The sequence below is a fragment of the Pseudomonas sp. SIMBA_068 genome, from assembly GCF_046534705.1.
Classification (GTDB): domain Bacteria; phylum Pseudomonadota; class Gammaproteobacteria; order Pseudomonadales; family Pseudomonadaceae; genus Aquipseudomonas; species Aquipseudomonas putida.
In genome coordinates, this window is sequence record NZ_JAWRYI010000001.1 from 1,302,849 (window position 1) to 1,343,296 (window position 40,448).

Genomic DNA, 40,448 nt, shown 5'->3' on the forward strand with positions numbered 1-40,448 from the left:
AAAAGGTATCAACGAAATATTCACGGCCCCTGTAGGAGCACCTTGCGTCGCGATGGAGCGCGTAGCGGTCCCAGGTTCTCTGCCTTCTTGCAAGACTGCCGGGGCCGCTTTGCGGCCCATCGCGGCGCAAGGCCGCTCCTACAGGGGACTGCGTTAGCCGAGAGGTTCTACGGTTACCCAGTAACGGGTCAGGCCCTGGATTGTCACCGGCAGGGTGTCGCTCAGCAGCCGCAGGCTGGCATCGGTATCGGCCAGCGGGAAGGCGCCGGACACCTTCAACTCGCGTACTGCAGGGTGGCAGCGCAGCACGCCGGGGCGATAGCGGGCCAACGCTTGCAGCAGATCGGCCAGGCGCATGTCACGGGCAAGCAGCATGCCGTGCTCCCAGGCCAGGTCACCGGTTTCCAGCGCAGCGGCGGGCAGTACCCGGTCGGCATCGAAAGCGCTGCGCTCGCCGGCCCGGAGCAGCAGGCCGCTGGTGGCGTGCACCGGGCGGGCCTCGACCGCGCCTTCGAGCACGGCTACCCGGGTCAACGGGCCATCGAGGTGCACGCTGAAACGGGTGCCCAGTGCAGTCGCCTGGCCATGCAGGGTACGCACCAGCAGTGGCCGAGCCGGGGTAGCAGGGTCCTTGGCGCTGGTAAGCAGGATTTCGCCCGCCAGCAAGTCGATGCGGCGCTGTCGGGCGTCGAACGTGATATCGATGGCTGTGTCGGTGTTCAGCAGCACCTGGCTGCCATCGGCCAGCGTCAACGCGCGTTGCTCGCCGACCGCTGTGCGCGCATCGGCGGTCCATTGCTGCCAGGGTGTTTCTCGCCACGCCAGCCAGGCCGCCGGTACTGCCAGCAGCCCCAGCCCCAGGCGATGCAGGGCCTGGCGGCGGCTGACTGCACCGTTACGGCTGAGCCGGCGCAGGGTTTCACCGGTAACGGGTGTGGGCAGGCGGCGGAAATCACCCAGGATGGCCTCTGCACGCTGCCAGGCCTGGGCGTGCTGGGCGCTGCGCTGGCACCAGGCCTGCACGGCACGCTGATCGTCTTCGGTGGCCGTGCCCGATTGCAGCTGCACCAGCCAGTCAGCGGCTTCGCCAAGGATAAGCGGGTCGATACGCTGCTCCATCACTCGATGCTCAGGCAGGCAAGGAAAGCCGTGCGCATGTCGCGCTTGATCGTGATCAGTGAAACCTGCAGCTGCTCGGCGATTTGCGCATAGGTCAGCCCGTCCAGCTGCGACAGCAGGAACACTTGGCGGACCCGGGCCGGCATGTCGCGCAGCATGGCGTCGATGCGGTACAGGGTTTCCAGGATCAGCCAGCGCGTTTCCGGGGAGGGCACCTCGGGTTGCGGCAAATGGGCGATGGCCTCCAGATAGGCCCGCTCGACATCCTGACGGCGCCAGCGATCGACCACCAGGCCCTTGGCGATGTGGGTCAGCAAGGCCCGGGGTTCGTTGCCAAAGCAGTGATTGCCCTGGCGGCTGAGCAGGCGCACGAATGTGTCGTGCGCCAGGTCGGCGGCATCGCAGGCGTTGCCCAGTTTGCGCCCCAGCCAGCCCTGCAGCCAGCCATGGTGCTCGGTGTACAGTGTCTGGACCTGCAGGTTGAGGGTAGGGTCGGCGGGCGGCATGGCGTGCGCAAGGTTCCGGCAAAAGGGGTGCAATTAAGAATTGATCGCATTCTAAGCGCCGTTCGTGGAACCTGGCAATGCGCAGGTGCTACAAGGCCTTGGCCAAAAACGCCGCTGTGCGGCTGTCGGCACACCCGGCCACCTCCTGCGGCGTGCCACTGACCACCACCTTGCCCCCGGCATCCCCGGCCCCTGGCCCGATATCGATCACCCAGTCGCTTTGCGCCACAACGCGCATGTCATGCTCGACCACCACCACGCTGTGCCCGCCCTCGACCAGTCGGTTCAACTGCACCAGCAGCCGGTCGATGTCTTGCGGGTGCAAGCCGTTGGTGGGCTCATCCAGCACATACAGGGTTGCCCCGCGGGCCTGGCGTTGCAGTTCGGTAGCCAACTTGATCCGCTGCGCTTCGCCACCGGACAGTTCGGTGGCCGGTTGGCCCAGGCGCAGGTAACCCAGGCCGATATCCTGCAGCACTTGCAGGCACCGGCGCGCCGGTGGCTGTTCAGCAAATACCTGCAGGGCCTGGTCGACGGTCAGTTGCAGCACTTGCGCGATGTTCATGCCTTGCCAGCTCACCGCCAGGGTTTCGGGGTTGTAGCGGGCGCCATGGCAGGTCGGGCAGGGCGCGTAGACGCTGGGCATGAACAGCAACTCGACGCTGACAAACCCTTCACCTTCACAGTTGGCGCAACGGCCCTTGGCGACATTGAAGGAAAAGCGCCCGGCGTCAAAGCCCTGGGCCTTGGCCTGTTCGGTGGCGGCGAACAGCTTGCGCACATGGTCGAACAGGCCGGTGTAGGTGGCCAGGTTGGAGCGCGGCGTGCGGCCAATCGGCTTCTGGTCGACCTGCACCAGGCGCTTGATGCTGCCAAGGCCCGCACTCACGTGGCCGCTGCTGGCCTGTTCAGGTTCGTCTTCCAGGTTTTGTTCTTCGGGTTCGCTACGTTGCTCGGCATGGCCCAGGTGCGCGCCCACCAGGTCCAGCAGGGCCTGGCTGACCAGGCTGGACTTGCCCGAGCCGGAAATACCGGTAACGGCGGTAAAGCAGCCAAGGGGGAAGGCGGCGCTGACGTTGTGCAGGTTGTTGCGGGTGATGCCTTCAAGCTTCAGCCAGTCGCGGGCCTGCCGGGGCTCACGCGTGGTCCGGGCCGGGGCACTGAACAGGTAGGCGCGAGTGCGCGACGGCTCGACCTCGGCCAGGCCTGCGGGCGGGCCACTGTAGAGAATGGTGCCGCCATGCTCGCCGGCATCTGGCCCTACATCCACCAGCCAGTCGGCGCGGCGCATGGTGTCCAGGTCGTGCTCCACCACATACACCGAGTTGCCAGCCTGCTTCAGGCGTTGCAGGGCTTCGAACAGCGCTTCGCTGTCGGCAGGGTGCAGGCCGGCCGACGGCTCGTCGAGCACGTAGATCACGCCGAACAGCTGCGAATTCAGCTGGGTGGCCAGGCGCAGGCGTTGCAGCTCACCGAAGGACAAGGTCGGGGTGCTGCGCTCCAGGGCCAGGTAACCGAGGCCAAGGGCGAGCAGGGTATCGATGCGTTCGAGCAACTCGTTGGCGATGCGTTGGGCAGCCAGGCGCTTTTCTACCGTCAGCGCATCCTGTTTTTGGGTCAGGTAATCCGCTGCCGCCACCTTGCGCAATACCCCGGCCAGCGCCTGCAACGACAGGTGCGACAGCTCGGCGATGTCCAGGCCGGCGAACGTCACGCCCAGTGCCTCGCGCTTCAGGCGCTTGCCCTGGCACAGCGGGCAGGGGCTGGGGCGCATGTACTGGGCCACGCGCTTGCGCATCTGCGCGCTTTGCGAGTGCATGAAGGTATGCAGCACGTATCGCCGGGCGCCCATGAACGTACCCTGGTAGCTGGGCTCCTGTTTGCGCTTTAGCGCTTCGCGGGTCTGTGCCGGGGTCAGGCCGGCATACACAGGTGCGGTGGGCGTGTCCTCGGTGAACAGGATCCAGTCGCGCTGCGCTTGCGGCAGGTCGCGCCAGGGAATGTCGACGTCATAGCCCAGCGTTACCAGGATGTCGCGCTGGTTCTGCCCCTGCCAGGCCATCGGCCACGCCGCCACCGCGCGCTCGCGGATGGTCAGCGACGGGTCGGGGACCATGGTCGCTTCGGTCACCTCGTAGACCCGGCCCAGGCCGTGGCACTCCGGGCAGGCGCCCTGGGGCGTGTTCGGTGAAAAGTCTTCGGCATACAGCATCGCCTGCCCGGCCGGGTAGTGGCCCGCGCGCGAGTAGAGCATGCGGATCGAGCTGGACAGGGTGGTCACGCTACCCACCGAGGAACGTGCGCTGGGCGTGCCGCGTTGCTGCTGCAGCGCCACCGCCGGTGGCAAGCCGTCGATGGCATCCACGTCTGGCACGCCAACCTGGTCGATCAGCCGTCGGGCGTAGGGTGCCACCGATTCGAAATAGCGACGCTGGGCTTCGGCATACAGCGTGGAAAAAGCCAGTGAAGACTTGCCCGAGCCGGACACGCCAGTGAATACCACCAAGGCATCGCGGGGCACATCCACATCGATGTTCTTCAGGTTGTGCTCGCGGGCGCCACGGACTCGAACAAAACCCGTTGGCGAGGTAGGGCGCTGACGCATGCGGCGATCCTTGAACGTTGGGGGAGTGGCCGTCAAAGTAACAGCATTCTAGCGGGTGCCTAGCACATCACGGATGTTGTCCACGACATTGTTGTCTTTGATCACATCACTGAGCCAGCCTTCCAGCGGCATGTTGCCCCACTTTATTGCACGTTCTATCAGGTAGGGTACCGGGCTTTGCGGTTCGCTCTGCTTGAAGTACTGGGCAATGCCCGCAAGCATGGTGAACGCCTCGTCGCGGGTCAGCGGCGTGGTGCGCATGGCGGCTGGCACAGTCGCCGGTGGGCGTGTATCCATTTGTTCACCTGCTGATTGGGGGTTGGCCGTGACGGCCTCTGGCTCCTGCTCCTCGAGGAGGGTGGGGTGCAGTTCGACACCGCGGTCCTTGAGCAGTTTCTCCGCCAGCTGGCTTGCACGCGAGAGCATGTCGGCAAGGCTGGCAAAGCTGGGTGCCTCGCGCTCGAACAGGCGGTCTACCGTAGCCTGCAGGCGCTTGCATGCATTGAGACTGGTGGCAATCTCCAAGGCCTTGGCGCGCAGGTGATCGGTGTCGCTAAGTGCTACCGAGCGCTGGAAAATCTCGGCGTTGATCTTGCCTTCGTTAAGCGCTGTCTGCATTGCCTTGGGGTTTTGCAAGGCGAGGTTTTCTACGTGGCGTGATTCGTCATAACGCAACACGCCAAAATTCTGCCCTTGGGTAATAGGCAAACCACCGGCAATGTCGCTGAGTGTGGTCTTGAGCCAGGACAGCCGCGCTGCGCGCTCATCCAGGCCGTCTTCCAGGGTTGGGTACAGCGTCTCCCAAAACGCGTCCAGAACCCGTTCGGTCAGCTCAAGGCCAAAGGTGATACCTTTGAAGTGCTCGCGCTGCGCCAGCCCTTCACTGAGCCAGGCCGCCAGCATCAAGTCTTTGCTTTGCTCCGCCAGCCCTTGCGCCGACAGGTCGATCACCTGCTCCCAGTTGGCAGTCTTCAGGTCGGTTTGCCAGTCGCCCTGTGTCAGGTAGTCAGGGTCGGCCCGGCGTGCCTCCTTGATCTGGTCGAACAAGGCAGAGAAGCTCAAGTCTTCGCCACTGCCACCCTCGATGGGGGCGGCCAGCGTGGCCAGCGAAAGGTCATTGAGGATTTCAGGCATATAACACTCTGGACATGGCTAATGAACAGCGCGCCAGAAGACCTGGCGGCGCTGCTGGTTCAGGCCGCCGAAGCGGCCCATGTTTTGTCACCTGCTTAGGCAAACACTTTGTTCGCGGTGCGGTCCCAGCCACCGACGATGTTGCCGCCGGCCTGACCGTCGGTGCGGTTCTGCTGGGTGTAGGTGGTCTTGATACGGGCAAAGTTGAAGCTGATTTCTTCAATTGGCAGGTCGCTGACGGCCTTGTCTTCACCCCCTTGGCTGCCACCGGCAACGAACTTCACCGACGAGACCACGACTTCTTCCATGTCGATGGTCAGGTAGGTGACTTTATCGCCACCTGCACGGTTCACGTTCAGCTTCAGCTTGGCGATGTGCTTGCCGGTGCAGCAGTGCTCGAACAGCTTGGCCGAAGCCTTGTCGACGGCTTTGCGGATCTTGAAGTCGCTCAGGGCAACACGCTCGGACGACGCACCACCCGAGGAGCTGGCAGTTGCCGAGGTAGCCTGGGTGGCGCCGTACTCGTAGCCCAGCACTTCGATCCAGTCCTTGTGTTTGTCATCCAGTACTTCGCCCGGGATGCCGTCGATTTGGATATACGCGTCAAATGCCATTGTGAAACTCTCCATTAACTACATGTAAAGGGTTGCTCATGCGCCCCTTGGTTTTGACCTCGCCGGGCACGCCGGCAGAGGTAGCTTGCCGCCCCCCGGGCCTCCTCCTGTGAGGCCCGGGCGACCGGTTCTTGCGGCATGGCTCAGTTGAGACCACGCACTTCGATTTCTACCCGGCGGTTGGGCTCAAGACACTTGATCAATTGCGCGCGCGGTTGCTGCATGTCGCAATTGACCAATGGCTTGCGGCTCCCTTCGCCTTGTGCAACCACCAGTTCGGCAGGCACGCCCTTGCCGACCAGATAGGTGCGTATGGTTTGCGCCCGTTGTTTCGAAACCTGCAAGTTGCCCTGGCTGTCGCCCAACTGGTCGGCGTGGCCCGAGATGACGATCTTGCCGATGTTGGGGGTGTTCAGCAGCTTGCTGGCAATCGCACTAAGCTGGCCCTGGCCTTCGTTTCTAAGGCTCTGGAAGTCGGCGCGGCCGAAAGCGAACAGGGTGTCGGATTCCAGTGTGATGGTCTCGATCGAGCGCAGCGACTGGGCCCGCAGGCTGTCGATGTAGTTACGCGAACTGGACATCAGGAAGGCGTTGTCGAGGATGCGTGGCGCATCCGGCTCACGGATCTGGTCGCTATAGAAAGTGATCTGCCGGCTTGCGTACAGGTAGTCCTGGTTGCTGTCTGCTTCGTTGCCGGCTGCGGTCATGCGCTGGCCGGTGTGGCGGGCGATAGCCGGGTACCAGTAGTCCGGCAGGTGCGCCTTGAGGAACGCCGGGTCGGCCTTTTCGCGCTGGGCCGGGGACAGCATCACATAGGTGTCCAGGGTGGCCTTGCCGAAATCGGCGATCGACTGGGCGCGGTTGTCATGCGGCAGCGCCTCGGCCTCGACGCTGTCAACACCGCTCACCGGCTGCAACTCGCGGGTGTTGCGCTGGTAGACCTTGAGCGTGGTCAACAGGTAAAGGGTTCGCGTGAGGTTGTCGGCCGTGGGTTTGAGCATCACGTTCTGCAACGTGGCGAAGTAGCGGCTGCGCAGCAGCGGCTCGACTTCATGGCCCTGGTACAGGCCCAGGCGCATGCCGAGCGGCACGCCCTGCTCATGGTGTTGCTGATAGTAGTGCGCGGCCCAGAAGCGCAAGCGATCCAGGCTACGCCAGGCGGTGTACTGGCCGCTGGCAGCCTGGTCGTCGGCCTTGGCCTGGGCCAGTTCGCCGGCAATGCTGGCCAGGGTGGCGCGGTTGTTCAGGTACGACCAGCCCCACAGGCTGCACAGCACAATGGCTACCAGGCCGGCGGCGCCGACCCAGCCAGCCTTGCGCCGGCGTTCGCGGTGGTTGCTGGTGTACAGCGCAACCAGGTGTTGGTCGGGGATGATGACCTTGCGGAACAGGCTATTGATGAATAGCGGCGCCGGCTGGCTGCCAGCTTCGGCAGCACCTGCGGCGTGTTCGAGTGCGAAGCGCTCGGCCACATGCTGGCCGTGGCTGCCCCACTGGGCTTCGTCGGCTTGCAGCGCGGCGGTGAAATAGAAACCGCGCAGCATTTCGGCACTCTGGTACGGGTTGGCACGCAACAGGCTGTCGACGAACTGCTGCAAGCGCGGCTTGAGGGCGGCGAGCTCCAGCGGGAACCGATAAGCAGCGTTGTTCTGCCGAGTTACCTGAATGTCCTGTTGCACCAACTGCTGGCCTGCCACCTGCCGCCAGTAACCGGTCAGCTCGTCCATGGCCTTGCCGAAGCGCTGGCCCCAGTCGGCCTGTTCGTAACCCTTGTGCGAGAAGGTTTTGCCCATCACTTCGCCACGTGAGGCGTCGTCCAGCTGGCGATAGAACGCTGTAAACCCGGGTATCAGGTCGCACTTGGTGAACACCAGGTAGATGGGCAGGCGCACTTCGAGCAGGGCGCAGCTTTCCTGGATGCGTTCGCGCAGGCGCTTGGCCACGCGCTCCTGGTCCTCGGCCGAGCCATGCAGGATGTCGTCGATGCTGACGCTGACGATCAACCCGTTGAGGGGACGGCGCTGGCGATGCTGGCGCAGCAGCTGCAGGAAGCCGCGCCATTTGCCGGCTTCTTCCGGGCTGTTCATGTAGCGCCCGGCGGTGTCCAGCAGCACCGCTTCGGAACTGAAAAACCAGTCGCAGTTGCGCGTGCCGCCCAAGCCCGCCACCCTTGCGCCTTCGCGCTCGGCATAGGGGAAGTTCAGGCCCGACTGCAGGATCATGGTGCTCTTGCCCGCGGCCGGCTGGCCTATCACCAGGTACCAGGGCAGGGCATACAGCGCGTCTTTGGCCGAGGCGCCGCGGGGCTTGTTGCTGTGCAGGCGCTCGATGCTCTGCAGGAGGCGCTCGCGCAACAGGCTGACTTCTTCGCGGTCGGCCGGGGTGGCGCTGAGTACGGCGTGGTCAGCGTCGTCACGCAGCAAGCCTTCGAGGTTGTGGTGCTGGCCGACACCGCGGTACAGCAGCAGTACATAGCCCGCTGACAGCAACAGAAACACTCCGATACCTGCGAGCAAGCTGTGCAGCGAGGCGAAGCCGAAGGCACGGCCAATGGCCCAGACCAGGAAAATCGCCAGGAAGAACGCCACCCCCAGCAGGTAGGGTTGGTAGCGCAGGCAGTAGTACTTGATCTTGTTCATACAGGCGTCGCATCCAGTGCATCGACGAACTGGTCGATGACGTGTTCAAGAGGTCGGTCGTAATCGTGCAGCTGTGGCGCACCTGTTAGTGGGCCCAGCAATTTCAGGTGCTCACCCTTGTCAGCGCAGCCACTGAGCAGTCGGTAGGCACAGTTGGCATGGCGCGACGGGAAGCAGTAGAGGCGCGGGTGCATGAAATCATCGGCCAACAGGCTTACCGCCGGCACGCCAGGGCTACCGCTCATGCGTGTCAGCCAGGTCAGCCACAGATCGGCAACAGGATTTTTAAGGCCGCGTTCTGCCGGCAGTGGCAATTCAATGCCGCCCGCAAAGTCGCCGTGCAGCGAGCCCCTGCTGTTTTTCAGGTGAGCGAGCGCGGTGGCGCTGTCGAAGCCCGGCCACGAACCGTGCAGGGCTCGGGCGACATCAGCAAAGCTGAAGTCGTGCAGGAACTTGGCATGGACCCGGCGGAACAGGTCCAGGTCCTGGCCCTGCAGCGGGCGCAAGGCCTTGATCCGTTCGAACAGACTGGCGCAATCGGCACCTTGCACGGCCTGATGCAGCAAAGGCTTGATCTGCGCGGTGAACAGTTCGCCAAGGGTGAACGGGTTGACCCCTGCAATGCCTTCCTCGCCCTTGATCAGCTGGAAGATGAAGAACGGGTAGCGCCGTTGGCTGGCATCGCGCGAGCTGAGCAGGCCGCCCAGCAGCCAGTTGCCGTTGCGTGCGCGGTAGTTGAAGAAACACATCGGCAGCGTGTCGAACAACGCTTGCCAGTCATCGCGGTGGCGCATGGCCACCAGCGATGATTGCAACCAGGCGTCGAACTCGCAGGCTTCCTCCGTCGCGCCGTGCAGGCTGACGAAGTCCGCGCTCGTCGGTAGCTTGCCGAAGCAACCGATCATTGCGCGCCCCTGTCGTTGAGGGCGCTCAGGGCCTTGACGTTGCCCAGATCGGTCAGCTTGACCCCACCGAAGTTGCGTACAACAAGGCTCACGCGGCCACTGGCGGTGTTCCAGCTAAAGCGTTGCTGAATGCCGTCCAGGTCGTCGACGCGGGCGCTTTCGTTCATGCGCAGAAGGCCCCATCGGCCCGGGAAGTCGAACACGGTAAGCCGTGCGCCGCTCAGGGTAACCACGTCCAGGCGTGCGCCGGGGGCGTTGCTGGTGGCCGGCCAGGCAAAGCGGTTCCAACTGCTGCGTCCGTTGCGGTAGTGCTGTTCCTGGCCATCGAGCGTGAACACGATGTCGGTGAAGTTGGCCGAAGGCTCCAGCATGATCTCAAAGCCGTTGTCACGGTCCGAGAGGCTGGCGATCACCTGGCCCACCGAGCTGGCCTTGTCGATGCTGTTGAGCATGCCGGGGTTGACCAGCGCTGGCCCCTTGCTGTCGCCCACGCCCAGGCCTTCACCGCCGGCCAGGTTGCCGATTTCGTTACGCTTGAACGCCGGGAGCAGGCCGCTTTGCGGGTCGACGAAGCGCTGCAGGTCTTTCACCGACGCTTCGTTGTTGCTGCCACCGGCAATGGGGTAACGGTGCGCCATGACCTGTTCCCACGGTTTGGCGATCTGCTGTGCCCAGGCCTTGGCGATTTGCTGGCCGGCCGGGTCGCGCAGGGTGGCCCAGGCGTACTGGATGGGCAGGCTGAACAGCCCCTGCAAGGAGCGGGACAGGCCGTCCTGGCTGGTATCGACGCTGCCTTCCACATAATTGCGTACGGTAGTGACTTCGCTCGGCTGGCCTTCCAGGGTCTCGCTGATCAACTGCTTGCTGCCCTTGCCCACATCCTGCGAGCGCTGGATGTTGTTCATGCGCACCTTGAGCTTGCGCAGCGCAGCCAGGTAGCGGTCCATGATGGTGCTGTCGGCGCCTTCTGCGTTGTTCTCGGCGAACACCCGCGCCACCGGCTCGAAACGCTTGGCCAGGCTGCCGTCATCCACCGCCGGCAGGGCCGGGGCGACGTTGGCGGGCAGGGCGTCATTGGCATCGAACAGGCCGGTGACCTTGCTCCAGAAGCCGTCATCGCGGGCGGCACCTGGGCTCGGGATCGCATGGTTGATCGGCAGGTCCCACCGGGTATTGTCATTGACCGCAGCCAGCAGGTTCTTCACCGGCGAGTTCTGCACGTCGCTGAGCAGGCCCAGTTGATCGGTGGCCGAGGCCAGGTCGGCGAAGTGGCGCATGCCCACGCTGCTGACCATCTTGTACCAGGCTTGGGTGTAGTCGCGCTTGTAGCGGGCCATGAACTCACGCACGAAGTTGGCTTTTTGCACGACGGCATCACCGCCTTCGCCGTCCAGCACCCAATCCGACTCGTTGCGCAGGTTGCCCGACACCAGCTTGATCAGCTCGGGCTTGACGAACGTGTCCCAGCCCTGGCGCGTGTAGATTGCCGGTACCCCAGCGGAGCTGTACAGCAGCGCGCGGCCCGGTTGCGGGACCAGGTCGTTGAGGCTCAGTGCCGGGAACTGGCGGCTCGACTCAAGTTGCAGGCGCAGGTATTCGCGATCGACCAGGGAGCTGGAGATCATGAATGCCTTGAGGTTCTGCCGGGTTTCGTTGATCAACTGCTCGTTGCGCGGCAGCGCGGGCGCCTGGCCTTGCTCCAGCAGTTGCACGTACAGCGGCACGTTTTCTTTGATTACCCTGGTGTCGGCCGGGGACCCTTCAGCTGCTGCACCGGCCCAGGCCTGGGGCAGGCTCGCAGCGACGAAGGCCGGGTCCGGGTGAGCCTGGGGTTCGGTCAGCAGCAGGTACAGCTTGAGTGTGTTGTAGGCCTCGATGATCGAGGCCACCTGTTGTTCGTTCAGCCGGCCAAGCATTTCTTCGGACAACGACAGGCCGCCGGTAGTGGCAGACAGCTCGGCAGCATCGCTGGCCGTGGCCAGGTTGACCTTGGCGGCGTAGGCGCCCAGGCGGGTGTCGACTGCTGCGGCCTTGGCGGCCACGGCAGCGGCGATTGCCTTGGCGCTGCGTTTTTTAGGCTGCGGCGCCGGGGTGAACTCCAGGGCCTGGTTGATGCCATTGGCAAAGGTGTTGAACGCGCGCATCTGCACTTGCAGGCTGCGGGCGATCGGCTCCAGCGCCTGGCTGCGCAATTGTGCCAGGTAAGCGGCGCTGCTCACCTGGTGGATCGCTTCGCCATGGTAAAGGCCGGCAGCCAATTGCAGCGGGACACCTTGCAGGCGATGGGCTTCGACGATCGACATCTGTTCGCGCAGCACTTCCAACCCCTTGCCGGCAGCCAGCAGTTGCTCGCGCTCCTGCGCTTGTTCGATCTGCGCCAGTTGCCCGCGCAGGCCTTCGAGCCATTGCCGGTTGTTGATGAACGACAGAGCCTGCCAGCCGATGAACGCAACCCCCGTGGCGACGGCCAGGCCTAGTAACAGAGGGCTGAACGCGGCCTGGCTGCCCTGGCGCGACTGGTACAAAGTCAGGTCGCGGTCCGGGAAGATCACCCGGCGGAAGGTGTCGGTGATGAAGTAGCTGCGGTTACCGACGGCCTTGGTGGTGCTTTCGACCCGCTCGTCGTAGGCCGCCTGCAGGGCGAACTCATCGGCGATGACGTCTTCATAAACCTGCCCCAGCTGCTGCCCGGTCTGCAGCGCACTGGTGAAGTACAGGCCCCGCAGCAATAGCGGATTACCACCGCGATGGCCCTGGGTGAAGTGGTCAAGGAAGGGTTCGAGCACTTCACTGAGGGCGGCGAAATACTGCGGGAAGTTCAACAGGGTGCTATCGGCTTCGGCACCGAGGGCGATCATCTGTGCGTCGACGTGCTGGCGAATACGGCCTTGCAGGTTTTTCAGCCGCGTTTGCAGCACGGCGTGCAGGCCATTGTTGCGGATTTCCGACAGGCCAAAGGTCATCCCCAGCGGCTGCTGGCGTTCGTGCAGGTCGAGGCCCTCAAATGCCTGGCTGAACCCCGGCAACTGGTCGGTCTTGCTCAGCATCAGGTAGATCGGCGGGTTGGCGCCCAGGCATTCGGCGTACTCTTCGACCCGTGCCACCAACTGGTTGGCCAGTGCATTGCGCTCATCGCTGTTGGCCGCCAGTAACTCGGGCAGGCTGACCACCAGGACCAGGCCATTGATCGCCGCCTTGCCGCGCTGCTTGCGCAGCATCCGCAGAAAGGCCGAGAACTCGCTGGCCGACTGGTCGTCGCGCAGGTAGCGCCCGGCGGTATCGATCATCACGGCATCGGGGCTGAAGTACCAGTCGCAGTGCTGGGTACCGCTTTCACTGTCGTTTGCCGTGGCAATGCTGGCCGACAGGCCGGAATGGGTCAGCAGCGAAGTCTTGCCCGCAGCCGACATGCCAACCACCAGGTACCAGGGCAGATCGGACAGCGCGGCCTTGCCGCCGCCTCCGGCAGAGCGGTCGGTGCGCAGCATGGCGATGGCGTGCTTCAGGCGTTCGCGCAGCACCTGCTGGTCACGGAACTCGCCGGTGGCATTCCACGAGCGGTCGACCTCGATTTGCAGCAGGTTCTCGAGGTTGTGCTCGGCACGGATGCGCTGATATTGGCGCAGCACAATCACCAGCAGGAAGCAGGCACTGATGATTGCCAGCGCTTCCGGCACGTGATGACGCAGCCACGGCACCAGCGGCGCGGCCAGCCAGCAAATCAACAGGCTGGCCAGCCACAGCAATGGCAGCAGCACCCAGAAACTCTTCAACAGACGCAGTAATGTTTTCATGTCTTCCTGACTCGGCTACCTGACGTGTGCTCAGGCACTGAACAGCTGGCGGATTTGTTCGGACAGGGCGGCGACGTCCTTGTCCAGCAACCAGTCGAGCGTGAGGTACACGGCGATGCAGACCAGCGCGATCAGCGCCAGATACACCCACAGCGGCACTTCATGGCGCAGCATCTGCGACACCTGGTCGGGCAGGGCCCAGTCCGGTGACAGGGCTTTGGGCGCCTTGCGGTAACGGGCGATATCCTGGCCCAAGGTATTGGCCAGGTAACGCAGCTGGTCTTTCTGGCCGAGGCTGAACTTGCCCTCGAAGCCCAGGGCCAGGCACAGGTGGTAGACCTCGAGCACGTCGATGTTCTGCTTGACGTCGGCACGTAGCGCATCCACTTTCTCGAAGAAGCCTTCACCGGCCAGGTGCACGCCGAAATAGCGGAACTGCAACGGCTGCAGTTCAAAGTGCCGGCGCAGTTCGTTGTCGCCTGAGCGCAGTACGCTTTCGTCGAGGAAAGCGCACAGTGCGTATTGGGTGTCCTTGACCTGCTCGACGCTGTAGTTGGCGGCGCGGGCATCACGCTCCAGGTTGTTGAAAAAGCGCTCGACGCTGCCCTCGAAAGCCTGCACCGAGGTGACCTGCCGCCCGCGACGCACGATCAGCGCCATGCTGATGAAGTCCTGGACCAGGTCCTTGAGTGTCGGTTTGTCATTGGCGGCCGCGACGGCGCCCTGTTGCAATACGGCTTCGGTCATTTGAGCACCGCCATCAGTTCGAGCTTGAGGTTGGTAAAGGCGCTGGGCGCATAGAAGCAGATAGCCTGGGCATTGATCATTCGCTCATACACATTGCCGTGCGGCTCGATGGCGAAGTACTGGTTGTCCAGGCGTACCGGAATCGCGTTCGGCAGCCGGGCGGCATGATTGAGGGTGACACCAGGCATGGCGCTGTTGACCACCACTTCGATGTCTTCCGGTGAGCCGACCTTGAACGCCCGGGGCACCAGCTCCAGCAGGCTGGCGCCGGGCATGTCGGCGTGCACGGCAATATAGAAGTCCGCCTCGGCCAGGCGTGGATCGTGCAACTGGCCTTGCCAATGCGACGGTTTGGTCTGGGTAAGGTTGATGACGATACATTGGTTGGGCACGACGTTGTCGAGCATTACCCGGATCATCTCGTCCAGTTTCACCAATGATGCTGCAGGGTCTTGATGGTCGTACTCAGGGATATCGCTTAACTGAGTGTCCAGGGTGAAGGTCAGCAGCCCGCCAGCCAGGTCGGCGAGGAACAGGTACAGGCGCTCCGGGTGCAGGCGCGGGTGAGCCAGCAGATGAGCTAACTGCGGGTGGGCACGGTTGACCGTGTTCAACAACCAGAACAGGGTGACGTCGCTGGACCCGAACTCGGCGATCTGGTCGGCGCGCTCACGTCGCCGGCCGGACAGTGCCTTGCTTTTGGCCTGCAGGGCGCCGAGCAGGCGCTTGCCGAGGCCGACAATGGTTTCGTGGCTACCCAGGTGCAGGGTAGGGTGGACGAAATGCGGGTCAATATTGAAGCCGCCCATGCTGTTGCGGGTCAGCTTGGCCAATGGACAATGGGTGTAACCGTCGAGGCTGTCACCGTCGACCAGCATTACCACGTTCAGGCGCAGGCTGGTAATTTCGTTCTCCAGTTCGCCTTCGTTAAGGTCTGGCAGGGTGTCGAACTGTTTGCGAAAACGCCGCGCAGCCTTGTGTTCGTGGCCATCTTCGACGTAATTGAGGCCAAAGGGCTCAGGCAGCTTGAGTGCGGCATAGACTTTGAGGTCATTGGCCTTGAGCAGGTCTTTGAGGTCGCGTGCGGCAGGCAGCGGGTCGTGCTGCGGAGCGTCGTACAGGCTGCCATCTGGGAACACCAGCTTCAGGCGTTTGAGCTGCAGCGTACCGTTGGCCAGGGCGTCCTCGTCGACCTGCAGCGCCTGTACCCCCCAATGGAACGGGGTACTGCGCAGGGTCGCCTCAGCCAACTGGTGCTGGTGGAACTCGTCCTGGTACTGGAAGTGCTGGGGCAGCAGGAACATGCCTTCCGACCACATCACCCGGCTCTGCTTGCTCATTTGACGCTATCCACTAAAGAGTTGAAGGTTGAATCCATGGCGTTGCTGGCCGACTGGCCTGCGGCGTCGGAGGCTTTTTCGATAACTGCGCCCTGCACCTTGTCCGTCAGGGTCGGGTCAGCGTCGTTGGCCTTTTGCGCAGCCGCGAGCTGGTCGGCGGTGGGTGGTTTGTTCAGCACATCCACGCCACGCATGGCGCTGATTTCAGTCTTGTCCACCAGTACCCGCAGGCCGTCGGAGGAGAACCAGATGCCGTCCTTGCGCAGCGAGTTGGCGTCGAAAGCGACTTTCCAGCGCGCGCCTTGTTCATCGCGGAAGAACGCCGCCACACCAACGTAGCGAGCATTCTTGGCCAGCGGCCATTGGTCGATCTGGCCGATGCCCGGCAGCAGGGTGATCTCGCGTGCTTCCACCAAGGTGTTGCCCAGTGCCTTTTGCGGGGTATCCCAAAGGGTCTCGGCATCGGTCGCGGCGAAGCGCTCGAGGTCCGTCAGCTGGTACACGCGCATCACCACCGACAGTGGCTTGCCCTCGGCATCAGGGTTGAGCTGGTTGCCGCCATCAGAGGTCAGGATGACCTTTTCGCTGTCGGCCAGCATGTCGGCAGCCCAGCTGTCCTCCATGCGTTTGCCGATTCGGTCGGTAACCCCACACCCGGCCAGCGCCAGCAGCAGGGCGGCGGTGGTCAGGCGTTTGAGGGCTGTGTGCTTGCGTTGCATGACGGCTAAACCTCCGGTCGTTGATCAGGCCAGGCGATAGGCGAAGTCGCCATCGCTGCCCAATTCGATCACCAGGCGTTCGATGGGCGTGTCCTGGGCCATGCGTTCGAGCACGCGCTGGGCGAGTTCGGGCATCAAGGTCTGGGACAGAATGTTGTCGATATTGCGCGCACCGCTGTCGACCTCGGTGCAGCGCGCAGCAATGGCTTTGACCAGCGCCTCGTCGTAGCTCAGTTCGGCCTGGTGGTTGCGGGCGAAGCGCTTGGCGATGCGCGCGAGCTTGAGGGCGACGATGCGCTCCAGGATCTGGTCCTGCACCGGGTAGAACGGCACGATGCTCAGGCGGCCAAGGAAGGCCGGCTTGAACACATGATTGAGTTCGTCGCGCAGGCCTTCGACGATGGCCTGCGGCGTGGGCAGCTCGGTGGCATTCAGGCAGGTCTGCATGATGCGCTCGGTGCCAGTGTTCGAGGTGAGGATGATCACCGTGTTGCGGAAATTGATTTCGCGGCCTTCACCGTCGTCCAGTACGCCCTTGTCGAATACCTGGAAGAACAGTTCGAGCACGTCCGGGTGGGCTTTTTCAACCTCGTCGAGCAGCACCACGCTGTACGGTTTGCGGCGCACCGCCTCGGTCAGCACGCCGCCTTCGCCATAGCCGACGTAGCCGGGTGGCGAGCCCTTGAGGCTCGACACGGTGTGGGCCTCCTGGTATTCGGACATGTTGATGGTGATCAGGTTGCGCTCGCCGCCGTACAGGGTATCTGCCAGGGCCAGGGCGGTTTCGGTCTTGCCGACGCCGCTGGGGCCGAGCAGCAGGAACACACCGATCGGCTTGTTCGGGTCTTCCATGCGCGCCCGGGAAATCTTGATGCGCTTGCCGATTTCGTGCAGGGCATGGTCCTGGCCCAGCACGCGCTCGCCGAGCAGGGCGGGCAGGCGCTGTACGGTGTCGATTTCGTCACGCAGCATCTTGCCCAGCGGGATGCCGGTCCAGCCGCTGATGACCTGGGCGATGGCGCCGCTGTCGACCAGCGCGTGCACCAGTGGCTGGTCGCCTTGTACGCGAACCAGTTCGGCGCGCAGGCTATTGAGCTGCCCGGCATCGGCGTCGTTGGCGGCATCCAGCGCCTTGAGCTGTTCGACCAGCGCCAGCTCTTGCTGCCACTGCTCGTTCAATTGCTGTTCCTGCTGCTGTTTGGCCTGCAGGCTGGCCTGCAGCTCACCCAGGCGGCGGGCATGGTCGTGGCCCTTGCCGGCTTCGTGGCCAAGCACGTCAATTTCTGCCTGCAGGTTGTCGATCTGTCGACGGCAGTCTTCCAGCAAGCCAGGCTGCGACGATTGTGCCAGGGCAATGCGCGCACAGGCGGTGTCGAGCACGCTGACCGCCTTGTCAGGCAGTTGGCGCCCGGTGATGTAGCGGCTGGACAGGCGCACCGCCTGCACCAGCGCTTCGTCCATCACCGCCACCTTGTGGTGCTCGCGCATCTTGCCCAGCAGCCCGCGCAACATGTGAATGGCCTTGTCCTCGTCAGGCTCTTCGACCTTTACCACCTGGAAGCGGCGGGCGAGGGCGGCGTCCTTCTCGAAGTACTTCTTGTATTCGGCCCAGGTGGTGGCGGCGATGGTGCGCAGTTCGCCACGCGCCAACGCCGGCTTGAGCAGGTTGGCAGCGTCGTTCTGCCCGGCCTGGCCGCCAGAGCCGATCAGGGTGTGGGCTTCGTCGATGAACAGGATGATCGGGTGCATGCTGCGTTTGACCTCTTCGATGACCGCCTTCAGGCGGTTTTCGAACTCACCCTTTACCCCGGCGCCGGCTTGCAGCAGGCCAAGGTCGAGGGTATGCACGGCAACGTTCTTGAGCACAGCTGGCACGTCGCCCTGGGCGATGCGCAGGGCCAGGCCTTCGACCACGGCGGTTTTGCCCACGCCGGCTTCACCGGTGAGAATCGGGTTGTTCTGCCGGCGGCGGGTGAGGATGTCGACCATCTGCCGCACTTCGAACTCACGGCCCAGCACTGGGTCGATGCGGCCTTCGCGTGCACTTTGGGTGAGGTTGACGGTGTACTGGTCCAGCGCAGGGGTCTTGCCGCCTGCCTTGCTGCTGTTGGCCACCGCTGCCGCCGGGCTGGCCAGGGCGCTTGCCTGGCGGGATTCGGCGCTGCCTTCGACGAGCGCGGCGAGGTTCAGGCGCAAGTCGTTGGCATTGATTTTTTCCAGCTCCGGCGCCGAGGCAACGACCACCCGGCGCAGTTCGGCGTCGTCGAGCAGGGCTTGCAGCAGGTGGCCGCTGCGCACCTGGCCGACGCCATACTCGATCGACGCCAGCAGCCAGGCCTGCTCGATCATGCGGGTAATGTGCGGCGACAGCGCCGGGGTGCGGGTATTGCCTTTCTTGAACGTGCCCAGGGCGGTGACCAGCTGCGCCTGCAGGCGCTCGGCGACCACCTCATAGTGGCGCAGGATCGGGGCCAGGTCATTGTCACCGGTGTCGAGCAACTGCAGCAGCAGGTGTTCCACCTCGACATCGTAGTGGTGCTCTGACAGGCAAAGGGCCGCTGCGCTTTCGGTGGCCGTGCGGCTGGTTTCGTTGAGCTTGGCGAACAGCGACTTCAGGTTCACAAGGCGACCCCATCGTAAGGAATATGGAAAACGGCGCAACGCGAAGGCTCCGCGTCACGGCCAGGGCGTTTGAGCCAGCCGAGCCAGCCCAACGCGACATTGCCGTTGCGGCCGAGCCGGGCGCACGGTACCGCCTCGCGCTTGAGGCGCGGGGCGATTTCAAAGTCCAGGCCGGCACCTATATAGAAGCGCACCAGCTCGACCAGTTTGCGATAGCACTCGGTACCAGGCTGGAAGCGCTGGTAATCGGCCAGGCTCAGTGGGCCCAGCTCAATGCGAATGCACGATTGGTAGTCCCACACCCGCTTGCCAGCAACGGCGCTGTGGCCAAGCTGGGCGTTGCGCCGGCCAAGCTGGGTGCGCTGCTCAGGCGGCAGGTGCAACCAGCGCCCGGCAAACTGCTTGACGTGGATCGGCAGCGAGAAATAGAAGCCGAGCATGCGCTCGAGGTTCAGCGCATTGCGCGGCTTCTGGCTGAGCAGGCCGGCAAAATAGCTGAACAGCTCCCGACGCAATGCTGACGGTTGTTCTTCAAACTTGAGCTTCTGCGCCCGCGGGCCGAGGCCCACCAGGTTGAGCAGGTAGCCATCGAAGCCCGAGCTGCCAGTGCGCTCGTGCTCGATATGGAATTTGTATTTTTGCCAGGCCTCGTAGAACAGCGTGGTCATGCGGTGCGAGAAAATGTCGAGAAAGGCATGAGCGGCATCGTCTCGAAACTGCACATGGCGCTCAAGCAGCAACTCGGTGTACGGACGCGGCAGCACGCCTGAAGGCCCGACCAGGCCCATGAAGGTAACCTGCACTTCCGACAGTGGCAGGCCGGCCGGCGAGACCTTGCCTGCGTGCTCGAAGTGCAGGTCGCTGACTTCGCTGGCCGGAAACGCCAGCGACAGCTGAGTACGGAAACGCAGCGGGTCTTCGTGGGGCCGGGTTGCCAGGTCCATGCGTCCGGTGCGGCTGTAGTGCAGGCGGAGCAGGCGCACCAATTGAAAGAATTCGAATCGGTGCGGCTCGGCTCGGGCCTGATCGATCAGACCAGGGGCTGATCGCCAGTACGTGCTGGCCATTGGACGACTCTCTTTTCTCGTTGTTGGGTGCGCAGGGTCAGTTGCGTGAAGCTGTTCATCGAGCAGTACTGGCCGAAGAAGTGGTCCAGCACCATGCCGAACAGGAACACGCCACTGCCGGTGAATTGGTGCTCGTCGAGGGTGAGGGTAATGCCCACGCCCCGCACGAAGTTCGGCCGCGGATGGCCGATACGCGCAACTACCGGCTCGCTGTTGATGGCCTTGATGCCGTTGATCTGTTTGCGGATGGCCGAGACGTTGCGGTAGTTGTAAAGCGACAACAGCTCCAGCAGCACTTCACGGCCTTGGCTGACCAGTGACATATGGTTCAGCGACAGGTGCGCGATCAGGCGCCATATCAAGCCTTTGCCCAATGGCACGCGCACCGTGGCGGTGGGCTTGCGCAGGCAACGGATATCCTTGATTACCGAGTTGGCGGGAATGTTGAAATCGCCACGCTCGCCGCCGAACGGGAGCATGAGCGGCACATCGCGGTTGCTGCAGGTGAGGGCGATGCTGAGGGTGTCGCTGCTGGCGCTGATCAGCTCCAGGTCGCGGTCGACCACGCGAATGCTCATGGCAGTGGCGTCACCCTGGGCGCGCCGCCGGGCAACCCAGAAGCTGCTGTGCGGGTCTTGCTCGCCTCGCGGCTCGAAAAACGGCTGGCAAGTGGCAACCTGGTCGGTGCCCCCCAGTTTACGAACCCGACGCACACGGTCTATGGATACCACTTCTGCTGCGTTGTGCAGCCGGGTGTCCGGGGTGACCGGATACTCGTGCTGGGTGTGGGTCAGTTTGATCGGCTCGGCTTGCTGGCGGAACAGGTTGATGATGGGCGTGCAGTTGAGCTTGAAGTTGTTGCGCCCGATATTCTGGGTCAACCGCGCCAGTCGCTCGCCAAGGTCGTAGTCGGAAAAATAGAAATTGATGTCGACCTGCTCGATGGCCTTGCCCTGCAGAATGCGGGCAAAGCCACTGAGGTCGAAGAACATGAACTTGTCGGGGAACGTGAAATATTCGTGCAGCAGCCGGTAACCGAGGAACGAGCGCTCCGAGTAGTCAACCAGGCCTTCGTCGCGGGCATAGCCTACGGCCTTGAGGGCATCGACGGGCAGTGCGACCTCACGGCTGCGGCCCTCGTCGTTGAAGCTCAAGGTCGCCTTGGCCAGGTTATTGAACAGCAATTCGTAAAGGTGCAGCATGAGCGTTGCTTCGCCGTCGAGGAAAAACCGCAGGCGGTCCATTTGCATCTGCCCGAACAGAGCATCGCCGGTGGCTGCAAGGCGGATACGCAGGTGTGCGACCAGGTCGGCACTGTGGCCGTTGAAGGCCGAACGTTCCATTTCGACGAACGAGGCCTGTTGCACGGCAATCGGCCACAGCTCTACCGGGTAGCACGTGCGGAACTTGCACACCACGCCCTCTATGGCGTTGGCATGCATCTCGGTATGGCGCGCCACCCGGTACGCTTCGGAGACTTTCTCGTGCCTGCCCAGGCTCAGCTCGGCAATCGACATCGAGGGGGTAGGGCGCAGGTAATGCGGGTACAGCACCTCAAGGAAGGATTCGACGATTTCCGGAAACTCGTCATCGAGCTTCTTGTGCACCCGCGCAGAAAGGAACGAGAACGCCTCGATCAGGCGCTCGGTGTGCGGGTCTTCGCAGTTGTCGCCCTCGATCAGCAAGCGCGAAGCGATTTTCGGGTACTGCGCGGCAAACTCCTGGCCGAGGAAGCGCAGGTGCGACAGTTCCTTTTCATAGTAGGGCAGCAGTTCGTCGAGCATCAGTTGAGGTTCTGCACTTTGTATTCCTGGGTGTTGACCTGCAGCACGGCGTCGAAAGAGACCTGGCGGCTGATGTCCTGCAGACGCAATACGGCGTCCACGCGGAAGGTCAACATGCGGTGGCCATTCTGCTGGGCCAACAGCTGCACACGGACCCGGCGGAAACGCCGGTCTCCGGTACTGATCGCCCGCTCCAGCTGTTGCTGGATCAGGCGGCGGTCATGTGGGTCGAGCACGCTGCGGCTGATGAAGTCGGGCATGCCGTATTCAAGGATGGAACCACCGAGCTGGCTGAAGCCGTCGAGCTCTTCGGCGACCAGGGACTGGCGGGTATTCACCAGCACCTCAAGGTCACGGACGATGCTGGCTTTGTACTCGGCCAGCGAGCAGGTGCGCTGCGCGGCCGGCTCGGCCGACTGGAACGGACGGTCGTCCAGCAGTCGGTCGAGCAGCGAGGGCAGCAGGCGGGCCTGGTTACTCATGTGTCATCCCTGTACACACCGGCTTGTCAGCCGCGCGCCCCTTGAGGCAGTTCGGCGACCAGGCGCAGCGAGGCGGTCAGTTCGTCGAGCTGGTAGTGCGGGCGCAGGTAGGTTACAGCCTTGTACACGCCTGGCTTGCCTGGTACCTCGAACACCTCGGCGCGGGCTTCGCGCAGCGGGAACTTGGCCTTGGCCTCCTGGCTGGCGGTGTCGTCCAGCAGCACGTAGCTGGCCAGCCACTGGTTGAGGAAACGCTCCACGTCCATGCGCGAGGCGAAGCTGCCGATTTTGTCGCGCATGATTGCCTTCATGTAATGGGCGATGCGCGACGTGGCGAAGATGTACTGCAGCTGGGCCGACAGGCGTGCGTTGGCGTTGGCGATGTCGGTGTTGTATTGCTTTTGCTTCTGCGCCGACTGGGTGCCAAAGAACGCGGCGTAGTCGGTGCCCTTGCAGTGCACCAGGGGAATGAAGCCCAGGTCCGACAGCTCTTTTTCGCGGCGGTCGGTGATGGCGATCTCGGTCGGGCACTTGAGGGCGATTTCGCCGTCGTCGGTCTTGAAGGTATGGGTTGGCAAGCCTTCGACCAGGCCGCCACCTTCTACGCCGCGGATGGCCACGCACCAGCCGTAGCGGGCGAAGGCATCGGTGACGCGGGTGCCGAGGGCATAGGCGGCGTTCATCCACAGGTACTTGTTGTGGTCGCGGCCGTCGACGCTTTCGACGAAGTTGAATTCTTCCACCGGCGTGGTATCAGGGCCATATGGCAGGCGGCCGAGCACGTGGGGCAGGGTGAGGCCGACGTAGCGTGAGTCTTCCGAGGCGCGGAACGACTTCCACTTGGCGTATTCGACGGTGTCGAAGAGATTTGCCAGGTCACGCGGGGCGGACATCTCGGTGAACGAGTCCCAGCCAAACAGCTCGGGGGAGGCGGCGGAGATGAACGGTGCATGCGCCGACGCTGCCACGTGCGAGATCTCTTCCAGCAGGTACATGTCTTCGGGGTTGCGGTTGAACTCGTAGTCACCGATCAGCATACCGAACGGCGCGCCACCGAAAGTGCCGTATTCTTCTTCGTAGACTTTCTTGAACAGCGCGCTCTGGTCGAATTCGCTGGCGGCCTTCAGGTCGCGTACCAGGTCCTTCTTCGAGGCGTTGAGCAGGTGGATCTTCAGCGTGGTGCTGGTTTCGGTCTGGTCTACCTGGTATTTCAGGCCGCGCCAGGAGGCTTCCAGCTGCTGGAACTCGCGGGCGTGCATGATCTCGTTCATCTGCTCGGAGAGCATCGAATCGATCTCGGCGATACGCGAGTCGAGCACGGCGATCAGGTCCTTGCTCGGCGTCATCTCACCTTCGAGCACCTGGTTCACCAATTCGCCAATCAGGTCGCGGGTGCGGTTGCGCTCGGTGTCGGAACGGGCTACGCGGCTTTGCGAAATGATGCTGTCCAGCAGTGAGGGCTGTGGCGCGAAGTTTTCTACTTCGACCAGTTCGCCGGCCTGTTGCGGTGCGGTTTGCTTGTCGGTCATGTTCGGGCTCCTGCTCAGGCGCGATCGCTGCTGGATGGGTCTTTCACTTCGGCTTCACGGCCGAATTCCTTGCCCAGGGTCTTGAGTTTTTCGGTGTTCTGCAGCACGTCCATCAGCAGCTCTTCGAGCTTGTCGTTGCCGCCCATCTTGTTGCGCAGGTCGGCCAGTTTGTTGCGCACTTCAAGCAGCTTGCGCAGCGGCTCGACCTGCTTGACCACGTTCTGTGGCTCGAAGTCTTCAAGGCTGTTGAAGTTCAGCTCCACGCCCAGCTGGGTGCCGTTCTTGGCCAGGGTGTTGTCGACCCGGTAGGTCAGGCGTGGCTTGATGCCCTTGAGCACACCGTTGAAGTTGTCCCGGTCGATGAAGACGAACTTGCGGTCCTTGAGCTTGGGCAGCGGCTCCAGCGGGTTGCCGGAAAAGTCGCCCAGTACGCCGACGACGAAGGGCAGCTCCTTTTTCTCGATGGCATCGCCGATGTCCACGTCGTAGGTGATATGGACCCGCGGCGCGCGGACGCGGTCGAGTTTGTGCTGGGTGCTTTCCTTCTTCGCCATCGTGTTCTCCAGTGCTAGCAGTTCGCTGCGAATCATTGCGCGGCCCGGTGTGGGGCCCTGCGGGTTACAGTCCTTCGATCGTCAGCAGCAGGCGCTGACGGATGTCGTCGTTCATTTCCAGAATGTTGTCGCGGCCCACCAGTTCTTCGAAGCTGGTGTTGCCGGCAATTTGCGTGCTGCTACGGATGACCGAATCGTCGGGAAGTTCCGAGCGCACCGGTGAGCTGATGACGCAGAACGGCAGGTCGCCAAAGCCTTTGAGGCGTTCGAAGCTCAGCCCGTAGCGCAGGCCTTCGAACAGCCGGCCCAGGCCAGGCGACTTGCTCAGGCAGTAGAACAGCACGAGGTAGTGCACCACGAAGCGGTACAGCTCGGCGCTGCTGCGGTTGTGGTCTTTGATGACATTGCGAAACCGCGCCAGGTCGAAGGCGTGGAAGCCCACTACCCAGCGGGTTGGGCTGGTGATACGGATGGTCTGGCCGCTCTGTTCGAGGACCTTGTCGTATTCCAGCGGGAACAGTTCGGGGGTGGTGCTGATCAGGTTCAGCGGTACTTCCAGCTCGGTGACCAGCTGGAACGGCGCGGCCGAGCCGATACGCTCGTAGAGTTCGACCAGGGCCTGGAAGTGGCCCTGGGTTTCGCGCCCGCTGCTGCGCTGGGCGCCTTGCAGGTATTCGCCAAACAGGGTTTGCGGACGGATCAGCGGTGCCACGGTGGCAAGGTAATCCGCCGCCTGCGCCTTCAGCGCATCGGAGATCGCCCGCGTCTGGCTGCGCAGCTTGATCAGTGCTTCGACATCGAATGATTGTGTCATCGGTACATCGCGTCCATGTGCCTGCTTGATCGTCCTGAACGCCAGTGGCGTCGACCTGAAATTGAGCCATCGGCTGCGGCAAATCTGAGTGCTGGCACATGAATATTGTGTTGCCAGCAATGCCGAGTAGGGCACCTCGCTGGGGAAGAAGTTCCGGCGAGGGTGGCGATTTTTTCCCTGTTTTACGACGCTGCGCAATAATGGCGCTGTGATATTGACAGTGGTCTTGGTCGCAGGAATTGGGGGTTAAGCCCTAAAGACTGGGTGCGAAAGGGGCTGGGAAGAGATGAAAATCATTGGCAAAAGTTTTTTTCAAAAAGTGAATCAGTTCTCATTTTGTGCGCTGGCCGCCTGCGCGTTGCGGGGTTGGGGAAGCGCGTCAGGATGATGGCCCTGCGACGAGTTTCGTCGCATCCAGCGGGGTAACTGTTTGTGCAAAAGCGATAGCTAGCGCGATGCTAGTAGGTGCGGGTAGGTGCGGGTAGGTGCGGGATTGCCCGCGAACACCGGCGCAGCCGGTTGCATCCAACTCAGCGACCATCGACCTGTACGCAAACGTCTCTGCCATTGATTGCCTTACATGGCCAATTGTCGTTGATGTAATGATCCGGCTTGAAGCACACGCGTTCATCGTTAACCCAGAACATCTGCCAACCGGAGCCCGAGATCCTGAGCTTCGGGCACGACCAGTAGCCCTTTGCCGAAAGCGTTGCTGTGGTCAGCGTAATCGTTGTCGGTGCGACGATAACCATCAGCACAACCGTCAGTTGCAGCGAGCGTAGCTGGAACCCATGCAGCCAAGAGGTTTTCAGTGGGTCAAACTTTCGACCGGTCCATGCGGCGATCAGGCTACCAACGATCAGGCAAGGCCCTAGGGGAATGAATGCAATCATGAAGAAAGCTTTGAGCGGGGTTTCCACGACCGGCGCATTACGGTAGATCCGGCCGTAGAGGGGTACAATATCCGTCCATAAGGCGTACACCGCCAGTGCTCCCATGGCGAGCATGGACAGCATCAGACCGATGGCCGTAAGTCGGAAAAGAACAGGGGACCTTACGTAGAGTTCGGGATGGTCTTTCATGTGTGCCTGAGCATTCCCTGGCTGCCGCGGATCAAACCAGCATGGCTGGACAACAGATCCTGGACGTTATCACAGGACCAGGCACTGGACCGCGCCAAGGCCACGCTGCTTGGCCTGGCCGGCGCTCAACGGTGCAGACAAGGAAGAGGCCCTGGCCCCAGCGGTGCGTTCGTTGCGGCCTCGCCCGATGATCATCAATGCGGGCGAGTACAAGCAAAAGCGCCGCGAACAGATCCGCTACTCCGGCTACGTCATTGATACCTTGGAAGCAGCACTGTGGGCCGTATGGAACACCGACAACTTCAAGGACGCGATCCTCCTGGCCGCCAACCTTGCCGATGATGCCGACAGTGTCGCTGCAACGGCAGGGCAGATTGCGGGGGCGCTCTACGGGGTATCGGGCATGCCGTCGGAGTGGGTGGCCAAGGTGGCCTGGTCGCAGCATATTCGTAGGTTGGCGAGCCGGCTGTTCGAGCTGTCGCCGCTGAGCGATGAGCTCGATGACCTTCTCTACGGCAGGCACGGATAGGGTTCAGTGATCGTCAGCGCGAGCGCTTTGTCTACATACTTGAGTGGTGTAGTAGGTTTCATGTTAATTACCTGACCTTGGTGGCTAAGGTCTCGGTTTTGTAAAGCTTCCCGATGGGGTTGATCCCTAAGTGTGTGTTTGTCCATTTAATGCCTGAGTGTGCGCAGACCGGAGGGGCGCCGCTGTACATCCCCGTCGCCCCGTCTCCAGGTCACTGCGGCTTATCAACTGCTACCTTTTCGGTTTTTCCGCCGTACTCGCTTTGAGCCTGGCCAAGGTAGGCAACTTACCGCCCATCGACCTGGACGCAAACGTCCTTGCCGTCGATAACCTTGCACGGCCAGTTGTCGTTGATGTAGTGATCCGGCTTGAAGCACACCCGGTCATCGTTGACCCAGAACAACTGCCAGGCAGAACCTGATATCAACAGTTTCGGGCAGGGCGAATAGCCTCTGGCCAGCAACGCCACGGTTGTCAGTATCATCACTGCTGGAACGACATAAATCAGTGTCTTCAGTGACAACCCGAACATCTGAGTCTGGAAACGGTGTAGCCGTGAGGCAGGAGGAGGGTCGAACTTTTTACCCGTCCAGGCGCAAATCGCGCTGCCAACCAGCAGAATGGCCAGTGCCGGCGGAGCCATGAGCAGGCCAAATGCGAGATACGGCGTCTCGACCACTGGGGCCCCGCGCAGTAGCCTGCCGTAGAGCGGGAACAGGTAGTTGAGGTACGCATAAACGGAAATGGCGCCCACCAGCAGCATTGCGGCAATCATGCCAACAGCCAGCAACCTGATCTTGAGAGGCGATAGCCCGGGGGATATCTGCGAAGAGTGTGTAGTCATTTTCAGAACTTGGGCAGGTTGAACGTGGGCAGCGATGGCAATGAAGGCATCGATGGCAGGCGGGGTGCGCTTGGCCAGTTTGGCAGGTCGATCCCGTCGGGGCGCACTTTGCGGATTATCCACGACTTGGCTTCATCGTAAAGCTCGTCGGCAATTCTGCCTGCGATGTTGGTAGCCGTTTCTTCAGCATAGCGACGCAGGTCGGCTGGCTTGATCTCGGTGATGGTTTTGTGGATTGCCTCGATATGATCCACGGCATAGCGCAGGCCGGCCTTCACTGCGTTCTTGATGCCGAAGTGGTTGTCCAGTGCATTAAGCCCAAGGCCCACTGCAAAAACGACGAGCGCACCGGCGATGACCGGTGCTGCGGCTGCCGTGAACAGTGCGCCAGCAGCCAGCGCTGCGGCGTAGCCGAGCGCCGAAGCGATGCCAGCCTTGATCAACTCCACCCCAATGCCGCCAAACAGGTCGCTCATGATGTGCTCGTCGCCAAACACCCACTCTGCGACTTCGATGGCTACCGCCACATAGCACGAGAGCTTGAAACCCTTGATGGAGGAGCCGCGCACGCCGTATTTGCCGATGCCCATGCTGACCAACTTGGCGTTCTGAACACCATAGCGTGTTGCATTGAGCGTTTTGCGCAGGCCTGGGTAGCCGGTGAGAATCACGTACTGCTTACCATTGCGCACGGTGTAGCGTACTTTCGTGCCCATCCCGTTCATGTCACGAATGAAACCGACGATGTTTTTCGCGTCCCAGGCCGCCATGGCCGTAGGCACGCCCCAAGTAGTGTTGACGAAGGTGTGGGGCAGGCCATTGTAGGTGGATTTCACGCCGTTCCAGGTACCGGTCAGAAGGTCACCCTGCGTGCGAGTACACACTTGCGGAGGCTGCGTGGCGCCATGTGCCTGCTGGGCTAACTGGGCCTGTGCGTGGAAGTCTTCTATCGACATGATCACCATTTCCCGGTGATTCTGGTCCATCTCCCGGTCCAGTTGGCTGAGTTGGCTTTCGCTCACGCTCATGGCGATTCTCCCTGATAGTCGCGATCTACTGCCTCATGGCTAGGCGTAGGGAGCCTACACTCCAGACCTCCAGCAGATCAAACGGGAGGACATATTTCGATGTAATTAATCAAGAAAGTGTCGACTGATACACCGGCCCATGATGCACCAGTTGCACGCGGCTTTTGTCCTCGATGTGAGGTGTTCTGGCTTATCGCCATCATTTGACAGCCTCAGCCAAGCGCGTTTTCATTGTGAGATTTCCAGCTTGATGCAGGATGCATTGATATGATTACGGATGCCCTCGAGTCGATGCTCACCCAGCATCAACGCCTGTTCACCTTCGATTCTCCACTGCCTCCCGAGCAAGAACTGCAACTCCTAAGCTTCAGCGGCCGCGAGGCGATTTCGGAGTTGTTCAGTTTCCAGGCACACCTCATTTCGCAAGACGCTCGCATCGAACTTAAGAAGCTTATCGGCAAGAAAGTCACGTTGGGGATTGCCTTGGCCGACGGCACCACTAGGTACATCAGTGCGCACGTGTCGGACTTCGTGCACACCGGTGCTGATGGCGGCATTGCCAACTACACCGCTGAACTGGTGCCTTGGATCTGGATTCTCAGCCGTCGCCGCGACTCGCGCATCTTCCAGGACAAGACCACCGAGCAGATCGTCAAGGAAGTTTTCGATTACTACCTGTCCCTGGCCGAGCATGAGTTCCGCCTGAGCCAGCCGCTCAAGCCAATCAGCTACTGCACGCAGTATCAGGAATCGGACCTGAATTTCGTGTTGCGCCTGCTCGAGCAGGAAGGGCTGTTCTTCACCTTCGAGCACTCCCAGGAAGGCCATCGCATGATCATCAGCGATGACAGCAGCATGCTTCCGCAGCTGGAGCGCCAGCCGCTGATCCGCTACCACAGTGCTTCGGTCACCGAAACCGCCGACTCGATCACGGCGTGGTCTTCGGCGCGACGGATGCAGCCAACCCGCCTGACCCTCAAGTCCTTCGACTACAAGCAACCCGGTAACCCGCATCTGGTGCAGCTGAACTCGGTCAATCAGCAGGGCGAGGTTGGCCAGTACGAGGTCTTTGAATATGAAGGCCTCTACGGCTATGCCGATTCCGATGAAGGCATGCGCAAGGCACGTCGTCGGCTGGAGGCGATGGAGGTCGACGGCAAGACCTTCCATGGCGAGAGTAATTGCCGCGCCATGGAACCTGGCCATTACTTCGAGCTGAGCCAGCATTACGATCACGACAACGACGCCCCGGACGATCGCCAGTTTCTGCTGCTTTCCGTCACCCATTGGGGACAGAACAACTACGCCAACGATGGCGAAGCGGGCTACCGCAACAGCTTTAGCTGCATCCGCCGTAAAATCCCGTTCCGCCCCGCATTGCGCACCCCAAGGGCGGGTATCAGCGGCCCGCAGACTGCCATTGTGGTCGGTCCACACGGCGAAGAGATCTACACCGATGAGCTGGGGCGGGTGAAGTTACAGTTCCACTGGGATCGTAACGGTGAATTCAATGATCAGAGCTCCTGCTGGGTACGCGTCACCCAGTCTGGCGCCAGCGGCGGCTTCGGCAGCATCCAGATCCCACGCATAGGCGACGAAGTGGTTGTGGTGTTCCTTGACGGCAACCCGGACCGGCCGCTGATCATGGGCAGCCTGTACAACAGCACCAACACCCCGCCATGGTCGCTGCCGGCGAACAAGACCCAGAGTGGGTTCCTGACGCGTTCGATGAAGGGCGACGGCGGTACCGCCAACTTCTTCCGCTTCGAAGACAAGGCCGGCGCCGAGCAGATCATCATGCATGCCGAGCGCAACATGGATACCGAGATCGAGCTGGATGAGACCCATGATGTAGGGAACAACCGCTCGATTACGGTTGGCGGTACGCACACCGAAACGGTCAAGAAAGACACCGTGGTGCAAGTGACCGAAGGTTCTTACACCCTGCAGGTCGACAACCAGTTCATCCAGGTGGCCGCCAAGCAGCACATCATCCTGCAGGTGGGCGACAGCAGCATCACGCTGACCCCGGAAGGCATCGAGATCAAAGGCAAGGTCATCGTGACCACCAGTACCGATACTACCCAAATCACTGGCGCCGCAGTGCGGATCAACGACTGAGGCAAGGTACATGTACAAGCCCTCGATCTACGACCGCATCTCCGCCAGGCGCGAAGCGCAAGAGGAGGCAGCGCGCCTGGCCAAGCTGGCAGAAGCTGCTCATGTGCCCGAACCTGTGCCCACACCGGAACCCTTGCCGGCAGTGCTGCAGGATGTGGCCAGCGGTTTCACCTTTGCGGGTTTCAACCTGCAATTTCCAGTCGGCTTTCGTTTCCGCGATATCCAGACCACCCTCGAGCATGAAGGCGAGCCAGTCAGCCTCAGCATCCGCCGCCGTGATGTACGCGCCAGGCAGCCGCTGGAGCAACTCTTCGAGCGTGCAATCGAGGCCTTGCGCGAAATGAGCCCGCAACTGCGCGTGATTCGCAAACGTGACTGCCACCTGGCCGGTAACCCCGCCAAAGTGGTGGATTTTCACTTCAATGCCGGCCACGAGCCCCGCCATGGTCGCTTGGTCGGCGCGCTGGTGCCCATCGCCGGCAGCGAGTCACTGCAATGGCTGGATATCTCATGCGTAATCGACCCCAGCAAGCCGGGCCTGAGCCAGTGGCTGGCCGAGTTTGACCGCATGCTCGATGGCTTCGCGCTGAGCTGACCCCCATTTTTTGTTATCAGGAATTTTCATCGCATGGATTACGAGTTGCAGGAAGGCGGCATAGCGCTGCCAGCAGGGTTCGAGGACCGCACGGTCAACATGTTCGTCTTGGGTGCCAGTGTTCCCGCGCCGTTGAGCATCACCATCTCGCGTGACACCTTGCTGCCAGACGAAGCACTGCAGGCCTATGTCGATCGCCAGGTCAAGATGCTGACCTCCAAGCTGCGTGGCTACACCCGTTTGGGCAACAAGGCCGTCGCGCTTTCTGCTACCGCACCCATTGCCGGTATTCAGATCGACGCCTATTACATGAACCAAGGCCGCCCGCTTTACCAGCGCCAGGCGGCCTTCATCATCAGCCCTGGCCGTGCGCTGATCTTCTCCACCACGGCACAGGCAGATTTCAGTGCCCAACAGAACCAGGACTGGGACAACCTGCTGGCGAGCTTCATTCCGCGCACGCCCGTAAGCCGTTCCGAGCCCGGCGAACAGGAGTAACCCCTCATGTTCGAAGCGGCCAGGTTCGGCGACGAGATATCGCACACCAGCGCGTTGGGGGGCTTCCTGATTGGCGCCGCCCTGGGTATCGCACTGGTTGCCACGGTGGCCATCGCCACGTTCACCTGCGGGTTCGGCGTGGCGTTGCTGGCCGGCCTCGCAGCTGGTATTGGAGGCAGCTTGCTGACCGCTGCCGGAGAGGCGATAGGCAGTATGTTCTCGTCCCCTTCAGGGACGATAACCACTGCCTCACCCAACGTCTTCATCAACAGCCGCAAGGCTGCGCGTGTTGAAAAAAGCATTGGCGCCTGCGACAAACACCCGGGGCCGGTGCAAATTGCCGAAGGCTCGACCAATGTATTCATCAACAGCGTGGCCGCTGCGCGCAAGGGCGACAAGCTGACCTGCGGCGCGACCATTTCCGGTGGTTCGGACAACGTCATCATCGGCGGCGGCACCCACCGCTACCTGCCCGTGGACGATGAAGTCCCGGAGTGGCTGCGCACCACCGTGGATGTGCTGATGGCCATCGCCGGTGCCGCAGGCGGTATTGCCCAGCTGATCAAGGCCGGTACCCAAGCCGGCATGAAAGCCATCATGCCTTGCGCGCTGAAGTTCACTGCCGGCTTCGTCGCCGGTGAAGTGGCCAGCCGCTACGTGGTCGAACCCGTGGCCCGCAAGGCGATCGGCGGCCTGGTCGGCAACCCGGTCGACCTCACCACGGGCCGCAAGCTGATCCCCGATGAAATCGACTTCAGCCTGCCGGGCTTGATGCCGATCGAGTGGTCGCGCTTCTACGCCAGCGACCTGTCGGTCGACAGCGTACTCGGCCGCGGCTGGGTGCTGCCCTGGGAGCAGAGCCTGCGCCGCGAGGGTGCATTCATCTACCTCACCGACAACCAAGGCCGCGAAGTCCCGTTCGTGACCCTGCAACCGGGCGAACGGATCTACAACCCGCATGAGCAGGTGTACCTGGTGTGCACCGAGGGTGGCCACTACATCCTGCAGACCCTCGACAACCTGTTCTTCTACTTCGGCGAAGTGCCCGACACCAATACCGAAGTGCCGCTGCAACGCATCGAGAACGCCCTCGGCCACTTCCTGCACTTCACCCGCACGCCCGACGGCACGCTGACCGACATCAGCGCCACCGGCGGCACCCGCGTGCACCTGCACTACGACAACCCGCTGGGTCGCCTGACCGACATCAAGCGCGTGGTCAACAATGAGGCGGTGGAAACGCTCACCCAGTACCGCTACGACGAACACGGCCAACTGAGCGCGGTGATCAACCGCAACGGCGACACCGTGCGCAGCTTCAGTTACGCCGACGGCCTGATGGTGACCCACAGCAACGCCCTGGGCCTGGGCTGCCACTACCGTTGGCAAACCCTGGGCGACAAGCCGCGCGTGGTCGAACACTGGACCAGTGACGGCGAGCATTACCACTTCCGCTACGACCTCGACAGCCGCACCAGCTGGGCCACCGACGTGCTCGGCCGTGAGCTGCAAGTGCAGTACAACGCCGACCACCGCGTGGTCGCCAGCCGCGACTACGGTGGCGAACGTTACGCCATCGAGCTGGACGAGCACGGCAACATGGTCGGCCTGGGCCTGCCAGACGGTAACCGGCTCGCCTTCAAGTACGATGAATACGCCCGCCTGCTGGAAGAAACCGATCCACTGGGGCGCAAGATCCAGTACGAGTACCACCACCTGACCTCGCTGGTGACCAAAGTCAGCTACCCGGATGGCAGCACCTGGCAGGCGCGCTACGACGACAAGGGCAACCTGCTCGCCGAAATCGATGCCCTCGGCCAGATGACCGAGTACCTGAACAGCGATGACGGCCTGCCGCACACCATCATCGATGCGACCTACAAGTCCAAGTACCTGTGGTGGAACACCCTGGCCCAGGTCGAGCGTTATCAGGACTGCTCGGGCAAGAGCACGTACTACCGCTATGACGAACGCCAGCACCTGGTCGCGGTAACGGACGCGCTGAACCAGACCACCACGCTGGAACGCAAGCCCGACGGCGAAGTGCAGCGCATCAGCCACCCGGACGGCACCACCGAAACCTTTACCTACAACGTCTACGGCCAGGTGCTCAGCCACACCGACGGCAAGGGCCAGACCACCCGCCTGATGCGCACCGCCCGCGGTCTGCCGGGCAGCCGCCAGGATGCCAAGGGCCAGCGGGTTCGCTACGAGTACGACAAGGCCATTCGCCTGACCGCACTGGTCAACGAAAACAACGCCACGTACAGCTTTGCCTACGACGTGTCGGACCGGCTTAGCGAAGAAGTACGGGTGGATAACCTGACCCGGCGTTTCAGCTACAACGTCGGTGGCCATCTCACGCGACTGGAGGAGATTGGCTATGGCGAGAATGCCGAACGGCCAGAGCGTCATACGCTGTTCGAGCGTGATGCCATTGGTCGCCTGATCGCCAAACTGAATAGCGACGCACAACAGCGATTCACCTATGACGACGGTGACCGGTTGCTGAGCATCGCGCGGCAACCGACCGGGATCGGCAAGCAGCTTGGGATCACGGAAGAAAAGCTTGAGTACGCCTACGATCTGCTCGGTCGGCTGACCAAAGAAATCAGCCCTGACGGCACGCTCGGCTACGAGTACGACCCGCTCAGCAACCTGACCACGCTTACCCTGCCGGATGGGCGCAAGGTCAATCACCTGTATTACGGCAGCGGCCACCTGCACCAGTTGAACCTGGACGGGCTGGTGATCAGTGACATGGAGCGCGATGACCTGCACCGCGAGGTGTACCGCACGCAGGGCAAGCTCACCAGTTGCTTCGGTTATGACGCCATGGGGCGCAAGGCGTGGCAGTTTGCGTCAACCTTGTCGGCTGACAAGCTCTCGCAAGTGCATAACACCGGCGTGAATACCTCGTTGCTGGTGGAGCACGCCTACAACCCGATCCACCGGCGTTACCAGTACGACCCAGCCGGTGAACTGGTGCGCACCCTCGACAAGCTGCGTGGCGAGATCAAGTACGAATATGAAGCCAACGGCCAGTTGCGCAGTCGCGATACCGGCTCGCTGATCGGCAGCGAGGAGTTCCGCTACGACGCGGCGGCGAACCGTCTGGACTTCAATGCGCGGCAATTCGACAAGGTCAAGGACAACCGGATCAAACAGTGGCGGGACCAGGAGTACCGCTACGATCCGTGGGGCAACCTGATCGAGAAGCGCTCGGGGCACAGCAAGCTGCAGAGCTTTAGCTATGACTGCGAGAACCGGCTGGTGCGGGCGGAGACGTTGGTCAATGGCAAGCTGGAAAGCCGAGGCGAGTACCGGTACGACAGCCTTGGGCGGCGGGTGGCCAAGCGGGCTGAGATCAACGGTGAGGTCGAACAGAAGCGCTTCCTCTGGCAGGGGCTGAGGATGCTGCGTGAGGAGACGCCTGGGCAGAGCATCTTGTACCTGTACGAGCCGGGTAGCTATGCGCCGTTAGCGCGGGTCGATCAGGTGGAAGGGGAGGAGCAGAAGGTTTACTACTTCCATACGGATCAGATTGGGACGCCGTTGGAGCTGACGGACAGCGAGGGCAAGATTGTTTGGCAGGCGACGTATCGCTCGTGGGGGGCGGTAGAGCAACTGCTTGTTAGTAAGGTTGAGCAGAATCTACGCTTCCAAGGGCAATACTTTGATCGCGAAACAGGGCTGCATTATAGTCTATTCAGATATTATGATCCTGAGACAGGGCGATTTATTACGCAGGATCCGATAAGCCTTCAAGGCGGGTATAATCTTTATGAGTATGCACCAAATGCGTTGACCTGGATTGATCCATTAGGCTTGTGCAAAAGCGCCGCAAGTGGTGAGAAGGGACGATCAAAGGCGATGCACGACTTAGAGCGTAACGGCTTTAAGATCGTTGCCGAAGAAGTTACCATGAAGGTTAATGGAAGTAGGGTTAGAGCGGATTTCGTTGCTAGAGATGCTCAGGGGAATTTGCATGTGTTCGAAGTAAAGCATGGCGCAGGTTCGCTTACTAAAAACCAAAAAGCCGCAGGTGTATTTGACATGAACAATCCTGCAAATACTACGCAACACCTTGGGGGTGGGACTATTAAGCCATCCAACGGTACTGCGGCTAAGCTGAAAGTTGATACTAAAAGTGCGCGCGGCAAATTGCTTGGTGGTAAAGGAGCCGTGCATGATGCGATATTTAACGTCCTTAAATATGGGTGAACTATGGGTTCAGAGAATCGGTTGTATTTTGAAGCTGCTTTGCTTAAAGAGCTAAAGGTCGTTGCCTCAAGGTTTGATGGCGTGATGGCCGTAAAGAATAAATTAAAATTTAAGTATAATAAAAAAAATGTGGCTGAACTTTTCTTGGACCACCTCGCGCGCGTAGATTCTTATGTGCTTGCCGGGATAGTTTCTGGGGGGGAGCTTTTTGAGTGTGCGTCAAAATTCAGCCCTCCTTACAAAAGTAATTTATTTAATGATGGCTGTTTTTCTTTCATTTCGTCAGGTGAGCACAGTAAGCGGTTTAGTGGCGGGGGGGATGGGGCTATAAAAACACCCCCTCCTGCTCTGGCGGATGAGGTTTGTAGTCATATTCGGATTGTTCTGGAGGAGTTTTATGTTCCCAAAATGCTAGCTGCTATCGTGCCAACTGATAGGACTATAAGTGATGTTGTTATGTCTCCAGATGAATATTCTTATCCTGCTGTATTGATACATTGTGCTGCTAAGTTGGGGGGCGTGGCTGGGAATGATGTTAAAATAAAAGAAGCGATGACCTCAAAGAAAATTGTAAAGGACAAGGCCTACGATATTCCGCTGCTCGACGGACTCCTGTAATGCTTTTGTAGCGGATGTTTTGAAGTGTGCTGGTTACGTATTCAGCCGCTAATGCACTTGATAGTTGTTCTTTAAAAACTGGCTATTCACGGCTGAAGCGTATGTTTCAGTCGATGCGAGAGGGGCAAATTTTTGCGAGTTATCTTCACAATTCTCCACCTGCCAGATCTGTATTCACTCGACATGCCCCGATTGCTGTTACAGGAAACACAACCTGCCCTACTCTTTCCTCGATGCGACCTACAAGTCCAAGTACCTGTGGTGGAACACCCTGGCCCAGGTCGAGCGTTATCAGGACTGCTCGGGCAAGAGCACGTACTACCGCTATGACGAACGCCAGCACCTGGTCGCGGTAACGGACGCGCTGAACCAGACCACCACGCTGGAACGCAAGCCCGATGGCGAAGTGCAGCGCATCAGCCACCCGGACGGCACCACCGAAACCTTCACCTACAACGTCTACGGCCAGGTACTCAGCCACACCGACGGCAAGGGCCAGACCACCCGCCTGATGCGCACGGCCCGCGGCCTGCCGAGCAGCCGCCAGGATGCCAAGGGCCAGCGGGTTCGCTACGAGTACGACAAGGCCATTCACCTGACCGCACTGGTCAACGAAAACAATGCCACGTACAGCTTTGCCTACGACGTGTCGGACCGGCTGAGCGAAGAAGTGCGGGTGGATAACCTGACCCGGCGTTTCAGCTACAACGTCGGTGGCCATCTCACGCGACTGGATGAGATTGGCTATGGCGAAAATGCCGAGCGGCCAGAGCGCCATACGCTGTTCGAGCGTGATGCCATTGGCCGTTTGGTTGCCAAGATCAACCGTGATGCGAGCCAGACATTCGCGTACGACGACGGCGACCGGCTGTTGAGCATCGCGCGGCAACCGACCGGGATCGGCAAGCAGCTTGGGATCACGGAAGAAAAGCTTGAATACACCTACGATCTGCTCGGCCGGTTGACGAAGGAAATCACCCCCGCCGGAACGCTTGGCTATGAGTACGACCCACTCAGCAACCTGATCACGCTGACCCTGCCGGATGGGCGCAAGGTCAATCACCTGTATTACGGCAGCGGCCACCTGCACCAGTTGAACCTGGACGGGCTGGTGATCAGCGACATGGAGCGAGACGACCTGCACCGCGAGGTGTACCGCACGCAGGGCAAGCTCACCAGCTGCTTCGGTTATGACGCCATGGGGCGCAAGGCCTGGCAGTTTGCGTCAACCTTGTCGGCTGACAAGCTCTCGCAGGTGCATAACACTGGCGTGAATACGTCGCTGCTGGTGGAGCATGCGTGCAATCCGATCCACCGCCGTTACCAGTACGACCCGGCCGGTGAACTGGTGCGCACCCTCGACAAGCTGCGTGGCGAGATCAAGTACGAATATGAAGCCAACGGCCAGTTGCGCAGTCGCGATACCGGCTCGCTGATCGGCAGCGAGGAGTTCCGCTACGACGCGGCGGCGAACCGTCTGGACTTCAATGCGCGGCAATTCGACAAGGTCAAGGACAACCGGATCAAACAGTGGCGGGACCAGGAGTACCGCTACGATCCGTGGGGCAACCTGATCGAGAAGCGCTCGGGGCACAGCAAGCTGCAGAGCTTTAGTTATGACTGCGAGAACCGGCTGGTGCGGGCGGAGACGTTGGTTAACGGCAAGCTGGAAAGCCGAGGCGAGTACCGGTACGACAGCCTTGGGCGGCGGGTGGCCAAGCAGGCGGAAATCAACGGCGAACTCGAACAGAAGCGCTTCCTCTGGCAGGGGCTGAGGATGCTGCGTGAGGAGACGCCTGGGCAGAACACTCTGTACCTGTACGAGCCGGGAAGCTATGCGCCGTTGGCGCGGGTTGATCAGGCTGAAGGGGAAGAGCAGAAGGTCTATTACTTCCATACGGATCAGATTGGGACGCCGTTGGAGCTGACGGATAGCGAGGGTGAGATTGTTTGGCAGGCAACGTATCGCTCGTGGGGGGCGGTAGAGCAACTGCCTGTTAGTAAGATTGAGCAGAATCTACGCTTCCAAGGGCAATACTTTGATGACGAATCAGGTCTGCACTACAATACTTTCAGATTCTATGATCCTAATGTTGGCCGTTTCGTAACACAAGATCCGTTGAGTATCGACGGTGGAATGAATCTCTATGAGTATGCTCTAAATCCGACTCTATGGTTGGATCCACTTGGTCTGTCCTGTCGGTCCGATGCGAAAAAACTTGCAGATAGCCTCGGGAGTAAACCAGTAGGTGGAGGGCAGTATGATGCGCATCACATCATTATGTCCAATTCAAAGGACGTCAGAATGATAGCCTTGAGAAAGCAAATGAAAGAACTGGGAATCGATATAAATAACAAGAAAAATGGCATTTGGTTGCCTAATACAGAATCCGCTCGAGTTCCCGGTACGCTGGCAACGCCACACAAGGGTGCCGGCATACCTGGGAATGCCTACAAGCAACATGTGTATGATTCATTGGTTGGTAGAACAACGAAGAAAGAGTTTCTGAGTGGGCTTGCTGAGTTGAAGGAACAATTAAATAGTGGTAAAACTTTCGCTGTTAGGAGGTAACTGTGGTTCCCGATAAATTTAAGAATTTGCTTAAACTTCTAAAATCTAAGCTTGATGCTGATTTTTCTGAAAGCGTAGGTATGCAGTGCATCGCAAGTGAAGAAATAAAATGGTCCAAAGGTCCAAGTTTTTCTATATTGCCTTATGGGTTGGAACTGTCTGGGGTGACTCCGTCTCCCATTTTGAGTTCGGAGCCAAAGAATAAAAAAAATTGCTTTAAGTTTTATTTCTCGAAGCAAGGTGGGTTTCACAGGTCGGATATATATGGTGTGAGCTCTACAGTAATAGAGACTGAAATATATCAGCTGGAGGGGCAGTCGACTTATTCAGTACGTTTTGACGATGACGGAGAGGCGATTAGGGCATCTGGGGTTATATTTGAAGGGGGGGTTCCAAATATATCATGTCGCCTGGATGAAGATGGTGAGTACTGGTGTTATGAGTATAGGTGTGAAGCAGGGCGGGTAGTGTCAATGATTACATATGCCAGTAATAGTGTTCCTGGTACAGAGATATTCGTAGAGCGAGAAGGTGAAAATGTCATAGGGCTATATTTTCGCAATAAAGACTCAAAGATTTACGTTTATAGGGTCTAGCTGTTGGGTTTCCGTGTGAACCTGGTCGCGGTAACGGACGCGCTCAACCAGACCACCACGCTGGAACGCAAGCCCGATGGCGAAGTGCAGCGCATCAGCCACCCGGACGGCACCACCGAAACCTTTACCTACAACGTCTACGGCCAGGTACTCAGCCACACCGACGGAAAGGGCCAAACCACCCGCCTGATGCGCACGGCCCGCGGCCTGCCGAGCAGCCGCCAGGATGCCAAGGGCCAGCGGGTTCGCTACGAGTACGACAAGGCCATTCGCCTGACCGCACTGGTCAACGAAAACAACGCCACGTACAGCTTTGCCTACGACGTGTCGGACCGGCTGAGCGAAGAAGTGCGGGTGGATAACCTGACCCGGCGCTTCAGCTACAACGTCGGTGGCCATCTCACCCGACTGGATGAGATTGGCTATGGCGAAAATGCCGAACGGCCAGAGCGCCATACGCTGTTCGAGCGTGATGCCATTGGTCGCCTGATCGCCAAACTGAATAGCGACGCACAACAGCGATTCACCTATGACGACGGTGACCGGTTGCTGAGCATCGAGCGGCAACCGACCGGGATCGGCAAGCAGCTTGGGATCACGGAAGAAAAGCTTGAGTACACCTATGATCTGTTGGGCCGGCTGACGAAAGAGATCACACCCGCTGGCACCTTGGGCTATGAGTACGACCCACTCAGCAACCTGACCACACTGACCCTGCCGGATGGGCGCAAGGTCAATCACCTGTACTACGGCAGCGGCCACCTGCA

Annotated in this window: 27 protein-coding genes and 3 pseudogenes; 9 read left to right on the forward strand and 21 right to left on the reverse strand. The window is 61.0% G+C overall.

Translation table 11 applies throughout. The annotated features are described in order from the left end of the window. Window positions 1-153: 153 nt before the first annotated feature. From SB756_RS05970 to SB756_RS06060, 19 genes are all read right to left on the reverse strand, one after another. Window positions 154-1,119 (reverse strand): FecR domain-containing protein, encoded by a 966-nt coding sequence (locus tag SB756_RS05970; protein WP_410910397.1) that lies wholly within the window; start codon window positions 1,117-1,119, stop codon window positions 154-156. Next, the gene (locus SB756_RS05975) at window positions 1,119-1,625 is read right to left on the reverse strand and encodes a sigma-70 family RNA polymerase sigma factor (RefSeq protein ID WP_028613906.1); all 507 of its coding nucleotides are present in this window, start codon (window positions 1,623-1,625) and stop codon (window positions 1,119-1,121) included. Before SB756_RS05975 ends, SB756_RS05970 begins: the two co-directional genes overlap by 1 nt. A gap of 88 nt (window positions 1,626-1,713) precedes the next feature. Then, window positions 1,714-4,230: an excinuclease ABC subunit A gene (locus SB756_RS05980; RefSeq protein WP_410910398.1), complete on the reverse strand. Its 2,517-nt coding sequence runs from the start codon at window positions 4,228-4,230 to the stop codon at window positions 1,714-1,716. A 48-nt stretch (window positions 4,231-4,278) separates the two neighbouring features. After that, a complete protein-coding gene (gene tssA / locus SB756_RS05985) occupies window positions 4,279-5,364 on the reverse strand; it encodes a type VI secretion system protein TssA (protein WP_016499517.1) in 1,086 nt (361 codons plus the stop codon). A 95-nt stretch (window positions 5,365-5,459) separates the two neighbouring features. Then, a complete protein-coding gene (locus SB756_RS05990) occupies window positions 5,460-5,978 on the reverse strand; it encodes an Hcp family type VI secretion system effector (protein WP_341798774.1) in 519 nt (172 codons plus the stop codon). Between the two features lie 143 nt (window positions 5,979-6,121). Beyond that, window positions 6,122-8,617 (reverse strand): type VI secretion system membrane subunit TssM, encoded by a 2,496-nt coding sequence (gene tssM / locus SB756_RS05995; protein ID WP_410910399.1) that lies wholly within the window; start codon window positions 8,615-8,617, stop codon window positions 6,122-6,124. Then, a complete protein-coding gene (gene tagF / locus SB756_RS06000; protein WP_410910400.1) occupies window positions 8,614-9,522 on the reverse strand; it encodes a type VI secretion system-associated protein TagF in 909 nt (302 codons plus the stop codon). Before tagF ends, tssM begins: the two co-directional genes overlap by 4 nt. Then, window positions 9,519-13,316: a type VI secretion protein IcmF/TssM N-terminal domain-containing protein gene (locus SB756_RS06005; protein WP_410910401.1), complete on the reverse strand. Its 3,798-nt coding sequence runs from the start codon at window positions 13,314-13,316 to the stop codon at window positions 9,519-9,521. The genes tagF and SB756_RS06005 overlap by 4 nt, the downstream gene beginning before the upstream one ends. 30 nt (window positions 13,317-13,346) lie before the next feature. Continuing rightward, a complete protein-coding gene (gene icmH / locus SB756_RS06010) occupies window positions 13,347-14,063 on the reverse strand; it encodes a type IVB secretion system protein IcmH/DotU (RefSeq protein WP_341798778.1) in 717 nt (238 codons plus the stop codon). Then, a complete protein-coding gene (gene tssK / locus SB756_RS06015; protein WP_341798779.1) occupies window positions 14,060-15,403 on the reverse strand; it encodes a type VI secretion system baseplate subunit TssK in 1,344 nt (447 codons plus the stop codon). Before tssK ends, icmH begins: the two co-directional genes overlap by 4 nt. Continuing rightward, complete coding sequence (tssJ, locus tag SB756_RS06020) at window positions 15,400-16,122, reverse strand: type VI secretion system lipoprotein TssJ (RefSeq protein WP_138737720.1); 723 nt, start codon at window positions 16,120-16,122, stop codon at window positions 15,400-15,402. The genes tssK and tssJ overlap by 4 nt, the downstream gene beginning before the upstream one ends. 24 nt (window positions 16,123-16,146) lie before the next feature. Then, the gene (tssH, locus tag SB756_RS06025) at window positions 16,147-18,744 is read right to left on the reverse strand and encodes a type VI secretion system ATPase TssH (RefSeq protein WP_410910402.1); all 2,598 of its coding nucleotides are present in this window, start codon (window positions 18,742-18,744) and stop codon (window positions 16,147-16,149) included. Further along, window positions 18,741-19,811, reverse strand: a complete 1,071-nt coding sequence (gene tssG, locus SB756_RS06030; RefSeq protein WP_258651563.1) for a type VI secretion system baseplate subunit TssG — start codon at window positions 19,809-19,811, stop codon at window positions 18,741-18,743. The genes tssH and tssG overlap by 4 nt, the downstream gene beginning before the upstream one ends. Next, the gene (tssF, locus tag SB756_RS06035) at window positions 19,775-21,595 is read right to left on the reverse strand and encodes a type VI secretion system baseplate subunit TssF (protein WP_341798782.1); all 1,821 of its coding nucleotides are present in this window, start codon (window positions 21,593-21,595) and stop codon (window positions 19,775-19,777) included. Before tssF ends, tssG begins: the two co-directional genes overlap by 37 nt. Then, the gene (gene tssE, locus SB756_RS06040) at window positions 21,595-22,077 is read right to left on the reverse strand and encodes a type VI secretion system baseplate subunit TssE (RefSeq protein WP_028613918.1); all 483 of its coding nucleotides are present in this window, start codon (window positions 22,075-22,077) and stop codon (window positions 21,595-21,597) included. The genes tssF and tssE overlap by 1 nt, the downstream gene beginning before the upstream one ends. A gap of 26 nt (window positions 22,078-22,103) precedes the next feature. Beyond that, entirely contained in the window at window positions 22,104-23,606 is a 1,503-nt protein-coding gene (tssC, locus tag SB756_RS06045) for a type VI secretion system contractile sheath large subunit (RefSeq protein WP_341798783.1), read from the reverse strand. Window positions 23,607-23,620: 14 nt separating this feature from the next. Further along, on the reverse strand, window positions 23,621-24,160 hold the full coding sequence (gene tssB / locus SB756_RS06050; RefSeq protein WP_012272397.1) for a type VI secretion system contractile sheath small subunit: 540 nt from the start codon (window positions 24,158-24,160) through the stop codon (window positions 23,621-23,623). 64 nt (window positions 24,161-24,224) lie between these two features. Next, a complete protein-coding gene (locus SB756_RS06055; RefSeq protein ID WP_341798784.1) occupies window positions 24,225-24,974 on the reverse strand; it encodes a hypothetical protein in 750 nt (249 codons plus the stop codon). Window positions 24,975-25,504: 530 nt separating this feature from the next. After that, window positions 25,505-26,056 (reverse strand): hypothetical protein, encoded by a 552-nt coding sequence (locus SB756_RS06060; RefSeq protein WP_410910403.1) that lies wholly within the window; start codon window positions 26,054-26,056, stop codon window positions 25,505-25,507. 121 nt (window positions 26,057-26,177) lie between these two features. Between SB756_RS06060 and SB756_RS06065 the strand changes: the two are divergent. Continuing rightward, window positions 26,178-26,585, forward strand: a pseudogene (locus SB756_RS06065) (ADP-ribosylglycohydrolase family protein); the annotation flags it as partial. 286 nt (window positions 26,586-26,871) lie between these two features. On the opposite strand, the gene SB756_RS06070 reads toward SB756_RS06065, so the two are convergent. Both SB756_RS06070 and SB756_RS06075 read right to left on the reverse strand, forming a co-directional pair. Next, on the reverse strand, window positions 26,872-27,381 hold the full coding sequence (locus tag SB756_RS06070) for a hypothetical protein (RefSeq protein ID WP_410910420.1): 510 nt from the start codon (window positions 27,379-27,381) through the stop codon (window positions 26,872-26,874). A 50-nt stretch (window positions 27,382-27,431) separates the two neighbouring features. Continuing rightward, window positions 27,432-28,457 (reverse strand): hypothetical protein, encoded by a 1,026-nt coding sequence (locus SB756_RS06075; protein WP_028613921.1) that lies wholly within the window; start codon window positions 28,455-28,457, stop codon window positions 27,432-27,434. Window positions 28,458-28,724: 267 nt separating this feature from the next. Between SB756_RS06075 and tssI the strand changes: the two genes are divergently transcribed. From tssI to SB756_RS06115, 8 genes and pseudogenes are all read left to right on the forward strand, one after another. After that, window positions 28,725-30,578 (forward strand): type VI secretion system tip protein TssI/VgrG, encoded by a 1,854-nt coding sequence (gene tssI, locus SB756_RS06080; protein ID WP_028613922.1) that lies wholly within the window; start codon window positions 28,725-28,727, stop codon window positions 30,576-30,578. Between the two features lie 10 nt (window positions 30,579-30,588). Continuing rightward, a complete protein-coding gene (locus SB756_RS06085) occupies window positions 30,589-31,173 on the forward strand; it encodes a DcrB-related protein (RefSeq protein WP_341798789.1) in 585 nt (194 codons plus the stop codon). Window positions 31,174-31,206: 33 nt separating this feature from the next. Then, window positions 31,207-31,671 carry a DUF1795 domain-containing protein gene (locus SB756_RS06090; protein WP_341798790.1) on the forward strand — a complete coding sequence of 155 codons (465 nt, stop codon included), beginning with the start codon at window positions 31,207-31,209 and terminating at the stop codon, window positions 31,669-31,671. 6 nt (window positions 31,672-31,677) lie between these two features. Then, complete coding sequence (locus SB756_RS06095) at window positions 31,678-35,895, forward strand: RHS repeat-associated core domain-containing protein (protein ID WP_410910404.1); 4,218 nt, start codon at window positions 31,678-31,680, stop codon at window positions 35,893-35,895. A gap of 3 nt (window positions 35,896-35,898) precedes the next feature. Then, the gene (locus SB756_RS06100; protein WP_174375498.1) at window positions 35,899-36,513 is read left to right on the forward strand and encodes a hypothetical protein; all 615 of its coding nucleotides are present in this window, start codon (window positions 35,899-35,901) and stop codon (window positions 36,511-36,513) included. A 214-nt stretch (window positions 36,514-36,727) separates the two neighbouring features. Beyond that, window positions 36,728-39,085 (forward strand): annotated as a pseudogene (locus tag SB756_RS06105) (RHS repeat-associated core domain-containing protein); the annotation flags it as partial. A 2-nt stretch (window positions 39,086-39,087) separates the two neighbouring features. Continuing rightward, window positions 39,088-39,681, forward strand: a complete 594-nt coding sequence (locus tag SB756_RS06110) for a hypothetical protein (RefSeq protein WP_410910405.1) — start codon at window positions 39,088-39,090, stop codon at window positions 39,679-39,681. A 12-nt stretch (window positions 39,682-39,693) separates the two neighbouring features. Next, window positions 39,694-40,448, forward strand: a pseudogene (locus SB756_RS06115) (type IV secretion protein Rhs); the annotation flags it as partial.

Coding starts and splice junctions, on each gene's coding strand:
- SB756_RS06085 (WP_341798789.1), top strand. CDS start 30,589: ATGTACAAGCCCTCGATCTACGACCGCATCTCCGCCAGGCGCGAAGCG.
- SB756_RS06100 (WP_174375498.1), top strand. CDS start 35,899: ATGGGTTCAGAGAATCGGTTGTATTTTGAAGCTGCTTTGCTTAAAGAG.
- tssG (WP_258651563.1), bottom strand. CDS start 19,811: ATGGCCAGCACGTACTGGCGATCAGCCCCTGGTCTGATCGATCAGGCC.
- SB756_RS06090 (WP_341798790.1), top strand. CDS start 31,207: ATGGATTACGAGTTGCAGGAAGGCGGCATAGCGCTGCCAGCAGGGTTC.
- tssB (WP_012272397.1), bottom strand. CDS start 24,160: ATGGCGAAGAAGGAAAGCACCCAGCACAAACTCGACCGCGTCCGCGCG.
- SB756_RS06060 (WP_410910403.1), bottom strand. CDS start 26,056: ATGAAAGACCATCCCGAACTCTACGTAAGGTCCCCTGTTCTTTTCCGA.
- tssK (WP_341798779.1), bottom strand. CDS start 15,403: ATGAGCAAGCAGAGCCGGGTGATGTGGTCGGAAGGCATGTTCCTGCTG.
- SB756_RS06075 (WP_028613921.1), bottom strand. CDS start 28,457: ATGAGCGTGAGCGAAAGCCAACTCAGCCAACTGGACCGGGAGATGGAC.
- SB756_RS06095 (WP_410910404.1), top strand. CDS start 31,678: ATGTTCGAAGCGGCCAGGTTCGGCGACGAGATATCGCACACCAGCGCG.
- SB756_RS05990 (WP_341798774.1), bottom strand. CDS start 5,978: ATGGCATTTGACGCGTATATCCAAATCGACGGCATCCCGGGCGAAGTA.
- icmH (WP_341798778.1), bottom strand. CDS start 14,063: ATGACCGAAGCCGTATTGCAACAGGGCGCCGTCGCGGCCGCCAATGAC.
- SB756_RS06055 (WP_341798784.1), bottom strand. CDS start 24,974: ATGACACAATCATTCGATGTCGAAGCACTGATCAAGCTGCGCAGCCAG.
- tssE (WP_028613918.1), bottom strand. CDS start 22,077: ATGAGTAACCAGGCCCGCCTGCTGCCCTCGCTGCTCGACCGACTGCTG.
- SB756_RS05975 (WP_028613906.1), bottom strand. CDS start 1,625: ATGCCGCCCGCCGACCCTACCCTCAACCTGCAGGTCCAGACACTGTAC.
- SB756_RS05980 (WP_410910398.1), bottom strand. CDS start 4,230: ATGCGTCAGCGCCCTACCTCGCCAACGGGTTTTGTTCGAGTCCGTGGC.
- tssF (WP_341798782.1), bottom strand. CDS start 21,595: ATGCTCGACGAACTGCTGCCCTACTATGAAAAGGAACTGTCGCACCTG.
- tssM (WP_410910399.1), bottom strand. CDS start 8,617: ATGAACAAGATCAAGTACTACTGCCTGCGCTACCAACCCTACCTGCTG.
- tssA (WP_016499517.1), bottom strand. CDS start 5,364: ATGCCTGAAATCCTCAATGACCTTTCGCTGGCCACGCTGGCCGCCCCC.
- tssC (WP_341798783.1), bottom strand. CDS start 23,606: ATGACCGACAAGCAAACCGCACCGCAACAGGCCGGCGAACTGGTCGAA.
- tssI (WP_028613922.1), top strand. CDS start 28,725: ATGATTACGGATGCCCTCGAGTCGATGCTCACCCAGCATCAACGCCTG.
- SB756_RS06005 (WP_410910401.1), bottom strand. CDS start 13,316: ATGAAAACATTACTGCGTCTGTTGAAGAGTTTCTGGGTGCTGCTGCCA.
- tssJ (WP_138737720.1), bottom strand. CDS start 16,122: ATGCAACGCAAGCACACAGCCCTCAAACGCCTGACCACCGCCGCCCTG.
- SB756_RS05970 (WP_410910397.1), bottom strand. CDS start 1,119: ATGGAGCAGCGTATCGACCCGCTTATCCTTGGCGAAGCCGCTGACTGG.
- tagF (WP_410910400.1), bottom strand. CDS start 9,522: ATGATCGGTTGCTTCGGCAAGCTACCGACGAGCGCGGACTTCGTCAGC.